Raw genomic sequence first — 57,671 nt, forward strand, 5'->3', positions numbered from 1 at the left:
AATGACGGCTTTCTTATCATCGTCATTCCTGCGAAGGCAGGAATCTAATTGGCATAAGTACAAAGTAAAACCTTACAATTAGTTTACTTTTGTATTATATGTTCCAAAAAATAATAATTTTGAATCAAAACGTCCATTTATAAACACTAAAATTTACCCCATTGATAGAGCAAGACTTAACACATTTTAATTTGCTACTCCGCGGTAGCGCTATCTGGGGAAATGATGAAATCTAATCTTTTACAGTTTTTTAAACACTTTATTGTCGCACTTACTTTCTTTGCAGGGGTTTTGGCAAGTACCTATTCTTTTGCAACTGCAAGCCTTGACTCGGATATTAGCAAATATGCCGTATCGGCTGGCTATATCCACGGCGAAGGTGATGTTCGGGGAATAAAAATCGCGCTGCAATATCATAGCGATTACTTGCAACAATATAATTCAAATCTGAATCTATACTTTGAAACTAGCGTTAACTTCTGGGAATACGGCGTTGAAAACAACTATGACAGCAATTTTGTTCTAGCATTATCACCAGTATTTGAATATCAGTTCTCAGAGTATAAATCGAATCCAATCTTCGTTGAGTTCGGAATAGGTGTGTCCCTTTTAGATGATACTCGCTTTGCTGGTAAAAATGTTAGTACACACTACCAGTTCGAAGATCGTCTCGGTATTGTGATGAAGTTTGGTAAGAACAAGCGTGATTCAATCGCCTTACGCTATTTACACTACTCTAATGCAGGCTTTAAAAGACCGAACCCGGGTTTAGATTTCATTAGCTTAGCGTATACAGCGTTTTTATGATCTAGGTCCCCGCCTTCGCGGGGATGACGGAAGGGTTTAGGTCCCCGCCTTTGCGGGGATGACGGAAGTGCGGGGATGACGATGGTTTTGCTTAGGGTTGCTTGGTATCGTCGCTTGATGCACCTTTAGGAGCATCTTGCTCTGCTTCGGCTTGTGCCTCTTCATTGCGCAAATAACCAGCGGCTTCTTCGTCTTCCTTCAAGTCCAAACGACTATCAATCGAACCACTCTCGAATGCTCGAGATTGTTGATTGATTTGGTGAATTTGACTCGCATTAGATAAATCACGTTCGTTAGTGATCGCAGCAATTGCTTCACGTTCGCGTAAGAAGCCTTTGATTTCATCGACGATCGCCGCCATTTCCTGCTCATTTTTGGTCATGGACATTATAAAGCGTGGTTGCTCTAGGTTCTTCATGCCGCTAGTAGCAAAAATTGAAGTTTTGATGCGAGAGGTGATTACCCAAGGTGTGATACTTGAACGCACAACCGTATTTTCTGAGCGGGTGCTGTCATGAATGGACATACCGGTAGAAAGTTTCGACTCTGTATAAGTCCCTTCGGTTTTTAAATACATCAATAAAGAAGTAAAGTGCATTTCGCCCCAGAAGAGGTGAGATGCCGCATCGAGTATCTTTGATGCACTTTTAAACGTTAACCATGCGAACAAAGTAAATAACCCGCCGCTTACTGCTTGCAATAGCAGCGTTAGGTTTTCGTCTGTGCCAAGGGCTTTGTGGTCATTGTAAGCGCCAATGGTGTCGATAACGTTTTGGCCCAAGAAATAGAATGACACAGCGCTAGCGATAAAGAATATTTGCCCAACGAGCGATAAGATACTTTTCTTGCCGTCTTGCTGGGTATTATTTTCTTCTTCTGCCAGAGCCGGTTGTGTTTCTATCAGCAATTCGCCATTGAAGCTACCTTTACCATCTGACTGTTCGTTAAGTTGCGGGTCAAATTCGCGGTAGATACGGTTTGGCATTTCTTTATAGCGGCGATTCGCCAATACGATATTTTCGATATTGATGAATATTTCGTTAGGATGAACAGACTCTTGCATGTTTTCACGGTATTCACTCACCTCTGTTTGCGGAGCAGCCTTGGCCATTCTTGCGAATAAGAGTGGGAGTACAGCACCTAACACTGCAATAGTAGAGATCGCCAACAGACCTAAGTTGCCCCAAGCGCTGAATATGCCACTTGCCTCAGTAAATACTTCTTTCGTGTTGTCACTAACGCTGAGCCATTCATCGAGGTATATACCGGCAATGACGGGAACCAGGATCGATAAAGCAAGCAAGCCACCAAAAGATGCGCCGCCAGCACTTTTCAGAACAGTCTCTCGGTTTGAGTTGATAGCTCTGGCAGCAGATGACCACGTGACCACCAAATAAAGAAGTAGTAAAACACCCATGATAGGCAAAGCAAACAGCTGCGCAGTTTCACCAGCTAAGCCCGTGGTGACAACAAAAAACACGATCAAAAACGACAAGATACCCGTTAAGAAGTTAATGGTAACGCCCGCTATTTCTTGCGCCATTTTACGCAAAGGGTAGGGTAGGAATGTGAGTTTTGGGAAAATAGAGTGCACAAATCGGCCTAAGAAGCCAACCGGTTCGATGAATGTCGTATTTTTACGACCCATCATCATGGAGTGAAGAGACTTTGCACTATAAAGAAGTGCCGGCTTCTCCATTTTCGCTGAATCTTGCTCAGAGCGAGATAAGTTGAATGCTAAAGATGTTGGTACCGAGCGACCAACGAAATATCTAAATAGTTGGAAGAAGCCAACACCTGTGTGTCTAGCACCACTAACTAACAAATAAAAACCGATAATTGCGTAAGTCCAACCAATTATTTTGTCTTCTTTCAACGCGCCTGATACTTGAATTAGCGTATATACGCCAATTAAGGCGACAAGCGTTCCGGCAATAGCTTTAAACAATCCCTCTTTTTTAAAGGGGTTTTTGATTCCGAGGGTTTGTGAGCCAAAATCATATGCCATCTAAGGATTCCTTTGTAATAAATGGAGAAGTCGCTAAGTATGCCTAAGTTACTGGCAGGTGAAAAGGCTAAAAAAGCAATATCCCAAGCTTTTGTTTTCCATTATAATAGTAGGACAGCGCAAGGCCTTTAGCGGGCTGGAATCTTATCTCGATAATTCAAAAGTTGTACCGGATTACACCTAATTATAAAAAAGGAACTACCATGAAAAAAATTACCTCTCTATTGCTCGCCGCAAGCTTAACTTTTTCCGCATCTTCGCATGCTGAAGAGGGTTGGTTCGACTCTTTCAAAAGCATGCTCGGTTTTGGCGATAGCGCTGAAGAAGTTGCCGTACCTGAAATGCCAAGTATCGATGGTATGTTGGGCGCGCTGACTGAAAATCTAGGTGTTACCAGTGAACAAGCAGAAGGCGGCTTAGGTTCAATCATGAACTACGTTAAGAATAACGTATCAAGTGAGTCATTCGGCGATTTGAGCGCGTCATTACCTGGCTTAGACCAAGTGTTGAACTCAGTGCCAGACATTAAAGAACTAGGTTCGTCAGATGGCATATCAGGCCTTTTAAACAAAGCGTCTGAATACAGCGACTCTTTGAAAGGAATAAATGAATTAAAACAACAGTTTGAAGCCCTAGGCTTGAAACCGGAAATGATCACAGACTTCATTGAACAAGCAAAAGCTTATCTTGATACTGAACAAGGTCAAGAAGCGAAGAAAATGCTGACTGAAAGTTTTTCATCTCTAATTTAAATTCATTAGGTGGTAAATAGAATGAAACGAGTAAAACAGCAGCCGTTGATTCTGCTTGTCAGTACTTTTTTGCTGTTAGTAGTTAGCTCGACGAAGTTAATGGCCGCTGATATTTACTTGATCCGTCATTTTGAAAAACAAAAGCAGAGTACCTCTGTCGACGTGCCTAACAAGGCGCGTCCTGACAAAGGTCCCTCGCTAACTCAAATAGGCGTGAACAAAGCTGAGAGCTTAGCTGAATTCTTGAAAGATAAGAATATTCGTTTTATTTACTCCACTGACTACACCCGCACTTTTCAGTCCGCTTTGCCTTCTTCTATGCGTTTGGATATAGCTGTTACGCTTTATTCGCCGAAAGACCTGGCTAGTTTTGCAGATGAATTGAAAGCGCTTGATGGCAATGTTTTAGTTCTTGGGCACAGCAATACAACACCGCAGCTTCTTTCGTTATTAGGCGGCCCTGACAAAACCCTCAGTGAAAAAGACTATGGCGATCTGTTTATTATTACGCAAGATGGCCAGCGTTTTCGCCATGTTGTCATAGAGGAATAATGAGCTTTAACGAATTTGTCAGCGGCTTTTTTGGCAGCAATACAATTGAAATAAGTGCCGCGATATGCGGTTTTATTTGTTTGGTGTTGCTTATTCGCGGGAATATTTGGAATTTTGCGTTTGGCTTTGTTCAAGTCACACTGTATGTGTGGGTGTTTTATCAAGCAAAGCTATACTCTGACGCTGGTTTGCACGTGGTGTACATGGCATTGCAGATTTATGGTTGGTGGCAATGGTCGCAACATTTACACACTAAAACGACGGTGAATGTCGAGACGATTTCGGCGAAGCATTTAACCATTTTCCTTGGTATTTCTCTGGTCTCCTTTTTATTGCTTGGTACTGCAATGAAGCAGTATACAGATGCGAGCTTTGCTTATGCCGATGCGTTCACAACCTGTGTGAGCTTAGTGGCGTTTTTCATGATGACAAGACGATATATATTAAATTGGGCGTTCTGGATTGTGGTCGATATTGTCGCAATTTACGTTTATCTTCAAAAAGCCCTTTATCCAACAGCCATATTATATGCTTGTTTTTTGATTATGGCGTGCGTAGGCCTTTACGCTTGGCATCAACAAAGCAAACAACAATTAAAGAATTAAACGAGTTTATTTTTGAATACATTAGCTTCAAATCCCGTAAAAAAAGTCGTTTTTATGGGCGCACCTTCCACCGGAAAATCGACTATCTGCCAAGCTGCTGCTAAGTACTTCAATACTAAGCATGTTGATGAGTTCGGTCGCACATATTGGGAACAAAATCAGTCTAATCGTCGCTTGAGTCCTGAACAGTTACTGTATATCGCGCAAGAACATATCGCGATTGAAGAACGCACGATTGTTGATGCAAACTCGTATCTATTTGTCGATACAAACGCACTAACAACCTGGCATTTTGCTTTGGATTATCATGACTCAGCACTCCCTGAACTTAGTCGACTTGCCGACGAGAGTAAAGCACGCTACGACCATGTTTTTTTATGTGCAGATGATATTCCTTTTGAGGATACTTGGGAGCGCTCAGGCGATGTAAAACAGAAAGCATTCCAAGACTTCATTTCAAATGAGCTTGTTAAGCGTAAGATCCAATTCACGGTGCTCTCAGGCAGCGTCGAAGAACGCCTTCAAACCATCATTACCACTTTAGAAAGCAACTAAACAATACCGCTGATCTCAGAATGTTAGCGAGAATTGAGCTTATACTATAAAAATGTAAGCGCTTGCATTTTTCTTCACAAATTGTTTACATTAGCGTGAGGCACATAAACGTCGGTGCCCAAAAACAATTAAACATACAACAACAATAAAATATTGTGAAAAGTGAATGGACAAAACAATGCACAGCATAATTAAAATAATATTGGGCGCTGGACTATTGCTCACCCAAAGCGTTTTGGGTGCCGCTCTTGCTGCAGATAAATCAAAAGAGGTTGATTTGATTTACAGCAAATTGGTTTCAGCTCTGCCGAAAGATGGCGCAATCATGATTTCTCCCTATGCAGATAGTTTGCAAACCTTTGGCGAAAATATTCAAGCTGCCTTTAATAGAGAAAGCGATGCTCTCGGTGGTGTCGCTTTGGAAGTGAAAACCAATCTTAGCAAAAACCCATGGGATGCTGGCATATTCAATGTGCTAGGCGCGCCTATTGAAAAAGGTGATGTGATCTACATGGCATTTTTTGCCAAAGCACTAGCACTGCCAAGCGAGGACGACGCGGCAGTCATAAAGAACGTAGGCGTTCAAAAAGGTTCTGAGCCCTATACTACCGTTATTGGTCGTGATTTTAATCTCACCACAACTTGGCAAAGTTTTGCACTAGCTGGGGTCGCGAAGGAAAGCTACGATGCCAAAACAACACAGGTTTCAATGCAAATAGCGACGGGTAATTTTGAACTGGCTGTTGGACCGGTATTTGTGTTCAACCTTGGAAAAGATGTCGATCCAACAGTTTTGCCTTTTATCACGAAATAGAATTACCAGGAAATAGACATATCACAAAATAGAAGTTAGTGAGTAATCGTGACGACAATCTGTCTTGAACCAGCATGGTCACGATGCTCCCCTAAGTAAATGCCTTGCCATGTGCCTAACAACAATCGGCCCTTATTGATTGGTATGCTGACACTGCTCCCAAATATAGATGCTTTTATATGAGCAGGCATATCGTCTGGTCCCTCATATGTGTGACGGTAATGTGGCGCGTTCTCAGGTGCCAATACGTTTGCATGGGCCTCTAAGTCACTTCTCACCGTGGGATCTGCATTCTCGTTGATTGTAAGGGACGCTGATGTATGTTGTATGAACGCATGAAAAACGCCGCAATCTATTCCTTTTAAATCATCACAGTGTCGTATGATTTCCTCGGTGACTAAATGAAAACCTCGGCTCTTTGCTGATAATTTGATCGTATATTGAAATGCCATGTTCAAGGTCTCTTGTTTGTATGCAATATTCGTTTTATCAATGGTAGACTCTTAGCCCTATCTTCGACAAGGAATTCAATCGGTGCAAACTCAATTTCAGAATATATGGCCTGTTAAACAAACAATTATCAACTCTTTATTCATGGCGCTGAGTATGGTGATTTTTAGTAGCCATTCTCAAGCGCAGCAGACTGAACTCATCGACTTCCCGAGTGCCGAGAAGAATACGCCATACAAGCTAGTGTCGGCCTTGTCATTTCGCGAGCCAGATCAAACACACAAATATGGTAGCGAACATGCCGATCAATATGCAGCATTTTGGTCACCGCCGGAACGTAGCAGCAAACCCGTTATTGTGTTTATTCACGGAGGTTGTTGGTTGAGCGCGTTTGATATTAAACATTCTTACGCATTAGCAACCGCCTTATCGCAACAAGGCTATCCAGTCTGGTCAATGGAATATCGCCGCGCTGGCAATGGTGGCGAATGGCCAGTTGCTTTGGGTGATCTTAGTGCTGGCTTAAAAGCCCTAGGAACCTTAAATGGCCAAGGGTATAACACTAAAAATATACATATTATTGGCCATAGTGCTGGTGGTCACTTAGCAGCCATGCTTGGCGCAAAGCTAGAGGATGCATTGCCAGAGGAAGTTGAGCGTGTTGATATCGTCGGGCTTGCCGGCATCATGAATGTTATAGACTATGCTAACGGCAGCAATAGTTGTCAGTCGGCAACGCCCAGTTTTCTATCTGGACTTCCCGCGGAGTCAGTTCAGAACTATTATTTAGCTAATCCACAAAACTATCAATTAAGTGGAGAGGAGTTAAGGTCCTTTATCTTGCTGCAAGGCACGCAGGACAGCATCGTACCGCCTTCACAAGCGAAGCATGTGCGAGCTAAAACAGTCATGCTCGAGGGTGTTGGACACTTTGATTGGATCCATCCTGGTTCCTATGCGTTTAAACAGCTTCTTACCACTTTAGAATCACTGAGATAAAAATACACCATGAGTGAAAATTCGAAATCCCAGCACGCAAGCACACAAAGCCATGCAGCTTCTGCGATCGCAAGAGACCAACAAGATGCGATTGCGCATTTACGCGATCACTATGAGTTGCCAGAAGACACTATTTATTTAGATGGTAACTCTCTTGGCGCTTTACCAAAGGCGGCTAAAAAGCGTGCTCTGGAAGTTGTCGAAACACAATGGGGTAAAGATTTAATTACTAGCTGGAATAAGCATGCATGGATAGATTTGCCAATGAATGTGGGGGATCGCATTGCGCCACTAATCGGCGCGAAGCAAGATGTTAAAAATGACCCTGCATCTGCTCAAGTGATTTGTTGTGATTCCATCTCGGTAAACCTTTTTAAACTGCTATGTGCCGCCCTGTCACTGAATAGTGATGATGGCAAGCGTACTAAAATCTTATCTCAGTGCGATAATTTTCCTACCGACCTGTATACCGTAGAAGGTTTGCAAGCATTAATTGGCTCTGGAAAATGTGAACTTGTGCTATGCGAGGAAGAGGAGATTGAACAGAAGATAGAGGAGCTTGGCGACTCACTTATTACTGTTATGTTAACGCATGTAAACTTTCGTTCTGGTTATATCCATAATCTCCCTAAAATCACTGAATTGGCCCATCAGCACGGGGCTTTAGTCATTTGGGACTTAGCTCACAGTGCGGGTGTTCTGCCAGTAAACGTCGACGAACATAAGGTGGATTTTGCTGTTGGGTGTGGCTATAAGTACCTGAATGGCGGGCCGGGAGCGCCAGCCTTTGTGTATGCTGCCAAGCGACATCATGCAAAATTACAACAACCCTTAAGTGGTTGGATGGGGCATGCCAAGCCCTTTGATTTTGCAGTTGAATACCAAGCCGATTCCGGTATTAAGCAGTTCTTAAGTGGCACGCCTAGCGTGATTTCGATGAGTGTATTGGATGCGGCATTAAGCGTGTTTGATGACGTTAGTATTCAACAAGTCAGAGACAAATCGATGGCGCTGACGTCATTTTTCCAACAGGCAGTTGAAGACGCGGATGACCTCAAGGGTTTGAAGTTCGCGTCGCCAGCATTACCTGAACAACGCGGTTCACAGCTCGCTTACACGCATGACAAGGCATATGCCTTGTGCCAAGCGCTTATTTCAAAAGGGATCGTCGCAGACTTCAGAGCGCCTGATATTATCCGTTTTGGTTTTTCGCCGACTTATCTCAGTTTTCAGGATATATTTCAAAGCATCGAAACGCTCAAACAAGTGATGCGAGATAAAACGTACGAACTGCCAGAGTTTAATCGCAAGCAAGCAGTGACATAAGTTTTACTGCTGCTTATCTACTTTACTTTGGAAGCAGACACATTGAATCCCTCATATCAAAAAATCTGGACCACTGTGAACGCTATCCCTCCGGGGAAAGTGGCGAGCTATGGTCAGGTTGCTGATCTAGCTGGTTTGCCTGGACGCGCAAGACTAGTTGGTAAAAGTTTGGGATTTGTCCCCGAAGGACAAAGCGTGGCATGGCATAGAGTATTGCGTTCAAACGGACAATTGGCTTTTCCGAAAGGCAGTGAGCAAGCCTTGAAGCAAACAGGCCTTTTACAAGAAGAAAATGTAGTGGTATTGAATCATCGCGTTAAATTCGCTGAGTTTCAATGGCAGCCTGACTTAGGTGAGCTTTTATTCACTTTGAAATACTGACTCTTCTCACACATTCAAGCTACTAATTTCTATTTTTTCAACTACGCCTGAAATAATTTGAAATATCGCTGGGTCTTATAATCGAATTTGCTAACAAACTACTTCATTCAATACTGAAAAAGTGAACAGAATGACGAGGAAGTAGGGGAAGCAAATAAGATTAATTCAAAACAAAGCGACAACATATTAGGAGCTACCCATGTTTGCCAGATTGAAAGGTTCAAAATTACTTAGCGCTGCGGCATTAGTCATCGCGTTTACTGTGACTTCTTGCGGATTAATTCCGACTCAAGCGCAGTCTTCTATTAATGCAGTTAACGTTGACGAATCTCGTTTGGCGATAAAAGGTTACGACCCAGTTGCCTACTTTACTCAAGCAAGACCGGTGATTGGTACAAGCCAATTTACTTCTGAGCACTTGGGCGCGACATATCAATTTAGTTCAGCCGAGCACAAGTCCCTGTTTGACGGCAACCCAACGAAATATGCACCACAGTATGGCGGTTATTGTGCGTTTGGTGTATCTAAAGAGTACAAGTTCGATATCGATCCAGAAGCATGGGCGGTTGTTGATGATAAGCTTTACCTAAATTTAGATAAAAAAGTTCAAGCGCGCTGGGTAGGTGAAAAAGAAGAACTTATCGAAGTAGCTGATAGCATTTGGGTAACCATTGCAGATACGCCATCAACAGATTTATAAATTGATATTTAGGCTTCATCCAAGGTAAGTGTGGGGCCAAAGAAGTAGTAATTCAGTAATATTTGTTTAAAAAAATACATAGCGTGAAAGTTTTTGTTTCTTTTCACGGTTTTAATAACTATCCTGTTTCGGCAGGCAATTAATCCAAACAATGAGGATTTTCATATGAAAACGACTAATTTAGCAATGGCCGCAGCCCTAGCAACAGTAATGACCATGGGTGTTATCGACACTGCAGATGCAGCGAAGAAGAAAAAAGAGAAGTGCTACGGCGTTTCTGCAGCAGGTCAAAATGACTGTGCAAACCTAGCTGGAACACACAGCTGTGCAGGTCAATCTACTGTAGACAATGATATCGGCGAGTGGCGTTTAGTGCCAGCTGGTACTTGTAAAGAACTTGGCGGTCACGACCGTAAAGCAGCGAAAAAGCTTTTCAAAGAAATGCAGGCTAAGAAAAACAGCTAGGCCTTTGGCTTAGTATTGTTTAAGTCTTATTCAGAGTGTCTTCTACACTTCACAATAAGCAAGCCAACGACAAGCCCAAGACCTTAATCGGTGTTGGGCTTCGTCATTCTCACTATACCGAAGCACTACAGAACGCTGCAAGTCATTCACACGAAGTTGACTTTGTAGAAGTTCATGCAGAGAATTTCTTTGCTGAGGGTGGCGCGAGTAAGGCCATCATTCAGGACATTGCTCAGGCTTATCCTTTAAGTATTCATGGCACATCTTTAGGCTTAGGCTCCTCAAGCCGAGTGCCTAAATCTATTCTTCAGAAATTTACCAACCTTGTTCAGTTAACCAAGCCTATGCTGGTTTCAGAACACCTTTGTTTCAATCGAGCAAGGGTTCAGGGTAACTTAGTACACAGCGGTGATTTGTTACCCATCCCATATAATCAACAATCTTTAAAGAATATAGTCAGTCACATTCAAGAGGTGCAAGACAATATTCAGCGTCCACTGTTAATTGAAAATTTATCAGCTTATATTCACGCGGCCCAGTTAAACGCGAGCACTCAAGATGACATGAGTGAGTTTGAGTTTTTGCTTGAAATGTGTTCCTCAGCCGGTTGTGGACTGCTATTAGATCTTAATAATCTGATCATAAATGCGCTCAATAAGAAGACGAACAACCCTGTTGAAGTGCTCAAACAAGATCTTTTGCAATTGCCACCTGAAATCGTCGGTGAAATCCATTTAGCGGGCTATACCGATAATGCTTCCCAAACAAATGATTTTATTATTGATGACCATGGTGCTGAGGTTTCGGCACAGTGTTGGGATTTATATGAGTTTGCTATTCAGCGATTCAAAAACACGCCAACCTTGGTTGAATGGGATACACAAATTCCAGAATGGTCGGTGCTATTGGGTGAAGCGAAAAAAGCAAAAGTAATCGCTGATGGTTCAGAGCGAAGGGATCCCTGAGATGCCGACTCAAAAAAGCGATCACGCAAGCGAACTGAATGAAGCTCAAGACGAGCAGTCTTATGACGAAATGCTTATCAATGCTATTTTCAGCAAACAAGTGCAAGCGCCAGAAGCCGCAGGGCAGGTGCCTGAGCAGTCAGCAGAAACACAAAAAGCACTGAACATTTATCACAATAACTTCATAGAAAATGGCATTAGGGCGCTGGCAATTACTTTCCCAAGTGTGGAAAGCCTTATTGGCGCAGATTCTTTTAGGATATTGACCAAGCACTACTTAATAGATGAGCCTAAAACTCAGTTTGACTGGGGTGAGTATGGTGATAGTTTCAGCGAATATATTGATGAGCAAGAAGCCTTAGCTGAATATCCATTTTTAAGTGAAGCTGCAGAGCTCGATTGGTTTATTCACCAGATTCAACGAAAAAGCGATATTGAGTTTCAAGCAAACACCTTTGCCAAGTTAGAAACAGAAGATAGTGATGAATTAAGGTTTGTTCCTGCGCCGGGTCTTAGCCTGATGTTATCGTGGTTTCCTGTGGTCGATTTGTATCAACTTGTGCACGATCCGTATTTGCAATCAAATGAAGGTGTGTTAGCACGGCAAGAATTACTAAAAAACATCACAAAATCAATAAATAATGCAATAAATTCTGAACCTCCTCGGTCTCTTGTAATGTGGCGTGCAGAGTATAAAACCCAGTTTGAATATCTATCGGATGCAGAGGCATTGGTGATACAAAAAATACTGAGTGGAGAGCCTGTAAGCCAAATAATTGAAGCGCTTGGTGAACACAAGGTAGATCTTGTGACTTGGTTGACCAATGCAATCACAAAGAAACTCATTTTTGCGGTTGAACATGTTTAGCTTTTAAAGTCGGCTTGTACCCAAGGCTTTGTTAATGCTGAACAAACATGACACCAATACTAAATAACACAATATAAGAGAGAAACAGCATGGCGAAGATAATAAACCTATACAACTCAATAATGGGTAAACTTGATTTACTACAACCGGTAGGCTTGCTACTAGCACGTTTCTACGTGGCTTGGGTGTTTTTCAAAGCAGGTTTAACCAAATTGAGAGACTGGGAATCTACTTTGCTCTTGTTCGAATATGAGTATGCCGTGCCGGTTCTAAATTTTGAAGTTGCCGCTTACTTGGCTACCTTCGGTGAAATTGTATTGCCAATTATGTTAGTGCTGGGTTTGTTTGGCAGAAAAGCAGCGATTGGTCTATTCATTGTGAACTATGTGGCTGTATTGAGCTTTGAAGATATGCCAGCAGCTGCGTTGAATGAGCATGTTACCTGGGGCTTATTAATGTTACTCGTTGCAATCTGGGGCTCAGGCAAGTTGTCACTCGATAAGCTCTTCAACATTAAATAAATCATCATATTTTTGAACAAACCTCAACAGACCCTTGAAAGTACTAGGGACTGTTGGGGTTTTTTACTATCATGGTCAGTAACTTTTGTTGATCGGATTTTTTACTATGAGCTTACTTGGCTCGGTAGCTATTTTTCTGGGGGCTACCCTCGTTGCTGTTCCCTTATTTAAGAAACTCAAACTTGGTGCCATTCTGGGCTACCTTATTGCTGGTGTGATCATCGGCCCATCAGCACTCAATCTAGTCAGCGATCCATATACTATTTTACATTTTGCGGAATTGGGCGTTGTATTGCTCTTGTTCGTTATTGGTCTGGAGTTAGAGCCTGCGACTCTGTGGCGCATGAGAAACCAAATTCTGTTCAGCGGTGGAACGCAGTTGTTAGTTTCAGCTGCAGTGATTGGTTTTTTTTCGTATGCGGTAATAGGTGTGTCCGTTAACGGGAGTATTGTGATTGGTTTGGGCTTGGCATTGTCATCAACGGCCTTTGCTATACAACTAATGAATGAGCAGCGAATTCTACAAACGCCACCGGGTCAGCAGGGATTCTCGGTCTTGTTAATGCAAGATGTCGCTGTTATTCCTATTTTGTTGGTTGTCGCTGCGTTGGCGCCTGTACAAACCGAAGTAGGACCGGCTTGGTATATTAGCTTAGGCGCAGTTATTGCGGTCCTCTTTGTGGGTCGCTTTCTGATCAATCCCTTTCTACGCATTGTTGCCCGCTACGGAAGTTCTGAAGTGATGACAGCTGCAGCTTTATTCATTGTGTTAGTGACCGCATTGGCAATGGATAAAGTAGGTCTGTCGATGGGAATGGGCGCTTTTATTGCTGGTATTCTCCTAGCCGACAGTACCTTTAAGCATCAACTTGAAACAGAAATTGAGCCATTCAAGGGCTTACTTCTAGGTTTGTTTTTTATTGCCATTGGGATGAATCTCGATTTGCAATTACTGATAAACGAGCCCGTTTTCATCATTAGCATGAGCATATTACTTGTGGTGGTGAAAGCGACGATTATTTTCGCGATCTTGCGCGCGAGCAAACAAAGCGGAAAAGATGCGATGCGAGTAGCATTGATGCTATCACAGGGCGGCGAGTTTGCGTTCGTGGTCATGACCTTGGCGTTATCTAATGCTGTGTTGGATGCATCAATAGCCGGTCAGGTAAACCTGATTGTTGGTTTGTCGATGGCACTGACATCGCCCATCGTGATTATCTACTCTCTGTTTTTCAATACTCGCCATTGTCCCGCCGTTTACGATAGTTTCAGCGATAATAGCGAACCCAAGGTCATCATTGCGGGCTTTGGCCGTTTTGGACAGATCACAGGCCGTATTCTAGCGGCGAATGGTATTCCGTTTACAGCAATGGACAAAGACGCTGAGCACATTGAATTCGTGAGGCAGTTTGGCAATAAAGTGTATTTTGGTGATGCTACCCGACTCGACCTACTCAAAAAGTCAGGCATTGAAGAAGCAAGAGTACTGTTGGTCGCTATCGATAATGCGGAAGAAATTACTGAGTTAGTGAAGCTGGTTCAACACGAGTTTCCAAAGGTAAAAGTGATCGCCAGGGCACGCAACAGAATGCACGCGATTGACCTTTCTAAACTCGGTGTGAGCTATTTTATTCGTGAAATGTTTGATAGCGCTCTCTCTGCTTCAAAAGAGGTGTTAAAAGCTTACGGCTACACTGAGGGACAAGCAGAGAATATGGCCGCTTTGTTCTCAGAACATGACAAAAAAATGCTGGATAAAGTGGTACAAGAGAATCTAGGCTTACCTGAAATGATCAAATCTACGGAGCAAGGCAGGGCAGAGCTACAGCAGTTGTTCGAGGAAGATAAGCAGTAGAGGAAGGCTCTCTTCAGTTATTTTTCCGAAGAAGCCTCGTCCTGTTTTATAAAGTGCATGTCTCGGTATTCGTGTCGACTGCGCTCTTTTGCGGTGAAAGGGTGCATTTTCATACCGGTCACGTTCCCTTGAAAATCAGTTTCAAATATCAGAAAGGCGTCTGAGGCAGCATTTTGGTTATCCCACTTAACAACAAATTTGTTTGCTTCAAAAGGCCTTAATGTGCCGACCAAGGTAAACATACGAGAAGAACTCAGTCGTAACGTTTTATCCTTCATTTCAATGTTCATATCTTTAAACCAAACATCGGAATAAGTACCGAGAATATCTTCACTTTCGATGAGCATAGGTTTAGTCGCAACGGGTTCGGGCAATTGACGAGCAAGGTACTTTTGTTCTTGTTCATCTTGGTAATCAACATAGGCCTGGACCCAGTTATCAATCTTGGATTCAGCGAGTTGATTTGCTCGCGGCATGAAGGCCTTCAGTATATGTTGCATTACCGAGCCTCTAACGCCATAGTTTGAACCGTTATTGAGTAATACCACACCTAGCTCTAACTCAGGAACCAAAGCCACATAGGCTTGATAACCCGATAATGTGCCGGTGTGGGAGATCACTTTGTAATTGAACATGTTCGCTAAACGCCAACCATAACCATAGGTTTTAAAGTGAGTGCCATCCCATTCTTCATCCGTTTCCGCTACGCCCAGAATGGTGTGGGCTTGCCACATATCATCTAATACAGATTCAGAAAACGGCAAGGTAGAAGGGTTTAGTAAGGCTTTCAGCCATAAGGTCATGGACTCTGCGTTGCACACTATACCGCCAGCGGCTACTGACATCTGAGCGGTTTCTTGAATACCATTGCGAGGAACAGCATACATTCCTTTTTCATCATTGTGTGCGTAGGGAGTTGCTGAGTTTTTGATAGCAGATTTAGGCACATCACCCGCATAACACTGCATGTTTAAAGGGCTAAAAATAGTATCTTGTAAGAAGTCTGCATATGACTGACCACTAACCCGTTCAATCACTTCACCAGCAGTGATGTAAAGTACATTGCTGTAGGAGTAAGCAGAACGAAAGCTGTAATCTGGGCTTAAGTACTGTAGATTTTGCACCACTTCCTGACGAGCAAAGCCAGAGGGTTCTGGCCAGATCATACTATCACCTGCGCCGCCCACTAAGCCGCTTCGATGAACCAGTAAGTCCTCAATAGTAAATTCTCTAGTTACCCACGCATCTTGCATTTGAAATTCTGGCAAATGTTGTATGACTTTGTCTTGCCAATTGAGTTTACCTTGGTCCACTAACACACCTAACGCCGCAGCGGTGAATGCTTTACTAGTAGAAGCGAGTCGAAAATAGGTTTGCTCGTTTACAGCTCGTTTTTTAGGTGAAAGTTGCCTTGCACCAAAGCCTTTCAGTAAGAGGGTATCGCCTTTATGCACAACACCAACGGCTAACCCCGGCGTATGAAATTTTTCTAAGGCCGACATAATGAGTGCTTCGGTTGTCGCGATATTCAAGTGAGCTTGGTTATCGAGCTGGAAATTAGCCTGTTTATTATCTTGAGGAGCAGTTTCAGTATTAGCATGGGCAACTAATGGCAGAGCACTTAACAGTGACACGGAAAAAAGACTAGCGAGTAAAAGATGCATTGGTTCTAACCTAATTGATGTGAGCGTGCTTATTCGCTCTGTGCTTCCTTGTGATACGTTTTATGATACATGACTAGCAAGAAAGCACCAACGTACATAGTGATGCCATACATTCCGGCGGCGATGCCATAGGCGTTGTTTTCTAAGAAGGTAATGGCGATGAGCATTGCCATTGTGGCATTTTGTGTGCCCACTTCGATGCCCAGTGTTAAGGCATCTTTTTGGCTCAAGTTGAACGCCTTTGCAATACTAACGCCAAGGATTGTGGCACCCAAGTTCAAGCCAAAGGTAAGGACAAAAACATCAGGGAAGGCGGCTTTAATGGTTTCTATTTCTTGGTAACACATCACGACAATAATCAGGATCATGAATACGGTAGCGAAGTGCCTAAAGAAGGGCTCGACTCTACGAGCGGGTTTAGAAAAGAAATGGCGTAGTGTCATCCCAATTATAATAGGGACTAATAGTAAAATGATGAGCTTCTTAGAAATGTCTACCAATGAGAATTCCTGAACTGCTTCTTCTGCGAAGAAATCAATCGCAAACTGAATCAATAAAGGGGTGGTGATAACACAGATAAGCGTTGCTATGGCGGTTAAACTGACCGACAAAGCAAGGTTTGCTTTCGCAATGTGGCTGATAAGGTTTGACGTGGTGCCGCCAGGACAGGCTGCTAATATCATTAAGCCAATAGCAATCTCTGCTGGTGCATTGAATATGAACGCGATGGCAAAGGCAAAAAGAGGCAAGAGCACCAGTTGACCAAGTAGCCCTGCAAATACGCTTTTAGGCACTTTGGCTAAGCGAGTGAAGTCGTCCTTCACCAAGCTCAACCCCATGCCTAACATGATAATGCCTAAGCCTAATGGCAGTAGCGTTTGTGTAAATATAGATTCCTGCAAAATGGCAGCCTAGCTCATTTTCGCTAGCCACGAGAGCGGCGCAATTCGCATCACGCGATTCAAAATAGCCCACGGCCAAGATGGCACATAGCTATTGCCGCCTTCTTTTTCTATCGCTTTAATAATTGCTTTGCAGCCAGTTTCGGTATCTACCATGAACGGGACTTTTTCGACCTTTTCATTTATTTCGCTGCGGATAAAGCCTGGGTGAACCGTACTCACTTTAATAGGCGTGCGCATGAGGTCGATGCGAATACCCTCGGTAAGAGATGTGATGGCGGCTTTCGTTGCTGCATAAACAGTAAGCGCGCGTCGGAAACCTCTGACAGCACTGATCGATGAAATAGTGACGAGGTGACCGCTGTTTTGTGCACGGAAAATTTCAACTGCGGCCTCGCATTGCGCCAGTGCAGACACAAAGTTTGTGACGGCAGTTTCCTTATTCGCTTTAAAGTAGCCAGTGCCCACCGATGCGCCTTTACCCATACCGGCGTTAACAATAACACGATCGAGCGAGCCTAATTCTTGCTTAAATTCTTGAAAAACAGTGAAAACCGCATCGTGGTCATTCACATCTAAGGACTTAATAACCACATTGATATTCGGGTTGATCGCCAAGAGTTCACTTTTTAACTCTTCCAACCGGTCAACGCGACGTGCACACAAAGCGAGGTTCCGACCCATCTTTGCATACAATAATGCCATGCCCTTGCCTAAACCTGAGCTTGCGCCTGTGATGAGAATATTTTGTCTAACGGATGAGGACATAGAACCTTCTTATTATTGTTGTCTTTTTATTGTTATTTTATTTTTGCTACTGTTTTTTGCGTTTTCAACAACGCCTTAGCGCTGTTGATTAATGATTTTACGGCAACGATGCATCAAGTATTGCACAAAAAACCAAATATGCTTATACGCTGGATTACGTGTTTGTTTGTGGTGATAGCGATAATAGATCTGTTGTGCTATAGCCGCTAAACGAAAGAGCCCATAAACTTCATAAAAGGCAAAGTCCTCGGCCCGCAAATTTTGCTTGTTGCAGTAATACTCGATAACTTCTTGACGCGTCATCATACCCGGTAAGTGAGTTGGCTGACGGCGCGTACCCTTGGCTACGCGATCATCATCAGCTTGAACCCAGTAGGCTAAACTGTTGCCTAAGTCCATTAAAGGATCGCCTAGCGTCGCTAGCTCCCAATCAAGCACACCAATAATGTCTTGGGGATTGTTTGGGTTGAGTACTAAATTATCAAATCGGTAATCATTGTGGGTGATACAAATTTTCTCGTGACTGGGAATATTGTCTTGTAGCCAGTCAGTGACTTTTCTGCCCCTTGGTACGTTCCAAGTTTTGGCTTTTTGGTATCGACCGGTCCAACCGCTTATCTGGCGCTGAGTATAACCTTCGCCTTTACCTATATGTGACAAATCGGCTGCTTTGTAATCTACATTGTGCAAATCGATTAAGCCGTCGAGTGCCGATTCGCAAAGTTTGCGAGTATCTTCTGGAGATATCTCGAAACCACGAGGCATATTCTTGCGCGGGATGACGCCATCGAATTTCTGCATGATATAAAACTCAGCACCAATGACAGACTCGTCATCGGTATAGCCAAGCATGTCAGGCACTTTTGGATAAACCGTTTTCAAGGCCTTTTGTAAGCGGTACTCTCGACCCATATCGTGAGCACCTTTGGCCTTTGTGCCTGCTGGTGGTCGACGTAAAATTACTGACTTATTCTCAAAATCTAAACAATACGTCCAGTTAGAAGCGCCGCCAGAATACTGGGTAACTTTTGGCGTGCCCTCTACATTGGGCACATTCGCAGACAACCATTCTTTCAGAGGTTCAATCGGTAATTCTTCCCCTGGGCGAACGGCTTCTGCAGTATCAATGACATTTTTATTCATAGGAATTTGTTGAGAACACCTTAGCGATATTTTTTAAGTTCAAGGCGTGTCACCATGCCCATATGTACTTCATCAGGACCGTCAGCAAGCCTGAGTGAACGAGCTCCCGCCGCAAAACGAGCGAGTGGGAAGTCTTCACACATACCAGCGCCGCCGTGTATCTGAATTGCCATGTCGACAACTTCTTCCAGCATTTGTGGGATAACCACTTTAATAGCTGAAATATCAACCATAGCATTCTTTACACCTAGATTATCAATTTTCCAAGCGGCTTGTAAGGTGAGTAAGCGAGCTTGTTCGATTTTCATTCGAGCCATCGCAATGCGCTCTCCGTTGCCACCCAGTTTGATAATAGGTTGGCCAAAAGCAACGCGCTCAAAGCCTCGTTTGATAGCAAGCTCGAGTGCTTTCTCTGCAGTACCGATTGCTCGCATACAGTGGTGAATACGGCCTGGACCTAAACGACCTTGCGCAATAGCGAAGCCTTTACCCATGCCAACTAGGAGGTTTTCTTTCGGTACTCTTACATTGGTAAAGTGCATCTCGCCATGGCCAAATGGTGCGTCGTAATCGCCGTAGGCTGTGAGCATGCGTTTGATTTCAATCCCAGGTGTATCCAGTGGTACGATGACCATGCTGTGTTGGTTGTGGCGGTCGTTCTCTGGGTTTGAAAGACCCATAAAAATACATACCTTTGCGTTAGGATGACCTAAGCCAGTGCTCCACCATTTTTTTCCGTTGATAACAATTTCGTCGCCATCTAGCTCAATTCTGGCCGCCATATTCGTCGCATCTGAAGAGGCAACATCAGGCTCGGTCATGCCAAATACAGAGCGAATCTCACCAGTGAGCAACGGCGTTAACCATTCCTCTTTTTGTGCTTCATTTCCAAAGTGGTATAGCACTTCCATATTACCCGTATCAGGGGCATTACAATTAAAAATTTCGGGGGCGAAAATGTAGCGACCCGTTTCCTCAGCAAGTGGGGCATACTCTAAGGTGGTTAGACCTTGAGCCAGCTCAGCATCGGGTAAAAATAAGTTCCAAAGTCCGGCAGCTTTGGCTTTTTCTTTTAATGGTTCAATTGCAGGATGGGCTTTCCATGACTTCCAATCACCCGTTGGATTGAGCTCTGCAAGCTCTCGATATACTTGATCTTCAATTGGGGCAACATGCTCTTCTAGGAAGGCACGAATGCGCGCGAGATAATCTTGAGTTTTAGCGTTGTATGAAAAGTCCATGATGAGTCCCTAACAATGTGAATTATTCAATTCATCATAGTGTAAATCGCAGTAACAGCGAACTTTGTTTAATTTTGGTAAATTGATAAGTTTGGTGAATACCCACATTAATGTTCGGAGCTAAGTTTACCTTAGCAGTTTTCTATGGGCAGCTTCATTATTGACTCCCTTCTTGTGGTGGTATGACGAAGCTTTTGAGTGACTAAAGGGATATTTAGGTATGTTTTTCGATTATTAGATATTATATTTTTAATTTTAAGTGGCTGATATAGATGATAATTTTCGAATCCTACAAGTAGTCACTACATATAAATACAAACAAGGAAGAAATCATGTTGAAAAAACTCATCTGCTTATCCATCGCATCCTCATTAGTTGCTTGTTCTGGTGCTGACTCTGCACACAAGGGGATTACACCTTTAGAAGATTCAGTGGTAAGCATTTCTGCATATGCCTTAGATGTGGCAAGAAGAGGAGATGTTGGTTGTCTCATTTTAACTGCAGCGTCGGCAACAGATGTCGCGAAACTAAGCGTAGATCAAACTATATTTGTAACAGAAAATGGGAAAGAAAAGCGCGAAAGATGGGACACAGAGAACAAAGGTAAAATGTATGAAATGTTAAAGAAAGACATGTCAGAGTACGACATTGTTGGTGTCGGTTCGGAAACCATAAGAAGTAGTTGTGCCAATGCTTTTATGGACCATGAATATGCTGTCTATTGGGGAGCCAATAAGGAAGTCGTTCCAGAGCGTGAAAACGATTGTTACATCGAGATGAAAGATGGTGAGAAATTCGCTTTCAATGAATGTGCTGTTAGAGTGAAATTTAACGAGATTAAAAACTTCTCTGACATGGAAGAAGTCTATCCTACTTTGTATAAGTCAATTTATGATGAAGTGTCGAAGAATGCTGATGATAATACCATCAACACATCGCCACTTATTGCAAAGTAGCAGCTTCTCGAAGAAAGTGTCTTAGTGCACTTTCTTCCACCCCAACTTTTCTGGGCAAGCAGCACACGATAACATTGTATGCAATTGACTCTTCTGTAAGTGGCTAGATGGCTTAATTCAAAGACACCTTTTCCGTAAAGTGCTTTCTGCACAACGAAACATATTTCTCATTGCCACCGACATCAACCTGATCGCCTTCTGATATAGGCTTACCTTGATCATCTACGCGAGCAACAAAGTTAGCCTTGCGACCACAATGACACACGGTCTTTAATTCAGATAACTTGTCAGCCCATGCTAGTAAGTAATGACTTCCTTCAAAGGTCTGGCCTCTAAAGTCTGTGCGTAAACCATAGGCAAGTACTGGTACTTTTAAGGTATCGACAATTTGCAAACATTCAATAACCTGTTGTTTGGTGAGAAATTGGGCTTCGTCGATAAACAAACAGGATATTTTGTGTTGGGCGCATTCTGCTTGCATCGCAGCGAAAAGATCCGTTTCTGGTGTGAATAAATTGGCTGGAGACTCTAGGCCAATGCGCGAAGCTATTTTCCCTTGTCCATAGCGGTCATCTAGTGCCGCAGTGAACAGGGTGATGTTCATGCCGCGCTCTTTATAGTTATATGCTGATTGAAGTAAGGAAGTGGACTTTCCTGCATTCATTGCAGAATAGTAAAAGTAAAGTTGTGCCATGTTTAGTTGTTCTTATTATGATATTTATTCACCCAATCATCTAATTCACTATTAGGCATAGGGCGCGCTAAAAGATAACCTTGAATATACCGAATTCCGAGGTCTTTTAGTACCTCCAATTCTGTTTCGGTCTCAATTCCTTCTGCCACGGCACATGCTTCAAATTCATCAGCGATTAATTTCGTTGCAGAAATGATGGTCTTGTCTCGCTTACTCAGGTCTTGCAAGAAGCTTCGATCTATTTTGATAATATCAAACGACATGGTTTGTAATTGATTCAGGGAAGAAAATCCAGTACCGAAATCATCGATAGAAATGTGGATCCCTAGGTCAGCTATTTTCTTTAGTTGGCTTTGCGCAAGTTCACCATTTTCTAACATGACACTTTCAGTAATTTCTAAATGCAAGCGCTCGGCAGGCAGGCCACTGTTTCTTAACGCGTCGATAATAATCTGAATGAAGTTGGCATCGAGTAGTTGAATGGAGCTCACATTGACCGATACTGCAGGTTTGGTCGGATAAGCCCACTGCGCGGCATCTTCACAAGCTTTGTTAAGTACCCAGGCACCAATTTGATTAATGCGCCCAGATTTTTCAGCGATAGGAATAAACTCTGCGGGCGAAATAAACTGGTCCTTGTGTTGCCAGCGCAACAAGGCCTCAATTGCCCAGAGTGAATTAGTCTGCACATCAACGATTGGTTGATAAGCAAGGCTGAGCTCCTTGGTTGCCATGGCGTGCTTCAAGCCATCACGAATAATTTGGTCATGTTGAAACTCTTCAAACAGCGCGGGAGAGAATGCAATCGCATCGCCTTTGCCGAGATTTTTATGGCAATACATTGAAATATCGGCATATTGGATAAGTTGGTGAGGATCTTCGCTGTCGTGAGGAAACTTGGCGATGCCAATACTCGCGCCTAAGACAATGTTATTGGACGATATCTTGATGGTTTCAGCAATAGCGCGTTGAATATTAGTCGTGAGTGTATCGATCACGTTTTCACTGTCATAAGGCATGAAAAGCAAAAATTCATCTCCTCCCCAACGACATAACAGGTTATTCTGTGAATCATCTAGCTCAAGCAGAAACAGTTGCTCGTGCAGACGCATGCCAATCTCACTTAATACCGAGTCACCGGTTTTGTGACCAAAGCCATCATTCACATCTTTGAAACCATCAAGATCTATAAATAACAGGGCAAACTGTTGCTGCAAGCTCTCTGGGCGGCGCGTGACCGTTTTTAACTCGTGCAGAAAAGCGCTACGATTCATTAAATTCGTTAAGGGGTCTACGTTAGAAAGACGGTAGATTTCCTCGGTACGCTTGTTGACTTCAGATTCAAGAGAAAGATTGTATCTATCGAGTTGTTCATTCACTGTGATCAGTTGACTATTCACTCTCTCGACTTCCTTTTTCTCAAGGTCCATCAAGTCCAGCAGTGAGGTGTTTTTACTCTTTAAATCAAGAGCCTCGCTAACAAACTTGCCGGCTTGTTTCGAGGACATCATCATCACAGCCCAAAAGCTAAAACCTAAAAATGAAATATAGTGAAAATATTCGAACTCACTAAAGAAGCCCATGACGGCATACGGTAAAATCAAACTCGACATATATAAAACGGATAGGCGAGTAGATGCAGCTAGAATCGTAATCGCACCTCCGGCTAAGGCAGAGAGTATTATGGCGCTAACAGTAATTTCTATGCCGTCCATAGTGGGTACAAGCAAAAAGCTATAACTCGCCCAAATAGTGCTATTGACAAGAATACCTGTGCTTAAACGCCAAGTGACAGGTTTAGCTCTGAAGTTTGATTTTTTAAACTGTTGAGTCGTGTATACGTTGTCTATTATGCGCAAAAAATGAGAGCACACTAATAAACCAAAAATGAGGGTTTTAGTGCTTTGTTGTTCTGGCGTTTCAAAACCAAAGCATAAGACAGCCATGCACAACAAGGTAATCAATAAACCACCAGGTGCGTTGCCATACAATAATTGTAAGCGCGACTTTGTATCTTGCTCAGTCGAATTGAAAATATCAGTGTGTCGCATCATCTGTAAACGCTACCAAAAGTGAATAAGCTTGCTGGTATAAAAAAAGGCCAATACGTATACGTATCGGCCTTTTTCAGTTTTAGTTGATGCTTACATGCTATGCAGTATATAAGCTCAAATTATTGATTACGCTGCGTTTGCGGCTTCATCTTTTGTTCTACCGGCGCTAGGTCCGTCAGTTTCTTCGGCGCTTAATAAATCCATGTCAAAAGTGAATTCGTCAACGCGTACTGAAAGTTTACGCTTTTCGTTGTACTCAAGCAGCACTGTGCGCTCATCGGTTGTCAACTCACCCGCTTCCAACAACTTGTCAACAGCGTTTTCGAATGACACAAATGGTACAACTGGCGACTTACGAAGTGCTTTCTGTACTTTCGACAATAGCGGCATTGCAGCATGTTTCGCCTTGAATGCTTGCTCGTTAATGTCGTTGCCATCACCTGGCATTGTTTTCACTAAGTGAGTCAGTTGCGCTTTTATGCTGCTATCTTGCAACGATGCCATTGATAATTCACGAACCAAGTCGTCAGAAATACCGCTAACAGATGACGTATAGGTATTCGTCAACAATCTCATCAAACCGCGAGTAGGCGTGTTCGGGAAGTTGTTGATGAAATTAACAACAGCCGTTTCAGCTTGCTGTAGTGACCATTCCATTGCATAACGGAAGTAAGCTTCTGCTTGTGTACGGTCTTCAACACGCTGCTCATAGAAACGAATAGTTGCCATAGCGGCGTACAAGTAGCTCATTACGTCACCTAAGCGAGCAGACAATAGCTCAGCTTTTTTCAGGTCGCCACCAAGTACCAATAGTGATAAATCTGCTAATGGTGCTAGTTTTGCAGCAATCGCATTCACACGCTTCTCGTAAGGACGCACTATTGGGAAGTTAGATTCTTTCGAACGTAAGAATGGAAGGTAGCTATTTGCTAAACTTCTAAACGCATTCTTCACGCTGAACTTTACAGTCTTACCGAATACTTTATTGAATGCTGCATCCGCTGACTTATCGTCGCTGTGGATCAAATCAACCATTTCTTTCAAGTGTGGGTGACAACGCATTGCACCTTGACCGAAAATCATCAAGTTACGAGTCAGGATGTTTGCACCTTCAACCGTAATTGCAATCGGTAGCGCAGCATAGCCATTCGCTAATGTATTTTGTGGACCACGTTGAATTGCTTTACCTGCCTGAACATCCATCGCAGAGTTCAATACATCACGACCGAGTTCAGTCATGTGGTATTTTGCAATTGCAGTAACAACCGATGGTTTAACGCCTTCGCCCAAACCTTCAGTGGTCAACACGCGCATGGCTTCAAGTAGGAATGTTTTACCAGCAATGTCAGCTAGCTTTTCTTGAATACCTTCAAAACGACCAATTGGTACGCCAAATTGCTCACGTACAAATGAATATTCAGCCGTTGATTTAAATGCTGATTGAGCTGAAGCAACGCCCATAGCTGGTAAAGAAATACCGCGGCCAGCGCCTAAGCAGCTAACCAACATCTGCCAACCACGGCCAATGTTTTTCTCACCACCAATAATAAAGTCCATCGGAATGAAAACATCTTTACCACGGGTTGTACCATTATAGAATTTCACGCCCATTGGGTCGTGACGGTTACCTAACTCAACACCAGGGTGAGATTTTGGTAATAAGGCACAGGTGATCCCTAGCTCAAGTTTGTCACCCAGTAATTGTTCTGGATCGAATACTTTAAATGCCAAACCTAATACAGTGGCAATAGGTGCAAGCGTAATATAACGCTTATCCCAAGTAACGCTTAAGCCGACAACTTCCTTACCTTCCCACATGCCTTTCGTCACAATAGCAGCGTCAGGAATAGAGCCCGCATCTGAACCTGCTTCTGGGCTGGTTAGTGCAAAGCATGGAATATCTTGGCCAACCGCTAGCTTTGGTAGCCAGTAGTTTTGTTGATCTTCAGTACCGTAGTGCATCAATAGCTCACCTGGACCCAAAGAGTTTGGTACCATCACCGTTACGGCAATTGCACCACTTGTCGCAGCAATAGTCGCTACGATAGTTGAGTTTGCATATGGGCTAAATTCTAAACCACCGAATTTCTTCGGGATGATCATTGAAAAGAATTTATTTTTACCTAAGAAATCTAAGACTTCTTGAGGAATATGTTTGCTGTTATTCAGTTCGAACTCATCAACCATTGCTAATAGTTCTTGAACTGGACCGTCTAAAAACGCTTGCTCGTCTGCGCTCAATGTTGCTTGAGGAAGGCTGCGCAGGGCATGCATGTCAGGTTTGCCTTGATAAATAGACGACTCAATCCAAACGTCACCCGCATCAAGTGCTTCTTGCTCGGTAACTGAAATTGGAGGTAATACTTTCTTTAAATTTGTTCTTAAGCTCATTTTAACTTATCCGCTCATCTGACCAGTTGAATTATAGATACTACATGAAATTAAACAAAGATCAAAAATATTTGTCTAAAAAACATGCAGCCGAGCGTGAAAAGTACATGACAGATTGATCTTTAGGGTATTTATTCCCATAAGCCATTATAGCTAATTCGGGTTTTGTATAGTTAAATGAAGGAAAGACCCAAAACTAAACCGGAGTGCAGGTCACATGAAAAACAATTTAGACAGCAAGTTTCTTTTACAAGTGTTTGAGAAGGTGCGCCAGCATGGAGAAAATAAAGAGGGCGCTTACCACCTGAACGGAATTAAAGCCTTTACAGATTTTGATGGTTATACCGTCTATATGGAAGATGCCTTAGTGAAACTGAGTTTCGGCTTTCACAATCAATACCACTTTGATTACGATAATCAATCTCAATTCGATGCCTTCGAAAAAAAGTTACATAGCATTGATAAGGAATATTAAGACCAAGCTGCACAAGTTCGGGCTTTATTCGAATGACGCCGCAGGGTAGAATAATGACAGTATTTATCAATTTCCGAGATAGCTTTGTCATCTAGTAAAACCGACGACCTAAAAAAAATAAAAGCGGTAATGGCACCAAAGTTTACCTGGCGTTTTTTGCTACCAAAATATTGGCTGGTATGGATTGGCGCTGCCATTCTTTACATCATCACTTGGCTACCCTATCCACTGATTAAAATCTTAGGTCGGGGTGTAGGCAAATTAATAGCGAAGTTAGTACCGAAAAGAGTTGCCATTGCTCGTCGCAATCTCGAATTATGCTACCCACAGTGGAGCGAAGAAAAGCGAGAGGAAGTGCTAAAAGAGAATCTCTTTCGCACTGGTATGGCGCTATTCGAAACGGCAATGGGCTGGTGGTGGCCAACGTGGCGAGTACGTATGATTGGTAAAGTTGAAGGCTTAGATAAAGCCCTGAACGTCATCAAGTCGGGTCGTGGTGTGTTCGGTTTGGTGTTACATAACGTCAATTTAGAAATTTGCTGCCGCATTATTGGGCTTGCGCATCCGTGTGTAGCGTTTTATCGCAAGCACAACAATCCCTTGATTGACTACATGCAATACCATGGCCGCAATCGTTCTAACAAATACATGATAGACAAACGTAACGCTAAGGCCCTGATCAGAGCGCTTGATTCAGGTGAAATTTGTTTATATTTTCCAGATCAGGACTATGGAAAAGCGCAAAGTTTGTTTGTGCCGTTTGGTGGTGTTGAGCAAACTGCAACAACCACCGGTACCTTAATGTTTGCTAATCGCGCTGATTGCACACCTATGTTTATAACACCGCAATACAGCGACAAAGGCTATTTAGTTAAAATAGGTGAACCTATCGACTATCTTGCCGATAACGATCCTACTGATGCATTAACAGCATTAAACGAAGACGTGCTTGCGCTAGTTAATGAACAGCCGGATAGTTACTTGTGGATGCACAAGCGTTTCAAAACGCGTCCTGATGAGCAGCCAAACTCTCTTTATTGAGTCCATTTTACTGGTTGCCCCAATCTCGGATAGTTTGACCAGAAGTTGCGTGAACTAGGAGAAATAGAATGGCCGATAAAAATGCTGCTATGTTTTGGATTAAACACTTAATCCTTGCGGCCGTGGTAATTGCGGCAGCCATTTTTGTGCTTCGCTATAATCCTGAAACTAGCGATCAATCAATTCAAAGCTCTGGCCAAGATAGCGAAGAGCGCTCGAGCATTGCCGAGAATGTGACGAGCTTTTATCAAGAGTTTAGAATGACTTCTCGAGATCCAATTAAAGAACAATACGGTGATTTCGTACTACCCCTAGAAATGCCTAAAGAAACCCAAACAGAGCAACTCGTCGCGATTAATTCTGTAGAACGTCCGCCTGAAGCTTCTTGGGAAGGTGAGTTCAAATTTCGCTCTTTTGCCAAAGGCACGACCATTCGAGTTGAGGCTATGAAGTATGCTGAACAAGAAGGTATGCAATTGATTTGGGACCTCAACCAAGATTTCATTATTCGTCAGCGCTTTCTAACCGAGAGTACACTGCTGGGTTCTTTGCAAGAAATTTCTGGCGCCATAGACGCTAACTTTATTCCTAAAGTTGATATCTACTTTTGTAATAAAAAACGCGCCATTGTGATCACTGATGAAGCCGGTAGCTATGTGCTAGAAAACTGCACTAAATCGGGTTTTGGTGCCTATTAGCATTATCCTGTAAATACTGTCATTCCCGAGTAGTCGGGAACCTAGATCTCCACCTTCGTGGAGATGACGAGTGAGAGTGGAGATGACGAGTGAGAGTGGAGATGACGAATACACTAAACACCGTCATTCCCGAGTCGTCGGGAACCTAGATCTCCACCTTCGTGGAGATGACGAGTGAGAGTGGAGATGACGAGTGAGAGTGGAGATGACGAGTGAGAGTGGAGATGACGAATAAAGTAAACACTGTCATTCCCGTTCAATTCGTCATTCCCGAGTAGTCGGGAATCTCGCTTCTCAGCCAGTAAAGGTCTGTTCAAACGTCCGTTTTACCAAGGCCATCAGGGCGCTCATTTCTTCGCTGTGCACAATATCCTTATTGGTTAGGTTATGGCGATGAACTTGACTGCGAATATATAGATAAGCTTTCTGCAGGCCCTGCGCTAGCTCCTCATCTATCACTTGATGTGCGGCCAGTTCATCTAAGATCCGTAAGTTATCCGTCCATTTTGATAGTACAGGCACCGTTCGTGTGTTTGCTAAAACCCAAAATTGAGTTAAAAACTCTAAATCGGCAATGCCACCGGAGGTTTGTTTCAGGTCGATTTTATAGTCGTTGGTTTTATCAAGGTGAGTACGCATTTTCTCACGCATATCAGCGACTTCTTTTCTCAATACTGCCTGTTCTCTTGGCCTTGCTAGCACTTGATGTCTAAGCTTGGTAAATTTATTGCCAAGCTCTTCGTTGCCATAAATATAACGAGCACGCACCAGAGCTTGATGCTCCCATGTCCATGCCTCGTTTTCTTGATACTGCTGGTATGTATCGATATGGCTAATCAGTAGCCCCGAGTTTCCAGAGGGACGAAGGCGTAAGTCAATTTCATACAACTCATCCAGATAGGTTTTCACGGTAAATATGTGTGATACGCGTTGCACTAGCTTCACGAAAAACTCACTGCAAGAAATGGATTTTTTACCATTGGTAGAAAGTGATAAATCGATGTCATGAATAAACACAATATCCAAATCAGAACCATAGCCTAATTCCAAGCCGCCCAACTTACCGTAGGCGATAACCCCTAAGCCTTTGTTTTGTGCACTCGTGCCTTCAAGCACGCCATATTTCTCACATACTTGGTGCCATGCTAAATCAATGACATGATGCAAGATCACTTCTGCCAACACGCTTAGTTTGTCACTTACTTTGTTAATCGGTAAGGTGCCGCTAATATCAGCTGCAGCAATGCGCAACTGTTGAGTCAATTTAAAATAGCGCAAACTGTCCATTTGCCCCTCGATATCCTCAGGCTCAATGCGCAGCATTTGAAGTCGCAGTTCAGATTGGTAGTCGTCTCTCCATTGACGAATATCATCGTCGTCGGTCTGCAAATAAGCGGGATGCAGCAATTCGTCTAATAGGAGTGGAAAGCGTTTAATTTGCTCAGCAACCCAAGTGCTGGTGGCCGACAATGTGTATAAACGTTGGCGAACAGCTGGGTTCTCAAGTAGTAGATCTAAGTATGCTGTGCGTCCAAGTATCGTAAGCAAGATCCCAAATATTGCTTTGCTAAGGGCTTCTAAACCCTTTGCGGTTTTTTGCTCTGCGGCATGTTCAGTAAATTCAATTAGCTCTTGCAGTACTAGCGGGATAAGTTTGTTGAGCGTATTGTGACCGCGCTGACCAATGCGGTGTTTAGTACTTTTATGTTTAAAATCTAATAGCAAATCTGTCAGATTTTCAGTGGCCCTTGCATGTTCGCTTGCATCAGCACACTCTAATGCAGAATGGAGTATGACGAATATTTCTTCTTTATCGAGATCAAGTTGCCAAAGGTCCTCAAAACCTTGCCCATTTTCGCTAGATGTGACGGCGGTAATATCTCCTTCACTGGACGCACCCGCTTCATTACTATCTTCTATCAGTGCTGAGAAATGTTGATGTATACGATTAGTATGCTGCAGTATCGTTTGCATATACGCTTCAACACTCTCTTCTGACAGCAGCGCGCACAGACGGCTTTGCTTTATTTTATCGTCAGGTAGCGTTTGTGTTTGTTCATCATTAAATGCTTGTAAGTAATGTTCAACTTGTCGCAAGAATAGGTAGCTTGAGCGAAGCTCTTCTGCAATCTCTGGGTGCAGGAACTCGTGTTTTTGCAACATTTCAAATGATGACAAGATGGATCGAGTTTGACATTCTGTGACTTTGCCAGCATGGATCATTTGTAAGGATTGAATATAAAACTCAACCTCTCGGATCCCACCACGACCTAATTTAATATTGTTTTGTAAGTTCCGCCTTGCCAATTCATTTGAGATAAGCTGCTTCATCGCTCGCAACGATTCGACCGTGGTAAAATCGAGGTACTTGCGATACACAAAGGGACGAATGATGTTCTGTAGTTCACAGACCGCAGCACTGTCAGAATTTAGCACCCGTGCTTTTTGCATGGCAAAGCGTTCCCACTCGCGGCCTTGCTCTAGGTAATAAGCTTCAAATGCACCCATGGAAACAACCAGAGGGCCACTGTCACCTAACGGACGCAAACGCATGTCTACCCGGTAGGCTTGACCGTCTATTGTCGTCTGGTGAAGCGCGGCAATGAGCTTTTGGGCGAGTTTTGTAAAAAACTGGCTGTGCTCTATTGGTTTGCGAGGGTGTTGAGTTTCACCGGCTTGCGGGTAAACAAAAATAAGGTCGATATCAGAGGAGAAATTAAGTTCACGACCGCCGAGCTTCCCCATGCCAAGAATTAAGAGTTTCTGTGCTTCAGGCGGGCTAACTTCGCCATTCCCGTTTTCACTAATGTAGGGCTCTGGTGCTCCATAACGTTGACACGCTTTTGCATATAACCAGTCATTGGTTTGCGTAATCAACACATCTGCTAATTCAGATACCGCTAGCAGAGACTCTTTTATGTCAGCCTGATAAAGCATATCTCGCCACGCAATTTCGAGCATACACAAGTGACGAAAACGACGAATGTTGGCATGTAATTCTAGCTCGGTATCAGTCGCGGCAAGCAGGTCTGAAAAGGCTTGCTGATAATGTAAAAACTGATGCTCTGGTTGACGACAAAGCTCATCTACGCATTCAATAAATTCAACAGGATATTGAGTCGCAATATGAGAAATGAAATCACTTAGGCTGAATGCAGCAATCATTTGTTTTGAATGTTGTTGAAGAAGTTGCTCAATCGCGGCTTTTTTCTCCTCACTGAAAGCACTGGTAACGCGGGTAAGTTGACTACGAAAACCTTCAAAGTTAGCTTCGCCTAATACGCTTAATTCATTTGGTAGAGATACCGATACGTTGCTTTGATGTGCTTGCTTATTGTCTAACATAGTTTTGCGATCTGTCCCCGCTGGATTTGATGGCTGTTAAATAAGTCTATTTGGCTTATTATGGTATAGTTTTCAAGTAAATGGATAGTAGGGATCCTATAAATATGGAACAACTGGTTAAATTAGTGCCTTTGTCGTCTGACATATTGATTTATTTGGCTATTGATATTTCTATTGCGGTGCTGCTTTTGTTTGCTATACGCTCATTGTCAGGCATGTTTACTAAAATTAGCGTCCGCCAAGAGTTAGGTGAAAAAGATAACTTCGCGTTTGGGATCAGTATGGCGGGTAGAATGTTATCACTCACTATCGTTCTATCAGCGGTAGTTGGCCGACACACATACTTGGGTTTTGAAGGTGCAGCTTTAGGTATGTTGTTATTTGGAACGATAGGTATTCTGCTGGTCAAATTTGGTCGCTTTGCTCACGATAAGGTGGTGTTAAACCGTTTAGATAAAGACCAGATGATCTCTGAGAAAAATGTCTCTGTTGCTTTAGTTGACGCTAGCAGTGCGGTAGCCAGTGCGATAATTATCAAAAGTATCATTGATTGGGCTGACGGTGCAGATGCCAATACACTGATTGCTATTTTGTCTGGGTCGATGGTAGTGCTGGCAATACTGTTGCTCACAACCCGCGTATATGAGCAACGCTATGCTAGAAACAATCAGAATAACAGCTTTCAGAAAACCCTATGCAAAGGCCAAATAGCTTTGGCGATTCAACATTCTGGTACCTTAATCGGGACGGCAATTGTCGTGTCTTCTGCGGGCTCGGTGATTGAGTACACACCAGACGCCTACGTTAGCAATATCACTGGATGGTTTATTGTGGGTACTGGCTTTTCTTTACTGCTGATTGTTTTAAGCAGTATTGCGAAACATATCGTGCTTAGCGGTGTGAATTGGAAAACGGAAGTCGATCTGCAACACAATGTGGGCATTGCGAGTATTGAATTTGTACTGAGTATTGGCCTAGCGATGCTTATTAATGGCTTGTTTGCGAGTTAACTAGACAGCTTGTTTTCAACCTCTTTCTGAATTGCATTAACATCAAGTATCTGAATGACTGAGGGCACTGTTTTTTGCTGCATGATGATAGCGTCTTTAGTCTTTCGAGTTTGTTTCTTTAACCAAATTTCAGCTTTTAGCGCATCGGAATGCGTTTCTAGCTGCGCACAAAACATCAATCGAAGTGGCCCTTTTCCTTTCAAGGCTCTAGCACACTTAGGTCCGTTACTGGCATGCTCGAGGAAACGTCGTTTAGGATCGACAGAAATTCCCGCATAGAGCTGGTTGAGTTTGTTTTTAACCAAGTAAATAAACCAAGGTTTATCAGACTTTTGGTGATTCGTAACATCATTCATTGCTATACTCTCAGACATTCTCTAATAAATAGCAATTCATAAGAACCACACGCCATGCAAATACCTGATTTTAGTCAAGCAAACATTCTTATTATTGGTGACGTTATGCTCGACCGATATTGGACCGGGCCAACGGCTCGTATCTCTCCAGAAGCCCCAGTACCTGTGGTCAGAGTGGATGATATAGAAGACCGCCCAGGTGGTGCTGCGAATGTGGCAATTAATGCCGCAACGCTAGGTGCCAAAGTCACTTTGATGGGCATGACGGGTGAAGATGAAGCCGCACAAATTCTGAGCGATAGATTGGCTGCTATGAACGTGCATTGTTCATTCTCAAAAGTGGCAGGCCAAGACACTATCACGAAGCTGAGAGTCATGAGTCGTAACCAGCAGTTACTGCGTTTAGATTTTGAAAAGAGCTTTGCTAAAGACGATAAGTCGGATTTGCTCGCGCAGTTTGAGAGTGAAGTCCAAAAAGTCGATCTGGTGGTGTTATCTGACTACAATAAAGGCTGTTTATCGGACCCTCAAGCGCTTATTCAAATTGCCAATAAGTATCACAAGCCGATTGTCGTTGACCCTAAAGGTAGTGACTTTGCGAAGTATCGCGGCGCGACCATTATCACACCCAATATGAGCGAATTCGAAGGCGAAATGGGTGAAGTTGAGAGCGAAGGCGACTTATTAAGTAAAGTACAAGCCTTGCAGAACAAGTGTGAATTAGATGCTGTGTTGGTCACTCGTTCCGAAAAAGGCATGTCACTGTTCTACAAGGAAGAAGTGACGGATAAGAAAGCAGACCCAAGCGAACTCAGCGCCTATCATTTGCCTGCACACGCAAAAGAAGTGTATGACGTGACAGGTGCCGGCGACACGGTAATTTCGATGCTAGCGTGTGGTATGTCGGTTGGCTTGAGTTTACCGGTCGCTTGCCAATTCGCCAATCATGCTGCCAGTGTGGTGGTGGGTAAATTAGGCACGTCTACAGTGACCAACACTGAGCTAGCTTTAGCAGTGAATGCACAAGCGCATCAAGATGGTGGCATTGTTAATGCTGAGCAACTGAAATTAGTGGTTAAACAAGCTCAAGCGAGAGGTGAAAAGGTGGTGATGACCAATGGCTGCTTTGATATTTTGCATTCAGGGCACGTTGCCTACTTGAGTGAAGCTGCGCGATTAGGTGACCGACTCATTGTCGCAGTAAATACCGATGAATCAGTTCGTAAGTTGAAAGGTGAGGGCAGACCCATCAATAACGCACAGCGACGCATGGCCGTGCTTGCGGGTTTGAGTGCAGTGGATTGGGTTTTGCCATTCAGTGAAGATACACCACAAGCTTTAATTGCCGATATTTTACCTGATATACTGGTGAAAGGCGGGGATTATCAGATACATGAGATAGCAGGCGGCAAAGAAGTAATGGACAATGGCGGTGAGGTACGAGTCCTCCTTTTTGAGGAAGGTGTGTCTACGACAGGAATTATCTCTCAAATTGTGAATGCTGACGCAAAATAGTGTATATTACGACCAGTTTTAAAAGGACAGATAACTAATCATGTACGAAAGTTACTACGGACTCAATTCCAAACCATTCCAGCTGACGCCCGATCCAGCTTTTTTCTATGCGAGTAAACTGCATAAAAGAGCGATGTCTTATTTACAATATGGTCTTTCTCAAAAAGAAGGCTTTATTGTTATCACAGGCGGTATCGGCACAGGCAAAACAACTATTGCAAACAGTCTTCTGGATAATATGAAAGAAGATATTTTTGCAGCACAAATTGTGACGCCTAAACTCACCCCAGATGAATTGGTGAAGTTAGTCGCGGCGAAGTTTGAGCTAGATGTTGAAAATAAATCTAAAACACAGATTTTGGAATTGCTTGAACGCTTTTTAAATCAGTTGTCTGAGCAAGGTAAACGAGCATTATTGTTAGTTGATGAAGCACAAAACTTGCCTCTGGAAACGATTGAAGAGCTCCGTATGTTGTCGAATTTCCAGAAAAGTGGCCGTCCTTTGCTACAAAGTTTCCTACTTGGGCAAGACGAACTGCAGCCTATACTTCGCGCTCCCAACATGGAGCAGTTTCGCCAACGTATTGTAGCGTCGTGTCATTTAGCACCGCTTAATGCTGAAGAAGCCATAGAATACATTGAGTTTCGTTTAAACCACGCAGGCTATAAAGGTGAGGCATTATTCACCGATGAAGCTTACGAAGCGATTCACGAGTTTTCGTTGGGTGTTCCACGTAGAATGAACACCCTAATGGATCGTATTTTACTGTACGGATTCTTGGAAGAAGTTGAAAGCTTCACTTTAGAGCATGTTGAGTCAGTGATTGAAGAAGTTCGTTCAGAAATGTACGTGCCTGACCACCGTGCGCTGCGTCGAACTGATGCCAGTAATTACAACGAAGACCAAGCGCGTTTCACTGCAAACGGTACTGAAATTCACGAACCGCAATATTACCGCGACATGCTTCATGAATTGGTTGACGCTTTAGACGATGCGTTAAAGCATAAGATAAAATTGACGCAGTATATTGATAAGCTACTTAAGAGAAAGTATCAGGCCTACGTTAGATTGAAGTCTGACGATTAGATAGGATTTAGCCAAGTTGGTTTTGGCTATGTCGTTTTAGCCTGAGGGAACGGGTGAGCTAGCTGATTGGTTAGTTATTTATTCAGTGTGTATTTCAAATTGAGTGATATACGGCGGTCTTGGAGATCGCCGGTTAGGCCTGTCGCTGTTCCGCCAACAACTCTACCTTCTGTTGTTCTATCTAAATAAGAAAAATCTAGGGATAAGTCAAAATAACGGCCTAACTTTCTGGTTAAGCTTAGCTCACTGCTATATACATCCGAACTTCCACTATCACCCTCTAAGATATCATCAGTAAACGCGGCATCAGTAGTCCATCTTATATTCGTTTTCTGACCTATATTGAATGAAACGGATGTACTTGCTGAATAGGTTCGTGAGAGTCTATCGGACTCTAAATATTCATTGGTTGAATAGCGTCCACTTAAGGAAACACTAGTTCTGCGCTGTTGTGTACCTACTTGCCAAGATAGACCTTTTCTCAGTATTAACTCATCATTAATTTCAGAGTTTTGATCAGAAAATTGAACAAATGTTTCATTGGGTGCTAGTTGATAATTTAGAGAGCTAGGTTGGAAGCAGGAGGCCAAATCATTTATGCCATCAGCACAAACAAAAACACCTAAATTATTCGGGTCAGCGATCAACTGTGAAAAACTGGTGACCTCTTCGGTGTATTGAATTTGAGTGCGAAACCGTTTGATTCTATGTTGAAAAGAGAAACTACCACTTTCACCGAAGAATCGTCTGGAGTAGTCTGCACTTACTTGAGTTCTTGGATTGAAAGCCCAGTTAATATCGACGCCAATATAACCATTGTTATCTTCATCGACTTCAACCGACTCATTGTCAGCTCTATTCCAAGTCAATGCGATAGCTTTATTATCAGACTCTCGCCAAATAATACCTGCACCAATAGAGTTAAAATCGCGCAATAAGCTAAAGGCTTCACTTTCTGAGGCAACTTGATTAGCCTCGTGTGTACCCGTCACAATGACACCAATATTTCCTTTTACACGATAGGACAGGGCGACATCCGCGAGTCTATTCGTGTAGTCACCTTGTTCTTCACGATCAGTAATGGCAAAAGAAGTATTCAGTTGAGCGCTTAAGCGTTCGAAATTTTCACCAGTGAAGGTGCTCGTATTGATAGAGATTACGTTGCTATTTAGCTGACCAGGTGCACCTTCCCTTTGCTCACTTTCAGTGGAAGAATAGTTCACCTGTGTGCGGTGCCCAAAGTAATCACCTTTGGGAAGGTCTAAATTAAGGCCGAATCTATTCGAGCGTGTTTTGGAAAGGTTGTTAGCATTAAGTAAAAAGTTATCTACTAAAAAGCCACCGCTGCTCACAGTTTGATAATTTAATGCACCACTGGCATTGAAATTGAGCAGATTGTCAATAAGCTCAACGCCGGCGCGATAACTATAATTTGTGTAGTTATCAGTGGTTGATAGTTCGTCTAAATCACGTCTAACGTGGCTGTGAGTAGCAGTCCAGTTAAAGTTACCGCGTCTAGTCTCATAATTTACCGACAGACGAGGCTTAACGATGTAGTTAGTGGAATTAATTCTTTCTTGTAGTTCTTCAGAGAAAACATCTTGGAAAATCGCTTCTGAGTCAACACCAATCGTATATTTCAACTCATTGGCAAAGCTTATAGAAGAATAGCCAGCACCAAGTACAATAGCGATTATTGCTTTCGCGATACAGGTTTTCTTCCTTGAATAATAAGTCATTAATTAAGCTCTAATTATCCTGACTAGACTTTTTTTCAACATCGGCTTCAACTGACGACTGTTGAGCTGTGTCCTCTTCTTCTCTATCAGCACCATAATAACTGTAACCATAGTAGCCGTTAGTATCTGAAGTATTAACTGATTTATTTACTACAAAACCGATAGCCATGTCTGGGTTTAGTCTTTCAACTGCCTTCTGAATATCAGACATTTTTGAGCGGCCTTCTTCTACTACGACAACTGCTTGCCCAGCAAAATTAGCCAAAACGGCCGATTCATTGATACCGATGAGTGGTGGCGTATCAATGATGACAATTCGATCTGGATACCGCGTGGAAAACTCATTAATGAGATTATTCATTGCTTCACTGGCAAGTAGTTCGGTTGATAGGTGATGTGAGCGGCCTGCAGGAATAATGCGAAGCTTATTGACATTCGTCCTAAACATTACCTCACCAATTTCGTAGACATCACCTAATAAATATTCCATTAACCCAGAGCGCTCTTTTAAGCCTAAGGTACGAAGCGTATTAGGTTTCAGTACATCTGCATCAACTAATAAAACTCGCTTATCTTGCTCAGTCGCGATGCTCATCGCTAAGTTTACTGCTGTAAAGGTTTTACCTTCACTAGGACGCGCACTTGTTACCATAATAATGTTTGAATTGTTTAGAGTGCTCGAGAGAGCGCCGAATGCATTGGCAAGTAGCTTCCTTTTTATCTCGCGATACTCCTCATTTATGTGGCTGCGCTCACTGTTAGTTGAGACGAATCCTTTTTTTTGTAAAGCTTCTAGATCAATGTCGAAATGCTTTTCGGTATATTGAGGTGGCTTATCTGGCTGTTGTGATACGCTTCGACGTATGCGACGGCCATTTTCATCAAAGTCAGGTTTCGCAGGATTGGCCGCAGCAGCTTCTCGTTGCGCTCTCTCAACTTCCTGCTGTCTCAATAAAGCTTTTTCTATTGTGTTATTCATATCGGCAACCTACTTAACAAATCTATATTCAGAATATCAAGCAATACGAAGCCACCATAAATTGCAATAAGTGCTCCGGAGGACAAAGCGAAAACAGCTATTCTGAATTTGTTTCTGCGTTTAATTTTGACAATATCCAAGTGAGATACAGCCCCCCAAATAGGGAAGCCAGTGAGATCTTGGAGTTGCTTACCTCGAACTAATACAGGTGATAACATGCTGGTTAAGAAAGCTACGCCAACGCCCACACCGAAGCCTATTATTAGCACTGCAGTGTAAAATAGAATTCGCTTGGGGCCAGTTGGCTTATCCGGAACGAGTGGTGGGCGGATAATACGGAACTGGAAGTCATCGGAGGAACGGTCAGCGCTTTCTGTTAAGTTTGAAGCTTCACGGCGTGAAAGTAACTCTTCGTATTGTGCCTTTAGTATTCCATAATCACGATTAAGTGCCGTTTGTTCTGCTTCCACTTGAGGAACTAAGTCAATTTTTGACTGTAGTTCCTCTATTTTACTAGCGGTATCGTTTTCGCGCACTTGTAAAGACGCTACCTGACCTTCCAAACGAGTAATTTCTAGTCGAAGTTGGCGATCAGACTCTGTCAACAGACTGAAAGACTCATCGTCTGCTTCTTGAGACTTATAAACCTGAATTTCACGCTCTCTTGCTTCTTGAAGGGCCTCAAGTAAGTTGGTTGATTCCACTACATCGGGATGCTGCTCTGTAAAGCGCAGTTTTAATTCATCTAAACGCGCTTCCAAAGCAATGATTCGGTCATCGTAGCGGGTTTTCAAAATCTGTTCACTTTCGTTTCTCACACCTAAGCCGTCAGATGCTTGTTTCGCTTTACGGGTCTGGCTTTTCATCGACTCGATTTGTTTGCTGGTCTCTTTCATTGTCAAGCGCGTATCTTCTAATTGCTGGCGCAAGGCTTGAAGATTACCGTGAAACGTACCTGAACCAGGCAATATATCGCTGTATTGACGCTGGAAGTCGGCTAAGCGCTGCTCACTTTCTGCAAGTCTTGATTCGTATTCGGCTATTTGGTCATCTAAAAAGCGAGAGGTTGTTTGGGAGTCAGAACGGTTGCTACCTAATGTGCCTTCAACAAACAAATCAAGAGTTTCTTGAACCACCGTTCTTGCTAATTCCGGGCTTTCGTTACTGTAGACAATAGTATAGATATCTTCGTTTCTTGTTGCCTTTAAATTAATCTCATCTGTTAGTGTATTAATTAATTGATTATATTCAGCATCGGTTCTAGTAGTGACATCCAAATCTGCGGCGCGCGCTATTTTCTCAATGTTGGCTCTGCTTTTCAAAGTTTTCGCCATCATGGCAACTTCCTGGTCAGGGTTTGAGCCCATGACCATGCCAGCAAGAGAAGATTGGAGTACTGAGCGTGTATCTACAAAAACTTGTGCGTCAGATTCGTATTGATTAGGCAGGCTGCTTACATAAAGAAAGCCTACTGGGCAAATTAGCCATGAAAAAATAATGACAAATCGTTTCTTTATCCAAATCCCTCGGATAAAGTCTAATGCCATTTGAATGGATTGTTCTAAATCTTGCATGTAAGCGTTTCTCTAAGTGTAGTCTAAAACCAAGCTTCAGGAATAATGACAATGTCTCCAGGGAGCATGTCGACATTTTCCGTAATGTCGCCGTCTTTAATCAGATCTTCGATGTTTAATTCGAAAGTCGTTTGTTTGCCATCAATCACACGCACTAGCTTAGCATTATTGCCACTTGCAAATTCAGTTAACCCACCGACCGAAATCATTAGGTCGAGTAGTGTCATATTTTGAGTGTAATTCACTGCGCTTGGGTTAGTGGCCTCACCGATTACTCGGACTTGCTCGCTAAACGGCCCGTTGAAACGACCCACACTCACAGTTACTCGAGGATTATTTATATAGGTTGCTAGCTGCTCTTCCAGTTGTCGGGCAAGCATGGTGGGTGTTCTACCTGCAACCTCAATATCTTCCACTAAGGAAGTTGTTACCTTACCGTCGGGGCGAACAACGAAGTTGCCTGATATCTCAGGGTTCCGCCACACGAAAATGGTTAAGTTATCACCAGGGCCAATAAGGTACTGGTAGTCGTTCACGTTCGTGGTTAACGAAGCTCTGGTTGTTGCCTCGGGCAACGTATTCACACTACAGCCAGTGATTATAAATGTGGCGATAAGCAAAGCTGATGTGCCTAATTGTCGCGCTTTCATCATCCCTAAATTTCCTTCGCAGAAGTTAGCTATTGTCTGTTTATGATTGCTTTTTATTTTGTGCATATATTAACCCTCAATGAGTAAAATTCGCACTAAAAATTTACTATAAACAGTAATCAGTCATTTACCCGAGCGATAAACCTACTATAATGCTCGTCGTTAACCATTAAGTTTATCTTAATTCGATTAATTATCATACGTCTAAAATCAGAGTTTTTTAAGATTCCTTGTATTTGGGGCGTTTGAAAATAATTACAGTAAAAGTACAGGGAATCATGGCTTCTTCGAATAAAAGACAAAACAAACGTTCAACGGCATTAGTGCTTACTGAGGCGGTGCTCGTATCGTATGTGAGCTACATTGCCAGCTTTGTGCTACAAAGCCTTCAGTTAATCCCTAAACCCAACACCGAAGCGCTGACCATCAATATATTTTTATTGATGATTGCGATCCTTGTTTGTTCGCTATCGGTTGGACTTTACGAAACCAAATTGCGCGAAACCTTTCGAGGGATCATAAGGCGCATATTTGTGAGTTTGGTACTCAGCTACTTTATCGTTGAAATTGTTACTACGGCATTATTCACCCAGCTCGATACACATCCCTATTTCCTGCCTACTGCAGTCTGCTTCAATATAGTTACCATTGTTTTCTTCCGTTATTTTACTAATCGCTTGGGTTTAATGGGGTTAAGCAGTTCTCGCATTTTAATCTTAGGAGCCGGTGTTAGGGCTTCAATTATTGAAAACCGCATGCGACGCGACGTCGACCGTTTGGGATTTGAATTAGTTGGGTTTGTTCCGATTCCTGGAGACGATCGTGCTAACGGCGTTCAAAGAGAAAAGATTATTCATGTCAGAATAGATGACGCTTTCAAACAGTTTTTGTTAGACAACGATATTGAAGAAGTTATTGTTGCTTGTGACCAACGCCGTGGCACCTTGCCAGTATCGGTACTGTTTGATTGCCGTCTTCGAGGCATAGAAGTCACTGATTTACTTGATTTCATGGAGCGCGAACGTGGTCAAATCGTTGTCGACTTAATGTATCCGAGCTGGGTTATTTATTCTAACGGTTTTCATTCGCAGAATTATCTTCGTGAGTCATTAGACTATGTACTCAACATTACCCTTGCTAGTATTTTGATGTTTTTTGTTTGGCCAATTATGTTGATTACTGCCATCATTATTTATATCGATGACGGTTTCCGCACAGGAGCGTCTGTTTTTTATAAGCAAGAGCGTGTGGGTAAAGATGGCAAGTTGTTCAATATCCTCAAATTTAGAAGCATGCGACCCGACGCAGAAAAAGATGGGGCAAAATGGGCGACTAAAAACGACAACAGGGTGACTTCAATTGGTAATTTCATTCGTAAATACCGCGTAGACGAGTTGCCACAATTGTTGAATGTATTAAAAGGCGAAATGTCTTTTATCGGCCCACGTCCTGAGCGTCCCCAATTTGTTCAGCAATTGGTAAAGGAAGTGCCATATTACAATCAGCGACATAACGTTAAGCCTGGTTTAGCCGGTTGGGCACAGCTGAATTACCCATACGGGGCGAGCGTTAAAGATTCTTTAGAAAAGCTGAAATTTGATCTGTATTACGTAAAACACCAAAGCTTATTATTAGACATTCTTATTCTCATTCGGACTGTTGAAATCGTGTTGTTCGGTAAAGGGCGTTAACTATGCAATCAAAGCCAGCTCGACTAAACGCCATGACCGTGGATGTAGAAGATTACTTTCATGTTTCTGCGTTTGAAAGTGTGATCAAACCGTCCGATTGGTCGACAATATCGCCACGCGTTGGTGACAATACTCATAGGCTTATTGATTTATTTAACGAGCACAATATTAAAGCTACTTTTTTTACTTTGGGTTGGGTGGCTGAGCATTGTCCTGATGTGGTCAAACGCATTGTTGACGAAGGGCATGAGCTTGCAAGCCATGGTTCTAATCACCGAAGAACAACAACCATGACGCGAGAAGAGGTGTTTGAAGATATTCGCGTGAGTAAAGACAAGCTAGAGCAAGCCTCTGGTAAACCCTTGTTAGGTTATCGAGCGCCAAGCTTTTCTATCAATGAAACAAATGAATGGGTGTTCGATATTCTGGTTGAGCTGGGTTTCAAATATTCATCTTCTACCTACCCGATTGAACATGACCTTTACGGTGTGCCGGATTGGCCTCGTTTTTCTCACAAACGAAAAGAAGGTATCGTAGAAATTCCTGTTCCGACTGTTAGAAAAAATGAAAAAAACACCGGAATAGGTGGCGGAGGCTACTTTAGACTTTATCCATATTGGCTGTCTAAACGCCGTATCGAAAAGTATATGGGCAGTACAACAGAGCCTTATAATTTCTACTTCCACCCTTGGGAAATTGACCCGAAGCAACCGCGAGTTGAAGGTGCTCCCTTTAAGTCAAAACTGCGTCATTATGTGAATTTGCACGTAATGGAGAAAAAATTAAACATGCTCATTAAGGATTATGAGTGGAGTTCGATGTATGAAACCTACAAGGATGTCATTGATGGTAAGTGAGTCTCTTAACATAGACAAAAGAACAGGCTTTGGAAAAGATTGGGGCTTAGGTATTGTCCTATTGTGCCTATGGTTCGGTTTAACGTATCAAGGTTTAGTGTCGGCGATCGGCATTTGGTACATTTCTGAAATTTTTAACCATTGTTTTTTTGTTATCCCAATTAGCCTTTATTTAATCTGGGAGAAAAAAGAAGAAATCAATTGGCATCACCGTCAAATATCATTACTTGCTGTGCCCTTCATATTCTTACAAGTTGTTTTATATGTGATTGGGATAGCTGGTGATATTCAATTGTTTCAGCATGCCGCTATGTTTTCATTATTACCCACGCTTTTTTGGTTCTTTCTTGGTAACAAAATAGCTTGGCAAATTGTATTTCCACTGTTCTTTATGTTGTTTGCTATTCCCTTTGGCGAAGAGTTAATACCCTTGTTACAAGAAATTACCGCCGATATGGCAGTTGTGATGGTGTCTTGGACAGGTATTCCACTCTATCGCTCTGGGCTGTTCCTAGAAATACCGCAAGGTCGATTCTTAGTTGCTGAGGCATGTTCTGGTGTGAGTTTCCTCATTGCTTCTATTGTGCTGGGTAACCTATACGCTTACATGAGCTTGCAAGGTATTAAAACAAGAGCGGCATTCGTGTTGTTGTCGGTAGTCTTTCCTATTGTCGCCAATGCGATCCGTGTGTTCGGTATCATCGTTATAGGCTATGCGTCAGACATGAAGCATGCCGTTGGTGCTGATCACTTAATCTATGGTTGGTTTTTCTTTGCATTTGTTATTGTGTGCTTATTAAGTCTTGGTGAAGTGATACGTCGCTGGGAGAAGCGTCGCTTGGCGAAAGAAGGTAGCAATGAAAGCAATGCCGAAGCACCAGAAAACGATGCTACGACTTTGGATAGTGCCAGTTTGGACATTGTAAATTCGGACAGTGCAACAAAATTTGAAAAAAGCGGGAAAACTCTCACTTATTCTATGGTTGTTATTCTGATTTTATTGGCTGGTGTCGGTAAGTCTATATCGCTCAAGAGCGCTGCGTCTACGGTACCTCAGTACCCTAATTTCACTCTTCCTTTTCAAGCTAAGACCAACGGTAACCGCCTATCGACTTGGCAGCCTGAGTTTGCGAAGGCCGATAAAAGTGATATGGCCACGGTGACTGTTAATTCTGAAACCTTTGTTTATTACTGGGCCTATTTTGATGGGACAGAAAGTGAATTGATCAGTTTTCAAAACAGCGTTTTTGGTGAAGACCGCTGGAGCTTAGAATCTAAAAGAAAAGAAGCATTAAATAATGAAATTAATGCCAATGTGTGGTCACTTCGTGCAAGTAACGGCAGCCAAATACAGGTTTATCATGCTTATGTTATTGACGGCAAAGTGTTTACCGACAATCGAAAAGCGAAACTCTATCAAGTCTGGTTGAAACTTCAGGGTAAGCCCTATGATGGCGTTTTTGTTGCTATTTCTAAATCACCTGATAGCGACGCCAAAGCATTGGATGATAATTTTAGTAAGACAATTTCTGCATTTGTCAGCGGTTTTAATTTAAGAAGCGAATAATATATGCCTGCAAAACGAGTTCTGGTGTTGACTGAAAACTTCCCTCCCAAGTCAGGGGGAAGTGGTCGTTGGTTTTGGGAGTTGTATTCCCGATTACCCAAAGAACAGTTTATCGTGGTGACAGATGAGGTTGCTGATAGCTCTGTGGACAATGAAATTGAAAACACAGTCATTCGTATTCCCTTGTCATCTAGTGAATGGGGTTTTAAAAGTGTCATTGGCCTGAAATTTTATTGGCGCAGTGCTCGTGCAATAAAAAAATTAGTTAAACAATATGACATTACAGAAATCCATTGTGGGCGGGTGATCCATGAAGGCGTTATTGCTTGGCTGGTGTCATTAACAACAAAAGTCAGCGTTTCTTGTTTTATCCATGGCGAAGATATTGAAACAGCAGCGACGAGTCGCGAACATCATTTGATGGTGAATAAGGTATGTGCCAAATCGAAACATTTAATATGTAATAGCCTAAATAGCCAGAATATTGCTCGGCGTTTAGGTTTTGATTATCAAAATACATTGATTTTGCACCCCGGTGCTGACTGCTCTCGTTTTGTTCCCGCGGCCTGTGATAAAGCTTTTCGTCAAAAAATGGGTTGGCACGAACGAAAAGTCATACTCACTGTAGGAAGGCTGCAAGCTCGCAAGGGTCATGACAAAATGATTGAAGCAATGCAGAGCATCCTAAAGCAGGAACCTAACGCACTGTATTGTATGGTTGGAAGTGGTAGTACAAAACCATACTTAGAAGAATTGATCGATCAATATGGGCTGACAGAGTCAGTTGTGTTTCTTGATGAAATCAGTGACCAAGAGATGATCCAGTGTTATCAACAATGTGATTTGTTCATATTGCCAAACCGAACTATTGATAATGATATAGAAGGTTTTGGTATGGTATTAGTTGAGGCTCAAGCATGTGCAAAAGTGGTTATAGCAGGTGATTCAGGCGGTACGAAGGAGACTATGCTACCAAACGAAACCGGTTTTGTTATTGATTGCACCGACGCGGAAATCATTGCTAGCACTATTATTGAGCTACTGGGAAATTCCGATAAACGAGAAAGAATGGGAAGTAAAGGTCGAGAGTTTGTAAGCAGCACTTTTGATTGGCTGCCTCATGTTGAAAAGGCAAAAGAAATATTTAGCCAATAAAGCAACTTAACGAGCTTTTATTACCTTTGCAGGGTTTCCAGCTACGATAACATTATCAGGCACAGGTTTTGTGACAACAGAACCTGCTGCCACCACACAGTTCTCTCCAATGTCAGCCATAATTAAAGCGCAGTTGCCTATCCAAGAGTTTTTTCCAATGGTCACTTTGGTGTAAGTGCCACCCTGATCGCGAATAGGCTTGTCGTTTTGCTCAAAATTATGCTGTTTCGAACCGCTCATTATGTGCACGCCACTGCCAATGATCACGTCTTGTTGAATATCACACATGCCGATATTACATTGTGGCCCAATATAAACCCCACTGCCAATTGATGTATCTTGCTGAGATAGCAAGGTAGCAAATGATAAAACAGCATCTTTGCTGCAAGCATTCAGAGTAAAGCGGTAAAACCCCGCACGAAAATAAACCCCTGTTTTACCTGGTAGCAAACTAAGGAGTTGGCTAAAAAAGGTCATACTCTGGTTTTTATTTATTAATAGCAATGAAATGAAGTAAAGCAATGTGAATGGCGAAGCGAGCAGGGCAAAAAGTAGGAACAGGAAAGACTTTAAAGCACTCTTCATGACAGCGACTCCAAGCGGTTTGTAAGCGGCTTAAGGACTTCAGGCCATGCGTAGTTTTGCAAGATTGTTTGCCTTGCTTTTAGGCCTATTTCCGCTTTGAGTGCTTTATTTTGCAATAGCAATAAACATTGCTCATTAAACTCTTCGGGATTGTCGGCTATCAAGACATCTTCGCCTTGTGTGTGAATAATCCCTTCAATACCTCGTGATGTGCTCACAACTGGAATTTCACATGACATAGCCTGCAAAACCTTGTTTTGAACACCTCTTGCAATTTGGAATGGCGCAACAAACACATCGGCTGATTGAAAGTAAGGCATGATGTTTTCTACAAAGCCAGTCACCGTAATATTGTCACTCGCTAATTTAAGGATAGATGGATTTGGATTCATGCCGGCTATAATAAAGTGAGCTTTAGGGTTGTGCTGAACGATATTCGGCCAACAATGCTCTATAAACCATAAAACGGCATCGATATTCGGTTTGTAATCCATCACGCCAGTAAATAAGAAGATTGCGTCGTCGTCATTTTTATTCTGTTTATTCGCCTGAAAGGTAACAGAATCAATACCATTAGCTAACACACTGACGGTACCGTCGGTACTAATGTCTTTCTTAAATAATTCGACTTCTGCTGACGCAATTAAATAACATTCTGCAGATAGCTGAGCAGCTTCTTGTTCCAACTTACGTACTAATTTTGCTTCTCGCCTGTACACCCATCTCATAGGAAAAGAAGCTTTATCTGCGTATTGCTCCCATTTGTTTGAATCAACATCCATAAAGTCAGTTAAAATGGGTAAGTTGTACTCGGCCTCATTATTCTTTGCTACATAGTGAAGTAATGAGGATGCCGTGATGAGTATTGCATCAGGCTTAAATGCATTGATTTCTTTTTTAATTGACGGCTCTGCTTTGCTAGTGTAGAAGTTCGCTTCACTGAATGAACGGTTTGTGAGAAGTGCTTTCAGGAAACGTATTATTTTGTTGCCTAAATTAAGCGGTGTGACTTTGCACTTTAAAGTTTGAGCCAAGCCTTTAGCATGTTCCTCGTCTTCATCAGTATGCAAGGGAGCTAATAAGGATATTTCGTGACCCACCTGTGTTAAGTGCTCTAGTTGGTGAAAGGTTCTTAGTTTCTCACCTTTATTCGGCGGGAATGGTATACGGTGAGAAATGACTAGTACTTTCAATTATTGGCTCTCTGTAAAAACAATCTTGTTGATGCAAATAAACTTCTTATTGCCATTGTACTATACAAATTGTAAGTTACTAGTAGCGTAGCCTGAGTTTATAGGTGGTTTAAACATGAACAAATGCCGATTAATGTTTGAACATTGCGATAGCGATACAAAAGCATAAGACCGATTTACAATACAAGGAAAGTAGGAGGACGTTTTTTCTCCGTCATAAAAACATGAAATCAATTTTTTTTATTATCGCTTTTTTGATTGTTTATGGTTCCTTGTACCCCTTTCATTTCTCTGCAAACTCTATGTCTCCAGAGTCGTTGCAAGCCCTTTTGAATTTTGATCTCAGGCAAACTAGCCTAACTGATATTATCGCGAATATTGTTCTATTTATTCCTTTTGGTTTGTTTATTCGTTTGGTTTTCCCAAATCAAACTACAAAGATGCAGTTGCTTAATTTAGCTCTTTTCACCTTTGTTTTTGCCTATGGGATTCAGGCCTTGCAATTGTTTACTGAGGACAGAAAGCCATGGGGTGGGGATGCTGTATGGAACATGGTGGGTTATTTTGTTGGCTTGGTGCTTTTTTCTTTTTCTCAACTAAGGTTTTTACGTTCGATTCAGACTTTAAGTATAAACGGCCAAATCTCTTTGGTGTTAGCGATATCGATAATAGTACTAGAGCTTGCACCTTTCGCACCTTCAATAGACTTGGATGTGCTAAAGCAAAATGTAAAAGCGTTATTGAGTAACCCCACAATCGATTGGTATTGGACAGTTGAAGGTACTCTATACTGGTTGGTGCCATTCTACCTTTTGAAGCTTGCTGTGCCGTCATTCGCTTCCTTACCTCGCTTAAGCGTTATTGTTTTTAGTGTGTTACTTGCGAAATTTATTATCGTCTCGAGCAATGTCAATTTGACACTGTTAGTGTCGGGTATAAATGCTTTGATTGTTTGGGGTGTGTTTGGAAGACGTATTAACATTGGCTTTTTAGCCGTCTTGATGCTTATAAAAATTGTTAGTAATGGACTTCACCCATTTGTGCTGAGTGAACAAACACAGGCGTTTAATTGGATACCATTCACGGGCTCTATGAATGGTAATATCCTCTTTAATATTGTTGTTTTTGCGAAAAAAATAGCTATCTATGGGGCCACAATCTGGCTATTATTTCTGTGGTCTCAACGCTTACTAATGAGCACCCTAGTTTGTGGTGCAGCACTATTAATGACTGAGCTACTACAAACACGGTTTGTTGATTCGACCCCAGAAAGCACCGATTTAGTGTTAGCTGTTTTTATCGCTTTTATATTGAAGCAAGTGATCAAGCCAAGCTTGAGTCACAACAAAGATAAGCCGCTAGCAAGTACAGCAGTAATTAACGGAGAGCAATTGATGAAAAATTCAAATGCAGATAGTTCTTCTAACAAAAGCTCTAAAAAAATAAAAGTAGTGGCCGTAATAGCAATTCTACTTAGCACCTTACTAGGCTTGAGCACGGTTCTATCAGACAAAAGTTCGTCGGATATCGTTGTGCGTCAAGCACCATGGGCAAATGTTAAGCATCCCCCATTAATTTTCGATCACCATACACACAGTAATTACTCTGATGGCAGCCTGAGTATTAAAGAGTTAACTGAGTTAGCTTACCTAGAGGGCTGTCATGCATTTGCAATAACTGATCATTCCAACGATGTCAGTAACTTTAGGGCATCGAGGATTCAAGATATCAAAGACATGCGAGCTCAATTCCCAGTAATGTTAATATTTGGGGGTATTGAATTAGGCATGCCATCTTATTCTCAGCGAGAGCGGGTTAATATCATAACTCTACCTGAGTACGAAGAGTTGATGATCAGTAAAATTATGCAGGCTTTAATTGATGCAAAAGGAGTTGATAAAGCCCAACAAGACTTGGTGGTTTTGGAAGCGATTAATACTATTGAACGAGCGAAACACAATACGATTAAAATCTACAACCACCCAAGCCGACGTGATCGAAATGACGGGGCAATTGAAAACTACAGGGATATTAAGAACTGGAACAAGGATTTCAATCATATAACCGCTGTTGCTGGTGCCCCCGGACGTCAAAAAGCCGAACCTATTGGTGACTATAAGTCAGAAAAGCAAACCATTGACCGCTGGGACCCTTTCGTCGCAGAAGTGGGAGGTACATGGGACAAGCTTTTAAGCGAGGGGGAGCAAATATGGGGTGCAATTGCGACAACAGATTTTCACGATGCGGGAACGAGTTATGCCCCTTGTGAGTTTTCTCGCACTCATGTTAATGCGCCAACACATGACTATAAAGGGATCGTTGAAGCAATAAAAGCAGGAACCTTTTGGGCTGACCATGGCAAATTGCTAGACGATTATCAGTTTACTATCACTTCTCAAGATACCAAGGTTGTTGCTTACCCTGGAAGTACAATTGATTTGGCGGGCAATGACAACATCTTAAATGTGGAGATAGCTATTAGCAAAATGCCAGAGTATGCAGATGACTTTTTTCGCTTTGAGTTAATTTCGAATTGCAACAGTAAAAAAACTGTTCTCGAGTCTACATTAATGCCACCAGAGAAAAGTAAGATCACAATTCCCATCCCTATTTTTGAACAAAACAGGGAAGAACAATGCTACGTGCGTTCACGAATTATCAGAGAATCTATCGAACCTAATAGACTCAGCGCGTACTCTAATCCTATTTTTATTAAATTCTGAGTTTAAGGTTAACTATGTGTGGCATTGCAGGCTTCTCAACAAAAAACTACGAACAACTTAACGAACCAGGCTTAGTTAGAATGGGTAACGCCATTGCACACCGTGGGCCAGATGCTCATGGAGAGTACCTTGACGAACAAGTTGGTCTTTGCCATCGACGTTTGAGTATTCTTGACCTCTCCGACGCAGGGAAACAACCCATGTTCTCAGACGATAACAGCATTGTTATTGTCTTCAATGGTGAAATATATAACTTTTTGGAATTGAAAGAGGAATTGGTTAAACAGGGTGTTACCTTTCGCTCCGGAACAGATACAGAAGTCATTATTCGATTATATGAAAAATACGGTACAGACTGCCTAAATATGCTCAATGGCATGTTTGCTTTTGCGTTATGGGATACTAATACAAAGAAATTGCTGATTGCCCGCGACAGACTAGGTAAAAAGCCACTGTACTACTATACCGAAACCGCAGAATATACGGAAGCCGCAGAATCGCAATCTAGTGAAGGTAAAAACAGTTTTACTAAGTTTGCCTTTGCTTCCGAAATAAAAGCGTTATTGACCCTGCCTGACGTTAAAAAAGAGATTCGATTAGATGCGGTGCATGATTTTTTTGCTTATCAATACATTCCCGACCCTAAAAGTATTTTTCAACACGTCCATAAGCTTCCGCCAGCGCACTACATGGTGATTGAGAATAACCAGTTCTCAATTCACAAATACTGGGACTTGAGTTTTGCGCAAACAAACGAAGACAGTGAAAAAGAAAACGTTGAAAGACTCCGACACTTAATATCAGAAACAACAAAAAGGCGCATGATCAGTGACGTTCCATTAGGGGCTTTTCTGAGCGGCGGAGTTGACTCATCTGGTGTTGTCGCAACGATGTCATCGCTTTCTGATACACCTGTAAAAACCTGTACCATTGCATTTGATAATAAAAAGTACAATGAAGCTGAGTTTGCCAAGTCGGTAGCAGAACAATACAAAACAGACCATCATGAACTCCTTGTTCATCAAAACGTAGCCGATACACTTGAAAACATAGTAAGTTATTTCGATGAGCCTTTTGCCGATCCGTCATTGGTTCCGACATTTTTCGTCTCTGAGCTTGCTAGGCAAAAAGTGACTGTGGCTATCGCTGGTGACGGAGGAGATGAGGTGTTTGCTGGGTATGAAAAGTATGCAGGAGATGATCTCGAGAATAAGCTCCGTAACCGTTTTCCAAATTGGTTGAGGAGAGGTGTTTTTCCTAGCGTTTCCAAGTTATTTAGCTTAGTTAACATATCTGTTTTTAGGCGCGCATCGAATTTATTAAATAGCTTGAGTGTGAGTCCAGCCATGGGGTTCTATATCACTAATAGTTTTATTTCGGACAGAGATTGGAAGCGTCTTATAAAGCCTGAGATTAAAAGTGAACTTGATACTTACCACCCATCATCGGTAACCTTAGAAAAATATGCAGAGGCGGATGGCAACGATCATTTAAGTAAGATTTTATACACTGATATGAAGACTTACTTAACAGGGGGGATTTTAGTTAAAGTAGATCGGATGAGTATGGCTAATTCATTAGAAGTTCGCGCGCCGATTTTAGACAAAGAAGTGATCGAGTTTTCAGCCTCCCTTCCTTCCAATATGAAATATAGAGATAAAGAGAAGAAGTACATTCTTAAAGAGGCATTCAAGCCTTTCTTGAGTGACGATATTCTTTATCGAAAGAAAATGGGCTTCTCCGTCCCATTAGCGCAATGGTTTAGAGAGGAAATTAAAGAAATTGCTCAACATTACCTTATCGATGAACTAATTGGTTTAAAAACGGTCTTCAAAGAGTCTCAAATAACCACACTTTGGGATGAACATCTGTCGGGAAAGAAAGACCATGCGACGGTTTTGTGGTCCATGTTGATGTTTGAAATGTGGTGGCAAAGGTATATGCACAAAAATAACTAGCAGAAACGAGTTTCTGGGCTGAACTACTTTCGAAACTCTATCGTACATTTCCCAACATTAACTGTCATCTAATGCATCTATATTAGTGACGTTGGACTATAAAATTTAAAAATCTATTCTCAACAGAGTGGCGCGCTTATTGCTAAACTTGGTTGAGAAGCGCTTGAAAAATATACTATTAAGGTTGTTTGAAGCCAGAGGGGCTTTATTTAATATATATGGTTTTATACCTTTACCCCGCTTTTGATAATACTTTCGGTGAACGAATATTCAATAATATACGCTCAATATTAGCCATCCGAATTTCTATGCAAAAGCGCTTAGAGTTCGTATTCCCAATAAATGGAGCAAGCTGTGAAAGTACCATACATTCTGTTTATATCCCTTGCAACGGCGCTACTCAGCGCATGCGGAGGTGGGTCTGATGAAGGAACAGAAGTAACCCAACCAATTGTTGAAGATCCACCAGTACAACAGCCGGCAGACCCAACATATGAAGTGGGTGGAGTCGTTTCTGGCTTATCCAATGGTCAATTAGTGCTAGCAAATAACATGTCGGATGAAGTAACTCTGCAGAGCGAGGGAGAGTTTTCTTTCACTACTGAATATACAGAAGGCGATACCTTTAGTGTCGCTATAAAGACACAGCCCAATGGCTATTCTTGCGAAGTCGAAAACGGGTCAGGTACCGTCGGTACAAATGATATCGATGACGTTTCGGTTTCGTGCGAAGAAGTTAACACCCCAATCACCTTCCATTCCGTTGGTGGCAGCGTTCAAGGACTTGAAGGTTCAGAGCTTACATTACGAAGCAGTCTGTCTGAAGAGTTAACCGTGTCGCAAAATGGTAACTTTGTATTTTCCAACCAGTTTGAAAATGGCAGTAATTATCAAGTATTTCTCACCATTCAACCCGAAAACCATAGTTGCACTATTAGCAATGCAAATGGAACCGTTAATGGGTCTAACGTATCTAACGTCTTAGTTGCATGCGAAAGCATTGAAGAAGAGCCACAACCTGAACCTAATGAATATAGCATAGGCGGCAGTGTTGAAGGTTTGGGGCAGTCGCCTGTGGTCCTTACAAATAATGCCAGTGATGAATTAAGTATTTCCGAAAATGGTAGTTTTGTTTTTACTCAGTTGTTAATTGATGATGAGACTTATGATGTTTCTGTGCAAACACAGCCAACAGACTATACATGCTTTGTTGGAAATGGCGCTGGTACTGTAAATGGGCAAAATATTAATGATGTAGCAGTGAGCTGCGAAGCAAACGAAGACTTGTTTAGTGTTGGCGGTTCTATTTCAGGTTTAAATCAAGCTGAAATTGTTTTAGAGACTAATCTTAGTGACGTTATTACTGTCGATAGTGATGGCGGATTCAGTTTTCCAGCTAGTTTTACCGACGGTTCAAACTATCAAGTTTTTGTACAAACTCAACCACAAGCTCAAACTTGTGGAATCGAGAATGCAAGCGGCACAATTAATGGCAACAACGTCAATAATGTAGCTGTAGCTTGTGAAGATACGACTCACGATATTGTTTACGTTCGCTATCCGAATGGTACTGATGAAGATCCGTATGTAGATATTCCTCAAGGCGAACACGCATATGATATTGCAGGTGGCGCTGACTTAATGCTACTAAAAGCTGATGGCAGTGAAGTGGTGCTCGTAGATTGCGACCAATGTAGCGTTATGGATCCATTTATTTCTTTTGATGGTAACACCGTTTACTATTCTTTAATTGTAGAGCCAACTCCCGAATCTGCTAGTTGGATCTACAAGATCAATCTTGACGATACTAGTTATACACCAATCAGACTAACATTTGATGATGGTTTTGATTCATCACTATATGCTCACAATGATAGCCCCGAACATGACAAGTCGAGTGTACGCTCTATCCGTGATATGGCCCCTGCGCCTCTAGCAGACGGTAGAATAGTGTTTACATCTAATCGCTCAGCATTGACTACGTTTAGACCGGGAACAGACGCCTTAGTTGACGGAAGCGTTCAACAGCTTTATGTGATGGATGATCATGACGGCTCCGCAAATACTAAAGAACTATCTAATTTAAGGCTGCTTGAAACTGGAAACCTACATTTAGTTCAGCACCCATTTCAGTTGAAAGACGGTCGAATTATGTTTTCAACCTGGCAAGATGCTGCAACTAAATATAACTATGCAATGACGTCACTGTTCACGATCTATCCGGACGGTACTAATTTAATGCAGTTTACCGAACCTCATGATCACAATAAAAACTTAGATCATTTTGCTACACAGTTGCCTGATGAAAGTATTGTGTCTGGTTATTACTATCCATCGTTCGACTATGGCTTTGGTATTCTGATGAAATATCCAATCGCTTCAGATGGTCCAGATTTTCTAAGAGAAAATATTCAGCAAACTTATACGTGGGGTGATCAACGTCAAAAAGTTAGCTCGAGAGAGTTCGATCGAAAAGAGTCACTCTCCATTACACCGCATACTATTTCGTTGGATCGTCCTGCGCCCAATCTTTCTGGGAAGTATTCTATGCCTTCAATCGGAGTGAGAGGTGACATGCTTGTAGCATATTCAGCAGGCTCTGTGAATCATTTCCAATCAGTTTGCAACGGCGAGGTCAACTTATGTGAAGAGCTTCGTTCTGGAATATATTTAATTAAAGATGCCGCTAATACAATCATTACTGATCCTGCTGCTTTGATAAAAATAAAAGATGACCCAAATTATAATGAGATATGGCCTAGAGTTGTTGCTAGTTACTTTGATCTGTATGGGCAAGATACTCCCGACCTTATAGGGCAGCAACCTCTTGATTCGAGATTAGAAGAAGGCGAAGCAGCAGGTATCGTTGGTTCTTCGTCAATGCTTAATAGAGAACCGTTAAACGAAGATGAACCAGATCCATTTAAACCTTTGACCAGTCGAGAAAGAAATGATGGAAATTGGAGAATAGAAGGTGCTGAAGCAGGAGTGTTTGAGGACTCAGACGTCTATGGAGTCAGAATTATAGTATCGCCGCCTAGGCCTTTTACTAAGCCGATTAGGAAAGGTCAAAACTCTGATGATTGGGATCTAATCGAGCAATATTTGGAGTCGTCTAGGCTTAAAGCTGTTGTAGCCAGATACGGAGCATTACACCAAGAACGTTGGGAAATTTTAGGCGAATTTCCTTTAACAAACACGGATAGCATTGATCAGCAAGGAAACCCAGATACATCATGGGCTGCAAAAGTCCCAGCTGATACACCATTTTTAATACAAACAATTGATAAGAATGGGATGACGCTTGTTAGTGAACTAACTTGGAGAGGATTGAAGCCGGGTGAGAAGAGAGTTGATTGTGGTGGTTGTCATGCCCACTCGATTGAGCCGCTTGATTATGAGTCAACACAATCTGGTAGTAATAGTCCAATAACAACGGTCGCAAATTTAGATCTATCAGACCCTATGATACAAGAAGGCATTTGGGATTTAACCCAAGGCGAAATACCTCTATTAGATAATGTAGGGGTTACAAAAGAGCTAGGTCATTCTTATGGTGTTGAATATAACCGAGATATTTTGCCGATAATCAATCAGAATTGTACTAGCTGTCATACTTCAGGTGGTGAGGCAGATATGCTCATATTAGATGGAAGTGGCACGGCTCAGGATGCATATGAAGAGTTGACTACTGATTCAGAAGGAAAGTATACATTTCCACAAGTTAGCAAGTACATAAGAACACCACAAGCCAGACAAAGCCTACTTGCTTGGGTTGCATGGGGAAAAAGGTTAGATGGCAGAGATAATCAGGACAGGGATGACGATGTTGATTACCCTGCTAATCATCCGACCATAAATCTCACTGACGCTGAGAAGCGTAATATTGCGAGATGGATTGATCTTGGCTCTCCAATTGATTTTCCAGAACTTCAAATTGACGGAGGCGTTGGGTTTAGATATACGGATGATTATCAATTACCCGTTGTCAACATTCATCGACCATTTTCCGGTAGCAATGATGATAATACAGCGATAATTGGACTTGCAGATGCAAAATCAGGTATTGATTGGGAAACGGTACTGATTACTGTTTACCCTATCAGCAACCCCAGTGACATTACCGTTATTGCCACTTACGATCGTTCGACAACAGGTGTTATTACCTTTGAGCTTCCTTCGTTGTCTGAAAATCAAGATCATGTTCTATCTCTTCAAGTCAAAGATTTAGAGGGCAACGCTAATATTCAAACTGTTAGATTTAGTTTGGATTAAATAGATAAATATCCCATTAGAGCAATAGTTTATGAAAACCCAGCGGGGGACAATCGCTGGGTTTTTTAAGAAATACTTTCGATTTAAGTGTATTTGATTACTGTTATTTGAAATAATCAAAATCTAAATATTGATAGAATCGGGAGCTGAATAATTTCCATATCTAAATCTTCAAACCTCCTCAATTGCGAAATGAGCGGCTAACATATGAATAAATTAAATGGTGTGGGTATACGTCGAGTGCTAAATGCGACATATTGCTCTTTTAAAGGTTTCAAGGCTGCTTTCCTACATGAATCTGCATTTCGGCAGGAGCTACTGTTAAGCGCTCTACTATTTCCAATTAGCTTCTTCGTTGCAACCACGGTAGAGGTTTGGCTTTTGTTAACAATTAGTATGATATTCCTGCTTTTTGCTGAAATTGTTAACAGCGCACTGGAAGCTTTGGCTGATCGTATTTCTACAGAGCATCATGAGCTAATTGGCAGAGCGAAGGATATGGGATCCTCATGTGTCTTTTTAGCCATTTTAATACTAACTATTTCTTGGTGTTATGCTTTATATTTGCTTTATAACAGTTAATATCTTAGCTTTTGTAAGTAAGTCTACAACAGCAAATATTTCACCATTCAAAATATTATATTTACTCTATAATCGCATGTGCTAAAACTTTTTTGTAGTCAACTGCAAGCTGCTCTTTATTCTTAATGCAATTATTAACTGCGCAATAATGACCTTCAGTTAAAAAGTCTAAAATTAAAT

General features: G+C 42.2%; 49 protein-coding genes (1 of these 49 running past the window's edge). 30 read left to right on the forward strand and 19 right to left on the reverse strand.

Annotated elements, in window-relative coordinates; genetic code table 11:
- The first annotated feature begins 225 nt into the window (after positions 1-225).
- Entirely contained in the window at positions 226-807 is a 582-nt protein-coding gene (locus RM544_RS08530) for an acyloxyacyl hydrolase (RefSeq protein ID WP_311361367.1), read from the forward strand.
- Between the two features lie 91 nt (positions 808-898).
- On the opposite strand, the gene RM544_RS08535 is transcribed toward RM544_RS08530, so the two are convergent.
- On the reverse strand, positions 899-2,815 hold the full coding sequence (locus RM544_RS08535) for a hypothetical protein (RefSeq protein WP_311361368.1): 1,917 nt from the start codon (positions 2,813-2,815) through the stop codon (positions 899-901).
- Positions 2,816-3,018: 203 nt separating this feature from the next.
- Here RM544_RS08535 and RM544_RS08540 point away from each other — a divergent pair, with 203 nt between their 5' ends.
- The 5 genes from RM544_RS08540 (at position 3,019) to RM544_RS08560 (ending at position 6,093) form a co-directional block, all read left to right on the forward strand.
- On the forward strand, positions 3,019-3,567 hold the full coding sequence (locus RM544_RS08540; protein WP_311361369.1) for a DUF2780 domain-containing protein: 549 nt from the start codon (positions 3,019-3,021) through the stop codon (positions 3,565-3,567).
- A gap of 21 nt (positions 3,568-3,588) precedes the next feature.
- The gene (locus RM544_RS08545) at positions 3,589-4,119 is read left to right on the forward strand and encodes a SixA phosphatase family protein (protein WP_311361370.1); all 531 of its coding nucleotides are present in this window, start codon (positions 3,589-3,591) and stop codon (positions 4,117-4,119) included.
- Positions 4,119-4,724 carry a nicotinamide riboside transporter PnuC gene (gene pnuC, locus RM544_RS08550; RefSeq protein WP_311361371.1) on the forward strand — a complete coding sequence of 202 codons (606 nt, stop codon included), beginning with the start codon at positions 4,119-4,121 and terminating at the stop codon, positions 4,722-4,724. Before RM544_RS08545 ends, pnuC begins: the two co-directional genes overlap by 1 nt.
- A gap of 12 nt (positions 4,725-4,736) precedes the next feature.
- Positions 4,737-5,279 carry an AAA family ATPase gene (locus tag RM544_RS08555; protein ID WP_311361372.1) on the forward strand — a complete coding sequence of 181 codons (543 nt, stop codon included), beginning with the start codon at positions 4,737-4,739 and terminating at the stop codon, positions 5,277-5,279.
- A gap of 178 nt (positions 5,280-5,457) precedes the next feature.
- Positions 5,458-6,093, forward strand: coding sequence for a hypothetical protein (locus RM544_RS08560; RefSeq protein ID WP_311361373.1), 636 nt, complete (start codon positions 5,458-5,460; stop codon positions 6,091-6,093).
- Between the two features lie 35 nt (positions 6,094-6,128).
- Here RM544_RS08560 and RM544_RS08565 read toward each other — a convergent pair whose 3' ends face one another.
- A complete protein-coding gene (locus RM544_RS08565; RefSeq protein ID WP_311361374.1) occupies positions 6,129-6,545 on the reverse strand; it encodes a secondary thiamine-phosphate synthase enzyme YjbQ in 417 nt (138 codons plus the stop codon).
- An 82-nt stretch (positions 6,546-6,627) separates the two neighbouring features.
- Here RM544_RS08565 and RM544_RS08570 point away from each other — a divergent pair, with 82 nt between their 5' ends.
- The 9 genes from RM544_RS08570 (at position 6,628) to RM544_RS08610 (ending at position 14,623) form a co-directional block, all read left to right on the forward strand.
- Positions 6,628-7,542, forward strand: a complete 915-nt coding sequence (locus RM544_RS08570; RefSeq protein WP_311361375.1) for an alpha/beta hydrolase — start codon at positions 6,628-6,630, stop codon at positions 7,540-7,542.
- Positions 7,543-7,551: 9 nt separating this feature from the next.
- The gene (kynU, locus tag RM544_RS08575) at positions 7,552-8,868 is read left to right on the forward strand and encodes a kynureninase (RefSeq protein ID WP_311361376.1); all 1,317 of its coding nucleotides are present in this window, start codon (positions 7,552-7,554) and stop codon (positions 8,866-8,868) included.
- A 42-nt stretch (positions 8,869-8,910) separates the two neighbouring features.
- Positions 8,911-9,249, forward strand: a complete 339-nt coding sequence (locus tag RM544_RS08580; protein ID WP_311361377.1) for an MGMT family protein — start codon at positions 8,911-8,913, stop codon at positions 9,247-9,249.
- A 199-nt stretch (positions 9,250-9,448) separates the two neighbouring features.
- Complete coding sequence (locus tag RM544_RS08585; RefSeq protein WP_311361378.1) at positions 9,449-9,949, forward strand: YHS domain-containing (seleno)protein; 501 nt, start codon at positions 9,449-9,451, stop codon at positions 9,947-9,949.
- Between the two features lie 165 nt (positions 9,950-10,114).
- Positions 10,115-10,414, forward strand: coding sequence for a BufA1 family periplasmic bufferin-type metallophore (locus tag RM544_RS08590; RefSeq protein WP_311361379.1), 300 nt, complete (start codon positions 10,115-10,117; stop codon positions 10,412-10,414).
- A 35-nt stretch (positions 10,415-10,449) separates the two neighbouring features.
- On the forward strand, positions 10,450-11,379 hold the full coding sequence (locus RM544_RS08595) for an MbnB/TglH/ChrH family RiPP precursor modification enzyme (RefSeq protein ID WP_311361380.1): 930 nt from the start codon (positions 10,450-10,452) through the stop codon (positions 11,377-11,379).
- Positions 11,354-12,247 carry an HvfC/BufC family peptide modification chaperone gene (locus RM544_RS08600; RefSeq protein WP_311361381.1) on the forward strand — a complete coding sequence of 298 codons (894 nt, stop codon included), beginning with the start codon at positions 11,354-11,356 and terminating at the stop codon, positions 12,245-12,247. The genes RM544_RS08595 and RM544_RS08600 overlap by 26 nt, the downstream gene beginning before the upstream one ends.
- Before the next feature lie 89 nt (positions 12,248-12,336).
- A complete protein-coding gene (locus tag RM544_RS08605) occupies positions 12,337-12,768 on the forward strand; it encodes a DoxX family protein (RefSeq protein WP_311361382.1) in 432 nt (143 codons plus the stop codon).
- Positions 12,769-12,874: 106 nt separating this feature from the next.
- Positions 12,875-14,623 (forward strand): monovalent cation:proton antiporter-2 (CPA2) family protein, encoded by a 1,749-nt coding sequence (locus RM544_RS08610; protein ID WP_311361383.1) that lies wholly within the window; start codon positions 12,875-12,877, stop codon positions 14,621-14,623.
- Positions 14,624-14,640: 17 nt separating this feature from the next.
- Here the strand turns inward: RM544_RS08610 and RM544_RS08615 are convergent, their stop codons facing one another.
- From RM544_RS08615 to RM544_RS08635, 5 genes are all read right to left on the reverse strand, one after another.
- Positions 14,641-16,287 carry a serine hydrolase gene (locus tag RM544_RS08615; protein WP_311361384.1) on the reverse strand — a complete coding sequence of 549 codons (1,647 nt, stop codon included), beginning with the start codon at positions 16,285-16,287 and terminating at the stop codon, positions 14,641-14,643.
- Positions 16,288-16,316: 29 nt separating this feature from the next.
- Complete coding sequence (locus tag RM544_RS08620; RefSeq protein ID WP_311361385.1) at positions 16,317-17,189, reverse strand: bile acid:sodium symporter family protein; 873 nt, start codon at positions 17,187-17,189, stop codon at positions 16,317-16,319.
- A 9-nt stretch (positions 17,190-17,198) separates the two neighbouring features.
- The gene (locus RM544_RS08625) at positions 17,199-17,957 is read right to left on the reverse strand and encodes an SDR family oxidoreductase (RefSeq protein WP_311361386.1); all 759 of its coding nucleotides are present in this window, start codon (positions 17,955-17,957) and stop codon (positions 17,199-17,201) included.
- A 75-nt stretch (positions 17,958-18,032) separates the two neighbouring features.
- The gene (locus RM544_RS08630) at positions 18,033-19,100 is read right to left on the reverse strand and encodes a phosphotransferase family protein (RefSeq protein ID WP_311361387.1); all 1,068 of its coding nucleotides are present in this window, start codon (positions 19,098-19,100) and stop codon (positions 18,033-18,035) included.
- A 20-nt stretch (positions 19,101-19,120) separates the two neighbouring features.
- Positions 19,121-20,341 (reverse strand): acyl-CoA dehydrogenase family protein, encoded by a 1,221-nt coding sequence (locus RM544_RS08635; protein WP_311361388.1) that lies wholly within the window; start codon positions 20,339-20,341, stop codon positions 19,121-19,123.
- Between the two features lie 332 nt (positions 20,342-20,673).
- On the opposite strand from RM544_RS08635, the gene RM544_RS08640 reads away from it, so the two are divergent.
- Positions 20,674-21,297, forward strand: a complete 624-nt coding sequence (locus RM544_RS08640; protein WP_311361389.1) for a hypothetical protein — start codon at positions 20,674-20,676, stop codon at positions 21,295-21,297.
- Between the two features lie 112 nt (positions 21,298-21,409).
- On the opposite strand, the gene RM544_RS08645 is transcribed toward RM544_RS08640, so the two are convergent.
- The 3 genes from RM544_RS08645 to RM544_RS08655 all read right to left on the reverse strand — a co-directional run bounded on the left by RM544_RS08645 (position 21,410) and on the right by RM544_RS08655 (position 26,436).
- A complete protein-coding gene (locus RM544_RS08645) occupies positions 21,410-21,991 on the reverse strand; it encodes a thymidine kinase (RefSeq protein ID WP_311361390.1) in 582 nt (193 codons plus the stop codon).
- A gap of 2 nt (positions 21,992-21,993) precedes the next feature.
- Positions 21,994-24,045 carry a putative bifunctional diguanylate cyclase/phosphodiesterase gene (locus RM544_RS08650; protein ID WP_311361391.1) on the reverse strand — a complete coding sequence of 684 codons (2,052 nt, stop codon included), beginning with the start codon at positions 24,043-24,045 and terminating at the stop codon, positions 21,994-21,996.
- Positions 24,046-24,171: 126 nt separating this feature from the next.
- Positions 24,172-26,436: an acyl-CoA dehydrogenase gene (locus RM544_RS08655; protein WP_311361392.1), complete on the reverse strand. Its 2,265-nt coding sequence runs from the start codon at positions 26,434-26,436 to the stop codon at positions 24,172-24,174.
- A 217-nt stretch (positions 26,437-26,653) separates the two neighbouring features.
- Here RM544_RS08655 and RM544_RS08660 point away from each other — a divergent pair, with 217 nt between their 5' ends.
- The 3 genes from RM544_RS08660 to RM544_RS08670 all read left to right on the forward strand — a co-directional run bounded on the left by RM544_RS08660 (position 26,654) and on the right by RM544_RS08670 (position 28,650).
- On the forward strand, positions 26,654-26,911 hold the full coding sequence (locus RM544_RS08660) for a DUF3081 domain-containing protein (protein WP_311361393.1): 258 nt from the start codon (positions 26,654-26,656) through the stop codon (positions 26,909-26,911).
- Positions 26,912-26,995: 84 nt separating this feature from the next.
- Positions 26,996-27,952 carry an LpxL/LpxP family Kdo(2)-lipid IV(A) lauroyl/palmitoleoyl acyltransferase gene (gene lpxL, locus RM544_RS08665; protein ID WP_432264479.1) on the forward strand — a complete coding sequence of 319 codons (957 nt, stop codon included), beginning with the start codon at positions 26,996-26,998 and terminating at the stop codon, positions 27,950-27,952.
- 68 nt (positions 27,953-28,020) lie between these two features.
- Positions 28,021-28,650 carry a TcpQ domain-containing protein gene (locus RM544_RS08670; protein WP_311361394.1) on the forward strand — a complete coding sequence of 210 codons (630 nt, stop codon included), beginning with the start codon at positions 28,021-28,023 and terminating at the stop codon, positions 28,648-28,650.
- 294 nt (positions 28,651-28,944) lie between these two features.
- Here the strand turns inward: RM544_RS08670 and glnE are convergent, their stop codons facing one another.
- Positions 28,945-31,995, reverse strand: coding sequence for a bifunctional [glutamate--ammonia ligase]-adenylyl-L-tyrosine phosphorylase/[glutamate--ammonia-ligase] adenylyltransferase (gene glnE, locus RM544_RS08675; RefSeq protein ID WP_311361395.1), 3,051 nt, complete (start codon positions 31,993-31,995; stop codon positions 28,945-28,947).
- Positions 31,996-32,099: 104 nt separating this feature from the next.
- On the opposite strand from glnE, the gene RM544_RS08680 reads away from it, so the two are divergent.
- Positions 32,100-33,005, forward strand: coding sequence for a DUF350 domain-containing protein (locus RM544_RS08680; protein WP_311361396.1), 906 nt, complete (start codon positions 32,100-32,102; stop codon positions 33,003-33,005).
- Here the strand turns inward: RM544_RS08680 and RM544_RS08685 are convergent.
- Positions 33,002-33,361, reverse strand: a complete 360-nt coding sequence (locus RM544_RS08685; protein WP_311361397.1) for a GIY-YIG nuclease family protein — start codon at positions 33,359-33,361, stop codon at positions 33,002-33,004. The genes RM544_RS08680 and RM544_RS08685 overlap by 4 nt on opposite strands.
- 54 nt (positions 33,362-33,415) lie before the next feature.
- Here RM544_RS08685 and hldE point away from each other — a divergent pair, with 54 nt between their 5' ends.
- Together hldE and RM544_RS08695 are read left to right on the forward strand one after the other, a co-directional pair.
- Positions 33,416-34,876: a bifunctional D-glycero-beta-D-manno-heptose-7-phosphate kinase/D-glycero-beta-D-manno-heptose 1-phosphate adenylyltransferase HldE gene (gene hldE / locus RM544_RS08690; protein WP_311361398.1), complete on the forward strand. Its 1,461-nt coding sequence runs from the start codon at positions 33,416-33,418 to the stop codon at positions 34,874-34,876.
- Between the two features lie 40 nt (positions 34,877-34,916).
- A complete protein-coding gene (locus RM544_RS08695; protein WP_311361399.1) occupies positions 34,917-35,963 on the forward strand; it encodes an XrtA/PEP-CTERM system-associated ATPase in 1,047 nt (348 codons plus the stop codon).
- Positions 35,964-36,037: 74 nt separating this feature from the next.
- On the opposite strand, the gene RM544_RS08700 is transcribed toward RM544_RS08695, so the two are convergent.
- The 4 genes from RM544_RS08700 to RM544_RS08715 are packed head-to-tail and all read right to left on the reverse strand — an operon-like array spanning position 36,038 to position 40,908.
- Positions 36,038-37,702 carry a TIGR03016 family PEP-CTERM system-associated outer membrane protein gene (locus RM544_RS08700; protein ID WP_311361400.1) on the reverse strand — a complete coding sequence of 555 codons (1,665 nt, stop codon included), beginning with the start codon at positions 37,700-37,702 and terminating at the stop codon, positions 36,038-36,040.
- A gap of 10 nt (positions 37,703-37,712) precedes the next feature.
- Entirely contained in the window at positions 37,713-38,681 is a 969-nt protein-coding gene (locus RM544_RS08705) for an XrtA-associated tyrosine autokinase (RefSeq protein WP_311361401.1), read from the reverse strand.
- Positions 38,678-40,255, reverse strand: a complete 1,578-nt coding sequence (locus RM544_RS08710; protein WP_311361402.1) for an XrtA system polysaccharide chain length determinant — start codon at positions 40,253-40,255, stop codon at positions 38,678-38,680. The genes RM544_RS08705 and RM544_RS08710 overlap by 4 nt, the downstream gene beginning before the upstream one ends.
- Positions 40,256-40,278: 23 nt before the next feature.
- A complete protein-coding gene (locus tag RM544_RS08715; RefSeq protein WP_311361403.1) occupies positions 40,279-40,908 on the reverse strand; it encodes an XrtA/PEP-CTERM system exopolysaccharide export protein in 630 nt (209 codons plus the stop codon).
- Positions 40,909-41,183: 275 nt separating this feature from the next.
- Here RM544_RS08715 and RM544_RS08720 point away from each other — a divergent pair, with 275 nt between their 5' ends.
- From RM544_RS08720 to RM544_RS08735, 4 genes are read left to right on the forward strand one after another with little or no spacing between them, the layout of a single operon-like run.
- The gene (locus tag RM544_RS08720) at positions 41,184-42,596 is read left to right on the forward strand and encodes a TIGR03013 family XrtA/PEP-CTERM system glycosyltransferase (protein ID WP_311361404.1); all 1,413 of its coding nucleotides are present in this window, start codon (positions 41,184-41,186) and stop codon (positions 42,594-42,596) included.
- Positions 42,597-42,598: 2 nt separating this feature from the next.
- Complete coding sequence (locus RM544_RS08725) at positions 42,599-43,453, forward strand: XrtA system polysaccharide deacetylase (RefSeq protein WP_311361405.1); 855 nt, start codon at positions 42,599-42,601, stop codon at positions 43,451-43,453.
- The gene (gene xrtA / locus RM544_RS08730; protein ID WP_311361406.1) at positions 43,419-45,020 is read left to right on the forward strand and encodes an exosortase A; all 1,602 of its coding nucleotides are present in this window, start codon (positions 43,419-43,421) and stop codon (positions 45,018-45,020) included. Before RM544_RS08725 ends, xrtA begins: the two co-directional genes overlap by 35 nt.
- Before the next feature lie 3 nt (positions 45,021-45,023).
- Positions 45,024-46,175 carry a glycosyltransferase family 4 protein gene (locus RM544_RS08735; protein WP_311361407.1) on the forward strand — a complete coding sequence of 384 codons (1,152 nt, stop codon included), beginning with the start codon at positions 45,024-45,026 and terminating at the stop codon, positions 46,173-46,175.
- Between the two features lie 6 nt (positions 46,176-46,181).
- Here the strand turns inward: RM544_RS08735 and RM544_RS08740 are convergent, their stop codons facing one another.
- A complete protein-coding gene (locus RM544_RS08740; protein WP_311361408.1) occupies positions 46,182-46,760 on the reverse strand; it encodes an acyltransferase in 579 nt (192 codons plus the stop codon).
- Positions 46,757-47,953 (reverse strand): TIGR03087 family PEP-CTERM/XrtA system glycosyltransferase, encoded by a 1,197-nt coding sequence (locus tag RM544_RS08745; protein WP_311361409.1) that lies wholly within the window; start codon positions 47,951-47,953, stop codon positions 46,757-46,759. Before RM544_RS08745 ends, RM544_RS08740 begins: the two co-directional genes overlap by 4 nt.
- A 224-nt stretch (positions 47,954-48,177) precedes the next feature.
- Between RM544_RS08745 and RM544_RS08750 the strand changes: the two genes are divergently transcribed.
- The 4 genes from RM544_RS08750 to RM544_RS08765 all read left to right on the forward strand — a co-directional run bounded on the left by RM544_RS08750 (position 48,178) and on the right by RM544_RS08765 (position 57,491).
- Positions 48,178-50,676, forward strand: coding sequence for a VanZ family protein (locus RM544_RS08750; RefSeq protein WP_311361410.1), 2,499 nt, complete (start codon positions 48,178-48,180; stop codon positions 50,674-50,676).
- Positions 50,677-50,690: 14 nt separating this feature from the next.
- Complete coding sequence (asnB, locus tag RM544_RS08755) at positions 50,691-52,634, forward strand: asparagine synthase (glutamine-hydrolyzing) (RefSeq protein WP_311361411.1); 1,944 nt, start codon at positions 50,691-50,693, stop codon at positions 52,632-52,634.
- Between the two features lie 354 nt (positions 52,635-52,988).
- Entirely contained in the window at positions 52,989-56,909 is a 3,921-nt protein-coding gene (locus RM544_RS08760; protein ID WP_311361412.1) for an HzsA-related protein, read from the forward strand.
- 207 nt (positions 56,910-57,116) lie between these two features.
- Positions 57,117-57,491 carry a diacylglycerol kinase gene (locus RM544_RS08765; protein WP_311361413.1) on the forward strand — a complete coding sequence of 125 codons (375 nt, stop codon included), beginning with the start codon at positions 57,117-57,119 and terminating at the stop codon, positions 57,489-57,491.
- Between the two features lie 61 nt (positions 57,492-57,552).
- Here the strand turns inward: RM544_RS08765 and RM544_RS08770 are convergent, their stop codons facing one another.
- A protein-coding gene (locus RM544_RS08770; RefSeq protein ID WP_311361414.1) for a sulfatase-like hydrolase/transferase crosses the window boundary here: on the reverse strand, positions 57,553-57,671 show its end. 1,552 nt of this gene lie beyond the right edge of the window; 119 of the gene's 1,671 nt are visible here — the last part of the coding sequence; the start codon falls outside the window, past its right edge; it ends in the stop codon at positions 57,553-57,555.

This window comes from Brumicola blandensis (genome assembly GCF_031846165.1).
GTDB classification, from domain to species: Bacteria; Pseudomonadota; Gammaproteobacteria; order Enterobacterales; family Alteromonadaceae; genus Glaciecola; species Glaciecola blandensis.

What these genes read in the sequence shown, in the direction of transcription:
- RM544_RS08530 (WP_311361367.1), top strand. Translation starts at nt 226, where the DNA reads ATGAAATCTAATCTTTTACAGTTTTTTAAACACTTTATTGTCGCACTT.
- RM544_RS08535 (WP_311361368.1), bottom strand. Translation starts at nt 2,815, where the DNA reads ATGGCATATGATTTTGGCTCACAAACCCTCGGAATCAAAAACCCCTTT.
- RM544_RS08540 (WP_311361369.1), top strand. Translation starts at nt 3,019, where the DNA reads ATGAAAAAAATTACCTCTCTATTGCTCGCCGCAAGCTTAACTTTTTCC.
- RM544_RS08545 (WP_311361370.1), top strand. Translation starts at nt 3,589, where the DNA reads ATGAAACGAGTAAAACAGCAGCCGTTGATTCTGCTTGTCAGTACTTTT.
- pnuC (WP_311361371.1), top strand. Translation starts at nt 4,119, where the DNA reads ATGAGCTTTAACGAATTTGTCAGCGGCTTTTTTGGCAGCAATACAATT.
- RM544_RS08560 (WP_311361373.1), top strand. Translation starts at nt 5,458, where the DNA reads ATGCACAGCATAATTAAAATAATATTGGGCGCTGGACTATTGCTCACC.
- RM544_RS08565 (WP_311361374.1), bottom strand. Translation starts at nt 6,545, where the DNA reads ATGGCATTTCAATATACGATCAAATTATCAGCAAAGAGCCGAGGTTTT.
- kynU (WP_311361376.1), top strand. Translation starts at nt 7,552, where the DNA reads ATGAGTGAAAATTCGAAATCCCAGCACGCAAGCACACAAAGCCATGCA.
- RM544_RS08585 (WP_311361378.1), top strand. Translation starts at nt 9,449, where the DNA reads ATGTTTGCCAGATTGAAAGGTTCAAAATTACTTAGCGCTGCGGCATTA.
- RM544_RS08590 (WP_311361379.1), top strand. Translation starts at nt 10,115, where the DNA reads ATGAAAACGACTAATTTAGCAATGGCCGCAGCCCTAGCAACAGTAATG.
- RM544_RS08600 (WP_311361381.1), top strand. Translation starts at nt 11,354, where the DNA reads ATGGTTCAGAGCGAAGGGATCCCTGAGATGCCGACTCAAAAAAGCGAT.
- RM544_RS08605 (WP_311361382.1), top strand. Translation starts at nt 12,337, where the DNA reads ATGGCGAAGATAATAAACCTATACAACTCAATAATGGGTAAACTTGAT.
- RM544_RS08610 (WP_311361383.1), top strand. Translation starts at nt 12,875, where the DNA reads ATGAGCTTACTTGGCTCGGTAGCTATTTTTCTGGGGGCTACCCTCGTT.
- RM544_RS08615 (WP_311361384.1), bottom strand. Translation starts at nt 16,287, where the DNA reads ATGCATCTTTTACTCGCTAGTCTTTTTTCCGTGTCACTGTTAAGTGCT.
- RM544_RS08625 (WP_311361386.1), bottom strand. Translation starts at nt 17,957, where the DNA reads ATGTCCTCATCCGTTAGACAAAATATTCTCATCACAGGCGCAAGCTCA.
- RM544_RS08630 (WP_311361387.1), bottom strand. Translation starts at nt 19,100, where the DNA reads ATGAATAAAAATGTCATTGATACTGCAGAAGCCGTTCGCCCAGGGGAA.
- RM544_RS08635 (WP_311361388.1), bottom strand. Translation starts at nt 20,341, where the DNA reads ATGGACTTTTCATACAACGCTAAAACTCAAGATTATCTCGCGCGCATT.
- RM544_RS08640 (WP_311361389.1), top strand. Translation starts at nt 20,674, where the DNA reads ATGTTGAAAAAACTCATCTGCTTATCCATCGCATCCTCATTAGTTGCT.
- RM544_RS08645 (WP_311361390.1), bottom strand. Translation starts at nt 21,991, where the DNA reads ATGGCACAACTTTACTTTTACTATTCTGCAATGAATGCAGGAAAGTCC.
- RM544_RS08650 (WP_311361391.1), bottom strand. Translation starts at nt 24,045, where the DNA reads ATGATGCGACACACTGATATTTTCAATTCGACTGAGCAAGATACAAAG.
- RM544_RS08655 (WP_311361392.1), bottom strand. Translation starts at nt 26,436, where the DNA reads ATGAGCTTAAGAACAAATTTAAAGAAAGTATTACCTCCAATTTCAGTT.
- RM544_RS08660 (WP_311361393.1), top strand. Translation starts at nt 26,654, where the DNA reads ATGAAAAACAATTTAGACAGCAAGTTTCTTTTACAAGTGTTTGAGAAG.
- RM544_RS08670 (WP_311361394.1), top strand. Translation starts at nt 28,021, where the DNA reads ATGGCCGATAAAAATGCTGCTATGTTTTGGATTAAACACTTAATCCTT.
- glnE (WP_311361395.1), bottom strand. Translation starts at nt 31,995, where the DNA reads ATGTTAGACAATAAGCAAGCACATCAAAGCAACGTATCGGTATCTCTA.
- RM544_RS08680 (WP_311361396.1), top strand. Translation starts at nt 32,100, where the DNA reads ATGGAACAACTGGTTAAATTAGTGCCTTTGTCGTCTGACATATTGATT.
- RM544_RS08685 (WP_311361397.1), bottom strand. Translation starts at nt 33,361, where the DNA reads ATGAATGATGTTACGAATCACCAAAAGTCTGATAAACCTTGGTTTATT.
- hldE (WP_311361398.1), top strand. Translation starts at nt 33,416, where the DNA reads ATGCAAATACCTGATTTTAGTCAAGCAAACATTCTTATTATTGGTGAC.
- RM544_RS08695 (WP_311361399.1), top strand. Translation starts at nt 34,917, where the DNA reads ATGTACGAAAGTTACTACGGACTCAATTCCAAACCATTCCAGCTGACG.
- RM544_RS08700 (WP_311361400.1), bottom strand. Translation starts at nt 37,702, where the DNA reads ATGACTTATTATTCAAGGAAGAAAACCTGTATCGCGAAAGCAATAATC.
- RM544_RS08705 (WP_311361401.1), bottom strand. Translation starts at nt 38,681, where the DNA reads ATGAATAACACAATAGAAAAAGCTTTATTGAGACAGCAGGAAGTTGAG.
- RM544_RS08710 (WP_311361402.1), bottom strand. Translation starts at nt 40,255, where the DNA reads ATGCAAGATTTAGAACAATCCATTCAAATGGCATTAGACTTTATCCGA.
- RM544_RS08715 (WP_311361403.1), bottom strand. Translation starts at nt 40,908, where the DNA reads ATGATGAAAGCGCGACAATTAGGCACATCAGCTTTGCTTATCGCCACA.
- RM544_RS08720 (WP_311361404.1), top strand. Translation starts at nt 41,184, where the DNA reads ATGGCTTCTTCGAATAAAAGACAAAACAAACGTTCAACGGCATTAGTG.
- RM544_RS08725 (WP_311361405.1), top strand. Translation starts at nt 42,599, where the DNA reads ATGCAATCAAAGCCAGCTCGACTAAACGCCATGACCGTGGATGTAGAA.
- xrtA (WP_311361406.1), top strand. Translation starts at nt 43,419, where the DNA reads ATGAAACCTACAAGGATGTCATTGATGGTAAGTGAGTCTCTTAACATA.
- RM544_RS08735 (WP_311361407.1), top strand. Translation starts at nt 45,024, where the DNA reads ATGCCTGCAAAACGAGTTCTGGTGTTGACTGAAAACTTCCCTCCCAAG.
- RM544_RS08740 (WP_311361408.1), bottom strand. Translation starts at nt 46,760, where the DNA reads ATGAAGAGTGCTTTAAAGTCTTTCCTGTTCCTACTTTTTGCCCTGCTC.
- RM544_RS08750 (WP_311361410.1), top strand. Translation starts at nt 48,178, where the DNA reads ATGAAATCAATTTTTTTTATTATCGCTTTTTTGATTGTTTATGGTTCC.
- asnB (WP_311361411.1), top strand. Translation starts at nt 50,691, where the DNA reads ATGTGTGGCATTGCAGGCTTCTCAACAAAAAACTACGAACAACTTAAC.
- RM544_RS08765 (WP_311361413.1), top strand. Translation starts at nt 57,117, where the DNA reads ATGAATAAATTAAATGGTGTGGGTATACGTCGAGTGCTAAATGCGACA.